Consider the following 57,671-nt stretch of genomic DNA (forward strand, 5'->3'; position numbering starts at 1 on the left):
CGGCCCCGACCGGCGGGAAGGCCTTCAGCCGCGCGGCCTGAAGGCCATCGGCCGGCTCAGTCGCCCGGCCGCTGCGCCGGCTCCTCGCGCTGCGCGAGCGAGCCGGCCTCCTGGCCGCCGACCACGCCGGCGGTGTTTTCCAGCAGGCTGCGGGTCGCCACCTGCAGGAAGGCCTGCAGGCGCGGCAGCAACTCCCCAACTGCCTGCGCGTCCTGCACGTGCTCGACGCCGGCCTGCTCGTGCAGGCGATAGTCGTAGAGCTTGGCCTCTCCGCCCTGCGGCAGCACCAGCAGGCGACTGCCCGACACCAGCGCCACGGTCTGGTCGCTGCCGGATGGCTTGATCACCCCGAAGCCCTGGTCTGATGCGTCCAGCCCGAGCAGGTCGCGGCCCCAGCACTGGTGCTGCACCTCGCCGCCAAGACGGCCCATGATGGTCGGCACGATGTCCAGCTGGGTGCCGGCGATGTCGTTGCGCGCGCCGAACTTGTCCTGCACGCCCGGGCCGATCAGCAGCAGCGGCACGTGGAAGCGGTACAGGTCCATGTCGCTGAGCTGCTCGGGACTGCCGAAGCCGTGGTCGCCGACCACCACGAACAGGGTGTCCTTGAAGTAGGGAGCCTGGCGCGCCTTGTCGAAGAAGCGCCCCAGCGCCCAGTCGGAATAACGCATGGCGGTCAGGTGCTCGTCGAGCCCGCCGAAGCCGCTCACCTTGTCCACCGGCAGCTTGTCCGGCAGCGCGTAGGGCGTGTGATTGGAGAGGGTCTGCAGCAGCGCGTAGAACGGCCGCTGGCCATCCGCCAGCTTGCGCAGCTCCTGGTCGGCGCGGTCGAACATGTCCTGGTCGGACACGCCCCAGGTCGGGTCGGAGAACACCGGATCGACGAAGTCGTTGCGGCCGACGAAGCGGGTCATGCCCTGGTTGCCGAAGAAGCCGTTCTGGTTGTCCCAGGCGAAATCGCCGTTGTAGACGTAGACGTTGTCGAAGCCACGCTTGCTGAGCAGCTGCGGCAGGCCGGAGAAGCGGTGCGAGCCCTCGGGCTGCTGCATCAGGTACTCGAAGCCCGGCAGGTTGGGAAAGCAGGCCATGGTGGCGAACATGCCCTGGTGGGTGTGGGTGCCGTTGGAGAAGTAGCGGGTAAACAGCAGCCCCTCCTTGCTCAGGCGGTCGAAGTTGGGGGTGATGTCGCCCTGCCCGCCCAGCGCGCCGACGTAGTGGCCGGCGAAGCTTTCCATGAGGATCACCACCACGTTGCGGATGGGCAGGGTGCGCTGGGCATCGGGCGACATCACCCGGCGCACCGCCGCGCGGTCGGCGTCGACCAGGCGGTCGCGGGGCGTCAGCAGCATGTCGCGCACCCGCTGCTCGGCCTCGGCGGCGGGCAGGCTGGCCTTCCACACGTTGTCGCGATGATCCGACCAGCGCACCTTGGCGGCGGCGGCCAGCGACAGGCTGGCGTTGAGGCCGAGCTGGTTGGCGAACACCGACTCGGTGGTGCTGGCGTCGCCCCAGCGCAGCGGCGGGCCCTGGCGCAGGGTGCCGCGGGCGGCGACCACCGCGACCAGCAGGCAGACCACGAACGCGGTGCCGCGCCAGTACCAGCGTACGCCGCCAGCTTGCCGTCCCACTGACTGGCGCGGCAGCGTCCAGCGGTGCAGGCGCTGGAACGCCTTGAACAGCAGCCAGCTGGCGGCCGCCCAGGCGAGCAGGTAGCGGCCTACCGGGAAGCCGTACCAGAGCATGCTCAGCACGGTCTTCGGGTCCTCGCTCAGGTACTGGAACACCAGGGCGTTGAGGCGCTGATGGAACTCGCGATAGAAATCCAGCTCCAGCACGCCGAGGAACAGGGTCAGGCTGGCGAACAGGCTCAGCCAGGCCAGCTGCCAGCGCCGCGCGGCCATCAGCGTGCGGCTGGGAATCGCCAGCAGCAACGGCGCCAGGGCGAACACCACCAGGCGCAGGTCGAAGCGCAGGCCGTTGCCAAACGCCTCGACGAAGGCGCTGGCCGGCGTGGCGCCGATCAGGTCGCGGTTGTAGACCAGCAGGGCCGCGCGCAGCAGGGCGTAGAGAACGAGCAGCAGCACGCCGCTCAGGGCGGCGAAGGCCAGGTGTTCGCCCAGGCCGGGACGCCCCGTGGCGGTTGAGGACGACGGACGACGCATGAATCAGCTTCCAGTGGCGATGCGTTGCAGTTGCAGCACGCGGTTGCGGCCCTGCTCGGCGAGCAGGTAGTGGCCAGGGGTGGTTTCCAGCAGGGTCTGCGCCGAGCGCAGGTGGGACAGCACGGTATGCAGCTGGCCACGCCGGTCGAGCAGCAGCACGCGGGCCTGGTGGGTGGCATCCTCGGTGACCCACAGGCCCTCGCCATCGCAGAGCAGGAAGCCGGGCTGCTTGAGGTCGGTGAGCACCTTGGGATCGTTGCCGTCGGCGCTCAGCTGGCGCACCCAGCCCCTGCCCTTTTCGGCGTAGAACAGCCGGCCGTCGGGACAGACGGTCACCCCCTCGCCCTCGTCCAGGTTGCGTCGCAACACCTCGACGACATCGCGCTCGGGATCGAAGCGCAGCAGGTTGCCGTCGTCGTGGCGATCCTCGATGGCGTAGAGGTAGCGGCCATCGCTGGCCAGGCCTTCGACGCTGCGCCCCTCGAACAGCTCGCGGGTGCCCGCGGCTGTGCGCCAGAGCACCGGCTGGTCGCCCTGCTCCTGGCTGAACGCCACGCCGCCGCGGAAGGCGACCATGCCGTCGGGCTTGGACAGTCCGCCCTGCACCTCGCTCAGCTGGCCGTCCGGGGCCAGGCGCAGCAGCACGCCCTTACTGTCGAGCAATTCCCGGCTGACCAGCAGGCCGCCCTCGGCGTCGCGGGCCAGCGCGCTGACCCGCTCGATGCCGTCGAGGTAGACGCCGGTGCTCCAGCCTTCCTCAGCCTGCACAGGATGGAAATGCCGCCAGCCGGCCTGGGCCACGCCCACCACCAGCAGCAGAACCGCGGCGCCGAGCAGTTGTCGGCCGCGAGCCCGGGCGCCGCCATGCGCAAACCGGCCGGCGAACGACGCCCACAGGCGCGCAGGGGAGGAAACGGCGAATGCGGAGGGCATGGGGTGGGCTGCTCGAGCAAATAAGCCACCCTAGCCAAGGCGCCATCAAACCGACATCAAACGAAGGTGAAAAATTCGTGAGCGGCCCGCCGCCGACGGTCCTACAGCCAGCCCAGCCGCTTGAAGTTGACGTACAGCCCGCCGCAGCCGAGGACGATCAGGCCGAGCACGCCGAAGTAGCCGTATTGCCAGCTCAGCTCCGGCATGTGCTCGAAGTTCATCCCGTAGACCCCGGCCACCGCGGTGGGCAGGGCGAGGATCGCCGCCCAGGCGGCGAACTTGCGCTGCACCACGCTCTGCCGCGAGGCTTCCAGCAGCAGGCCGAGTTCGATGGCGTGGTCGGCCATCTCGCGCTGGCCGGCGAGGTCCTCCTGCAGGCGGGCGACGTGGATGGCGATGTCGCGGAAGTACGGGCGCATCGGCTTGTCGATGAAGGGAAAGTCGAGCTGCTGCAGCTCGCGGCAGATCTCCGCCAGCGGCGCGACCTGCCTGCGCAGGCGCACCAGGTCGCGGCGCAGGTTGGCGATGCACTCGATGTCGTCCGGCGTGAGCGGCCGGCTGAGCACCGTCTGCTCGAGCTCTTCCAGTTCCTCGAAGATGCTGTCCAGCAGCGGCCGGTAGTTCTCGATGACGAAGGCGAGCAGCGCGTAGAGCACGAAGTCCTCGCCCTGCTCGAGCAGCAGCGGCCGCGCCTCGCAGCGCTGGCGCACCATCGAGTAGGGCGCCGATTCGCCGTAGCGGGCGCTGATCACGTAGCCCCTGCCGGCGAACAGCTGGGTCTCGACGAAGGTCAGCCGGCCGTTCTCGCGGATCGGCGAGTAGACCACCATGAACAGCGCGTCGCCGAAGGTCTCCAGCTTGGGGCGGGTATGCCGGGCGAGGGCGTCCTCCATGGCCAGCTCGTGCAGATTGAACTGCTGCTGCAGGCACTGCAGCTGCTCGCGATCGGGGTCGCGCAGGCCGATCCAGACCATGTACCCGGGCTGTACGGCCCACCGTTTGCACTCCTCGAGGCTGATATCGGCGACTTTCCGCCCCTTGTGGTAGACGGCGGCGGCAACGACCTGGCCCATGGATGCTCCTCGCGTGAGAATGAAAGAGGCAGCGTATAACAGCCGGTCCTCTTGCGTGCACTTTCCAGCAGGGGACGGATCTGCGTAGACCGAACTCGAAACTGATGCTCCAAGGAAAATTCCTTGCCTACGTGACATCAGATATTTCGCTTATCCTTGAGCAGATTTTCAGGCCTCTTTTTTCAGATTCGACTGGTTACCATTGCCAATCTGGACGCCTAGACTCTGCACTGCCTCCAGGACCTTTCGGGCATTGTCTCGCTCCAACTCAGAGCCCTGCAGCAGATACTTCTGAGCAAGTTCGCCTAGCGCAGGATCAAGGGCCGGCATCAGGGTTTTGGAATCGCGGAGCAAGACGATAAGGTCGGCACGCTGAGCCCGGATGAGAAATTCCACCAGCAGGCTGTGGCCTTGCATCTTGCAACGTTGTCCCTGTGACAAATTGGCAACCTGCGCAAGTAATGTAGCGAAGCTCTCCAAGCTTTCACGATGATACTCCAGGTCCTTGGCTTGCCAAGGACGGAGCGCGTAAGCAAGATACTGCACGGCATTGTACTGAGCTAGACGACCTTCACAGTGCAGCCGGCCATCGTAGAGCACGTTCGGATTGGCGCCTTTGGAGACAAGCTGGTCAATGACTTGAAAATTTCCGGCAGAAATGGCCTGCTCGAGCGCCGACTCTCCTTCGTCGTTTGTAAAATCGAGATTTTGAGGATAGCGCAGAAGTTCAGTGACGATGTGACGATCAGCCCTTTTCCCGCTGTGATACATGAGCAGGGTTTTCCCATAAAAGTCAACCTCATCAACAGATGCACCCGCATTCAATATGAATCGCAAACGGATAGGCGACTTCAGCTCGGGATCATCAGCAAGGTCCAGATATAGGGAATGGTCGATAATCGTTCGATATCGATACAACCCATGCAGATGGGCCCCATGTGCAATCAAGAGTTCCGCTATTGTCAGATCAGGCTTCTTCAAGGCCAGAAGCAAGGCGCTATATCCGTCATCGCCAACCACCTCGCCAGGCACTCCCTGTGCCAGAAGGGCTTCAACCTGGCTCGCGTCGCCTGCTTCAACGGCATCGATCAGGGGCCAGTGCGGACCGCACGCCTCCCTACTCAAGGTAGCCAATTGCAGACGCTGCGCCACGCGATCCGGGACCTGAAAGCCACGCGCCAAACGCATCGAGCAATACTCACGGTAACGCTCCTTGGCACGGATAAGATGAAGGGCGACTCTCGGATCAGCCTGATGGAGGCGCCAGTCCAGATCGGCCAGATTCAGCCGAGCCGGCATGCGCTGCGGCTCCCGTCGCAGGACTTCGACCAGTAGTGGTCTGGCCCTAGCAAGCTCGCCGAGTTCAGTGAGCCAATATGCGATATCGTTGAGCAGTCGCGGGATGTCACTCTGATCGAGGCCGATCTGACGATAATCATGAGTAACAAGAAATTCCCTCAATGGCTCCAGAGCTGCGGCATCACCCTTGCGCCGAAAGGCGTCCGTATGCAGACGGCGCAATTGGGTCAGTGGCGACTCCTCAGACTTCTCTGCTGCCACCATCAGCTCGAACCGAGCGCCCCCGTTCAGCCACCGCATTTCTTGACGAAGCTGGGGGTTTTCATTCAACAAGCTCAGCCATCGCTCGGCATGCCCCTCGGGTAGCGATTTGAGGGTTTGCAACTGGATGACCTCTGGCTTATCACTGCGACCAACCGCAAGAAAAGGCTCGCCAGCATTTTGCTTATCAATCAGCACATACCGATTGCTCTGCCAAGCAGCCAGACTCTTGCAATCGAATTCCAATACGATACCAATCAGGTCCGGTCCAGCTGAAAACTCCCTCACCCAACTTGATGCATCGCTATAGTTTCGCTCGCCATTGCAGGCGACAAGGTCTTTCCGAGTAAAAAATGGCAAGGGCCCAATCTTGTGCACCCTTTGCTGGTAGCGCGAATCTCGAAATACATTCAAATAAAAAAGACCATCATACTCAGACACGGCAATATAGTGTGGTAGCTCAGGATCGCCATCCTTTTCCTTCAGCAGGATCCTGCTACCCATGGCAGCAACCACCTGCTCGGGGGCGTCCAACACTATAGAATTAGTTAGACGCATCCAGTCGATATCTATATCGAAAGCCCGAACAGTTGCACTCCAAATACAAAAAGCAACAAGCAGTGCATGACGTATATAACGAGCCATTTGATCATCCATGAACAGTGGTAAGAGTCCCGCCACATTATCCGAAATATGCAAGAAATGTGCAGAGCCTGTTCACGATCTCCCACACTTGGGGGCCAGCACCGGCAGGAATATTCGGCGCCCGGAATCCGGCGGACTTGCCGAACTCCGGGCACCCGGCTCACTTGGCTGAAGTCAGCGTGGTGTAGCTGGTGATCAGGTTGCGGTAGTCGGGAATGTGGTTGGAGAACAGCGTGCCCAGCCCCTCGATGTCGTTGCGCCAGTCGCGGTGCAGTTCGCAGGCCACGCCGAACCAGGTCATCAGCTGGGCGCCGGCGGCGGTCATGCGCTGCCAGGCGGAGTCGCGGGTGAGTTCGTTGAAGGTGCCGGAGGCGTCGGTGACCACGAACACCTCGAAGCCCTCCTCGAGCGCCGACAGCGCCGGGAAGGCCACGCACACCTCGGTGACCACCCCGGCGATGAGCAATTGCTTGCGGCCGGTCGCCTTGACCGCCTTGACGAAGTCCTCGTTGTCCCAGGCGTTGATCTGCCCCGGCCGGGCGATGTAGGGCGCGTCGGGGAACTGCGCCTTGAGCTCGGGCACCAGCGGGCCGTTGGGGCCGTTCTCGAAGCTGGTGGTGAGGATGGTCGGCAACTCGAAGTACTTGGCCAGGTCGCCGAGCGCCAGCACGTTGTTCTTGAAGCGGTCCGGGTCGATGTCGCGCACCAGCGACAGCAACCCGGCCTGGTGGTCGACCAGCAGAACGGCAGCCTGATTCTTGTCCAGTCGCATGTAGGGGGTAGCCATGGTGGATCTCCTTGCTTGAGGTGGACGTCGTGCCCGGCGGGCGCAGGGTGAGGTGGCTACGCCGGGCAAGTCCCGGGCAGCCCGTTGCGAACCCCTCTCAGTGTGGTACGAATTTTCGATCCTGCCCGGCGGAGAATCGTCAATTGCGTATCGCGCGACGACAAATCGTCATCGCCGACTACACTGAAATGCCACGACCGCAAGGCCGTCCCCAGCACTTCCCCTCTCAGCCCCAGCCACGAGGCGATGTAATGAGTACGTTGAACGGATCGAAGACCGCACAAAACCTGATGACCGCCTTCGCCGGCGAAGTCCACGAGTACACCGGAAGGTACCCGGACATGGCGAGGATGGCCCGCAAGGAAGGCTTCGACGAAACCGCCGACTGGTTCGAGACGCCGGCCAAGGCCGGGCGCTCGCACACCACCCGCTTCCAGAAGGCCCTCGACGAACTGGCCTGACGTCCTTCCCGCCAGGCGGCCAATCACGGGCCATCCCGGCCATCTATCCGCGCAGCACAGCCCGGGAGGGGTGCATGACCGATCCCATCGAAAGCAATTGCAAAGGCAATCTCATAGCGTCCACTCGCCATCCGCTCGGCCAGAATCAGGCCGAGTTCTGGGACGGCGCAGCGCTGCTAGCCGAACAGGAGCGCGTGTTCCAGATCTGCCACGGCTGCCGCCGCTGCGTCAGCCTGTGCCACGCCTTCTCGACCCTGTTCGACCTGATCGACGCCTCGCCGACCCGGGCGGTCGACGGCGTGGCCAAGGCCGACTACGCCAGGGTTACCGAGCAGTGCCGCCTGTGCGACCTGTGCCACCAGACCCAGTGCACGCGCACCTCGTCGCATCCGGGGAGCCTCGACTTCCCGCACCTGATGCTGCGCGCCAAGGCGCTGCGCTTTCGCGAGCGGGGCGCGCCGCAGGCGGCGCGGATCCTCGCCAGGTCCCGCGAGGTCGGCCGGCTGGCTTCCACCCCCGGCGTGGCCCCGGTGGTCAACGCCGCCAGCCGCAATTCCGGCGCCCGCAAGCTGCTGGAGCGGACCCTGGCGGTGCATGCCGAAGCACGCCTGCCAACCTGCCACGCGCCCACCGCACGCCCGCGCCTCAAGCACCTGCGCAGCGGCGGCCTGTCCTGGGCAGCCGGGCGCACGCGCGGCCGGCTGGCCATCTTCGCCCCCTGCTCCTGCGATCACTCCGCCCCCACGGTGGTCGACGACCTGATGGCGATCCTCACCCACAACGCCATTCCCACCCGTCTGGTCGAGCGGGCAAGCTGCTGCGGCATGCCGCGCCTGGAGCTGGGCGACCTCGACACCGTGCGCGAGTACAAGGAGACCAACATCCCGCAGCTCGCCCAGATGGTTCGCGACGGCTGGGACCTCACCGCCGCGGTGCCCTCCTGCGTGCTGATGTTCAAGCAGCGACTGCCGCTGATGTTCCCCGACGACGCCGAGGTGGCGCTGGTGCGCGACGCCTTTTTCGATCCGTTCGAGTATCTGGTGGAGCGCCGGCGTGCCGGTCTGCTGAACACCCAGTTCCGCAACCCGCTGGGCAAGGTGGTCTGGCATGCCGCCTGCCACCAGCGGGTGCAGAAGATCGGCCAGAAGACCCGCGAGATCCTCGAGCTGGTGCCGGGCACCGAAGTGGTCGCCATCGAGCGCTGCGCCGTCCACGACGGCACTCACGGACCCAAGCGCGATACCTACGCGCAGGCGCGCGCGCTGGGCAGGCCGGTGGAGCGCCGCGTCGCCGAAGTCGATCCGGCCTACCTGACCAGCGACTGCCCGCGGGCCGCCGAACACATCGCCCACCGCGTGGACGACAGAGCCGCCGCGGCGCACCCCCTGAGCCTGCTGCGCCAGGCCTACGGCATCTGAAGGACGACGAGCCCCGCATGCAACCACCGGTCCGCAGACCTCCGCAGCGCACATCCTGCGCGTTTCGCTGAGCGCCACGCGCATCCCCGCCTGGAGGGCCGGCGATGCGCGTGGAGGCGACGGGGGGCGGCGAGCAGCGCCGCGCGCTGGCGGCAGGCTTCACCTGGGACGGCCGACCGCAAGACTCAGCGCGCCAGGGAAAACAGCCCCGCCACCTCGCGGGAGAAGTGCGCGACATTGATCCGCGTGCGATCGGCGAATTCGTTCTCGACGGCGAACGCCGAGCCGGGCATCAGCAGGATGCTGCGCTTTTCCAGGCTGGCGATCAGGGGCGCGAGGTCGGCCAGCTCGGGATGGCGGACCCAGAGGAACATGCCGCCGTCCGGCGCGATCTCGAACTCCCAGCCGTAGCGGGCGAGCGCCAGCTGGGCCTGCTTCTGGTGGGTCAGCAGCTGCTGCTGGACGCTCTTCATGTGCCGCAGGTAGGTGCCGTCGGCCAGGATGGTGTGGACGAAGCGCTCGCAGAAGCCGGGCACCGCGACCGTGGTGAGCAGCTTGAGGCGGGTCAGCGGCTCGATCAGCTCGGCCGCGCAGGCGATGTAGCCGACGCGCAGCGACGCCGAGAGCGACTTCGAGAAGCTGCCGATGTAGATGACGTGGTCGAGGTTGTCGAGCTCGGCGAAGGTCGCCCGGCTGCTCGGGCTGAAGTCGCCGTAGACGTCGTCCTCGACGATCAGGAAGCCGTGCTCGATGCCCAGGCGCAGCACGCTGAAGGCATTGCGCGGACTCAGGTTGCCGCCGGTGGGGTTGTGCCAGGTGCTGTTGCAGAAGAACGCGCGCACGCGGTGCTCGCGCAGATAGCCGGTCATGAACGCCACGTCCGGCCCCTCCACGGTACGCGGTACGCCGACCACCAGGCCGCCGGCCAAGCGAATCAGGCGGATCAGGTTGCCGTTGCCCGGCTCGTCGACGAACACCCGGTCGCCGGGACGGATGATGGTCCTGACCACCAGGTCCAGCGCCTGGGTGGCGCCGAGGGTGGTGAGGATCTGCCCGGGCGGCACGTCGATCCGCGTCTGCCGCTTGACGTGCATGCTCAGCTGGCGACGCAGCGGCAGGTAGCCCTGGATATCCCCGTACTCGACCAGCGCGCGCTGCTCCAGGCGCGCGGTGCGGCGGATCGCGCGCGCCAGCAGCTCGGTGTCGCGCCAGGCCGGCGGCAGCCAGCCGCAGCCCAGCTTGATCGCCTCCGGCCGCGCCTGCAGCAGCCGGAACAGCGGGTCGCCGACCTGGCACTCGCCGTCCAGCCGGCGCGCCTGCGCCAGGCCCTGCTGGCTGACGAAATAGCCGCGCCCCTGCTGCGACTCGATCAACCCCTCGCTGGCGAGACGGGCGTAGGCGCTGACCACGCCGTGGTAGCTGGTCTGCTCGCTGGCGACCAGCTTGCGGATCGACGGCAGACGCTGCCCGGCGATCCACTCGCCGCTCAGCAGGCGGGCCTTGAAGTGCTCGTAGAAGCTGGCCGAAGTCATAAGCGCCCCTAATCCGTTAGGAAATTCAGGCTAACAGTTGGCGAAAAACCTTGTCGACTGTGCGAGATAAATTCCACGACCGGTGCAAGGATTCCAGCACCCCACCCGCCGGCCCTGGTGGCGCGGGAGCAACGTGACACCAGACAACTGGCCACCTACGGAATCGTTTGGAATATGGATAACTGCGCACAAAAAGCACCGCCGCCCGTGTTCCTGCTGGATCGGGACACCCGGCAGCTCGTCGAGAACCTGATCGTAGCGGCCCTGCTGGAATGTTGCCCGGTGCAGGAGTTCGCCCGGCTCGGCAAGACCGAGCTGCTCGCCACGGTCACCGCCCAGGCCTGCGACGACCTGAGCGCCTTCGCCCTCAAGGACCCGGCCTCCGGACGCGATCCGGCGCTCATCGCCCACAGCTACACCTCCTACGCGGCGGTCCTCCACTACCGCATCGCCCACTGGCTGTACCGGCATCGCCCCCACCCGCAATCTCAGCCCCTGGAGCGCTCGCTGCCCGCCACCCTCAGCCGTCGCGGCAAACTGGTTTCCGGCGCCGAAATCCACTTCAGGAGCGAGATCGGCGAACGCTTCATCATCGACCACGGTATCGGCACCGTGATCGGCGAAACCTCCGTGATCGGCGACGACTGCTACATCCTCGGCGGCGTCACCCTCGGCGCGCGCGGCATCGACAACAACCCGGCGGAACGCCGCCACCCGCGCATCGGCAACCGCGTGCAGATCGGCGCCTTCGCCAGCGTGCTCGGCCAGGTGCACGTCGGCGACGACGCCTTCATCGGCCCCGGCTGCATCATCACCAGCGACGTCCCGGCCGGTGCCCGCGTCAAGGTCAAGACCGCGCTGCAAGTCACCCGCCCCCGCCTCGCCCAAGGAGACCTCCATGCTTGACGTCCTGCGCAGTACCGAGAAGCTCTACTACCTTGACCAGTACCTGAAGAGCACCTCCGCCAGCATCGTCCGCCTGCACCCGGAAGCCATCGAACTCGATCGCACGGTGGCCTTTCCCGAGGGCGGCGGCCAGGAGGCCGACATGGGCTGGCTGGATACCCCGGTCGGGTGCATCCGCTTCGTCTGGGCCAAGCGCCTCTACGGTACGCCACTGAACATCGAGGGATTCAAGGGCGGCAAGTCGGGCGGCATCATCCTGCACATGGTGCATGTCGACGATCTGCCCCTGCTGGACGCCCTGGCCGAGGGCATGCCGGTCACGGTGACCATCGACGTGCAGCGCCGCGAGCGGCTGACCGTGGCGCACAGCGCCAGCCACTTCCTCTACGCCGCAGTGCTCAAGCAACGCCCGGACCTGGAGAAGTGGACCATCGGCTGCCATATCAAGGAAGACGCGGCGCGCTTCGACTTCATCGTCGAGGACATCTTCACCCCCGAGGACGTGGCGGCCATCGAGGCGGAAGCCAATCGCCTGATCGACCGCGGGCTGGCCATCGAGAACGAGGAAGTCGCCGGCTACTACGACGCGCGAATCTGGAAGTACGGCAGCATCGCCATCCCCTGCGGCGGCACCCATGTGCAGAACCCGCAGGCCATCGGCCCGCTGCAGGTGCGGCGCAAGAAGCTGGGCAAGAACAAGGAGCGCCTGACCTGCGAGTTCGTCGCGGCACGCATCGACACCTCCCGCTACCGCGAGCAGGTGGACGCATGAACAGTCGCTTGCCCGGCCGGACCTACCTGTACTTCACGGCCCAGTCCATCAACCTGGTCACTGCGGTCATGTCGGTGACCATGGCCGCCATCGTCGGCGCGTCGCTGGCGCCCAGCCTGGAACTCTCGACCCTTCCCTACGGCGTGCAGTTCCTGTTCGTCATGCTGGTCACCTACCCCGCCTCCAGGCTGATGAGCGTGGTCGGCCGGCGCAGCGGTTTCCTGCTGGGCTGCATTCCGCTCGCAGCTTCCGGGCTACTGGGCTACCTGGCCATCGAGTGGCACAGCTTCGTGCTGTTGACCCTCAGCCATGCGGCGCTGGGCAGCTACATCGCCTTCGCCAACTTCAACCGTTTCGCCGCGACCGACGGGCTCGAGGCCGTCCTGAAACCCAAGGCGATCTCCCTGGTGGTGGCCGGCGGCGTGCTGGCGGCCGTGCTGGGCCCGGCGTTCACCAGCGCACTGCGCGAGGTCGGCGGCTTCCGGGAATTCGCCCTCTGCTACGGCGCCTTCGTGCCGCTGGCCGCAATCGCCGCGCTGACCAGTGCCTTGATGCCGGCGGGCAAACCCGCCGCGGCGCCCGCCCACGCCGGCGCCCCGGTGAAGCGGCGGCTCGGCGAGGCCTTGCGCAGTCCGGTCGTCCTGCTGGCGATCGTGGTGGCCTCGGTCGGCTATTGCCTGATGAACCTGCTGATGATCCAGGCCTCCATGCACATGAAGCACCTGCACACCCACTTCTCCGAGGTCAGCCTGGCGATCCAGTGGCATGTGCTGGCGATGTTCGCCCCGTCGTTCTTCACCGGCGTGCTGATCGGCCGGCTCGGGCTGAAAACGGTGATCTGCGCGGGTCTCCTGCTGCTTTTGGCGAGCAGCCTGATCAACCTGGGTTCCAACAGCTATCAGTCGATGACCCTGGCGCTGATCGTCCTGGGCCTGGGCTGGAACTTCACCTACGTCGGCGGCGGCGCCCTGCTGGCGCGCAGCCTGGAGGGCTATCCGAACGCCATGCAGCTGCAGGGCGTCAACGACCTGGGCATCTCGGTGCTGGCCACCGTGGGCGCCCTGACGCCGGCCATGCTCCTGTCATGGATCGGCTGGAGCGGCACCAACCTGCTCTGCGCCCTGCTCGCCAGCGCCGTGCTGGCCGGCACCGTCATCATTCTCCAGGAGGCGCCGCGGGCCCGCCTGGCCGTGGAGGGAACCCGGCAATGAAACCCATGAGCCGCCTGATTCGCTGCGACGAACGCCTGTACACCAAGCTGGAAATGAACAACCCCGGCGGCAGCCACAAGTTCCGCGCCGCCAGCCATATCGTCGACCAGGCGGTCGCCGCCGGCGAGATCGTGCCGGGCGTCACCACCGTCATCGAGAAGACCGGCGGCAATTTCGGCTTCGGCCTGCTCGCCGCCTGCCACCGCTACGACGTGGCGGTGGAGCTGGCCGTGGGCCTGGGCTTCAGCCAGACCAAGCGCGACCTGCTGGAGTGCTTCGGCGCCCGGCTGATCGGCAAGGAGATGCTGCGCGAAGGCGCCACGCCCAAGGAGGTGGTGCACTACCACCTGGAGCATCAGCAGGCGCTGGGCAGGCAGTACTTCTATACCGACCAGTTCCAGAACCCCCTGGGCATCGCGGCGCACCGCGCCACCACCGGCAAGGAGCTGGCCGTGCAGCTGCGCGTGCAGGGCGCCGGCGAGCGCATCCTGTTCGTGGGCTGCGCCGGCACCGGGGCGAGCTTCACCGGCGTGGCGCAGGCGCTGCGCGACAGCGGCCTGGAGCTGTACACCGTGCTGGTCGAGCCGCAAGGCTGCGACGCCCGCGCCGGCCTGTTCGTCGATCACCGCTGCGAAGGCATGGCGGTCGGCGTGTCGCCGCCGTTCCTCGACTGGTCGCTGGTCGGCGAGATACGCCGGGTCGCCCTCGACGACCTGCTCGACACCCAGCGCTGGCTCTATCTGCAGACCGGCCTGTATATGGGCAATACCGCCGCTGCCACCCTGGCCGTGGCGCGCGCCCTGCACCAGGACCCCGCCTACCGCGACTGGAGCATCGTCACGCTCGCCTACGACGCCGGCCTCTGGTACCAGGACCTGCTGAAAAGCACGCAACTGGTCGCCTAGGCCGCCCTCCCCCTCCGCCCCCGCCACGCGCAGACCGGCCCGGGACTCCGGCACTGCGCGTGGCCCGGGCCTGCTTGGACGCGCCGCCCACCATCTGTACATCCATACAGATAAAACTTGCCGCCCCGCCGCATTGCCCGCATCCTTGCGCCATCGACACGCGGGATCACGGCAAGCATGCGGCTCTTCCTCTGCGAAAAACCCTCCCAGGCCAAGGACATCGCCAAGGTGCTCGGCGCCAGCCGGCGCGGCGACGGCTGCTGGCTGGGCAGCGAGGTGACGGTGACCTGGTGCATCGGCCACCTCTTGGAAACCGCACCGCCGGACGCCTACGACGCACGCTACAAGCGCTGGGTGCTGGACGACCTGCCCATCGTCCCCGAACAGTGGAAGATGCTGGTCAAGCCGAAGACCGCCAGCCAGTTCAAGGCGGTCAAGCGCCTGCTCGGCGAGTGCCGCGAGCTGGTGATCGCCACCGACGCCGACCGCGAGGGCGAGATGATCGCCCGCGAGCTGGTCGAGCACTGCCGCTATCGCGGGCCGATCCAGCGCCTGTGGCTGTCCGCGCTGGACGATGCGTCGATCCGCAAGGCGCTGAAAGCGCTCAAGCCGGGCAGCGAAACCTTCAACCTCTACCACGCCGCGCTGGGCCGCTCGCGCGCCGACTGGCTGATCGGCATGAACATGAGCCGGCTGTTCACCCTGCTCGGCCGCCAGTCCGGCTATCAGGGCGTGCTGTCGGTGGGCCGCGTGCAGACGCCCACCCTGCGCCTGGTGGTCGACCGCGACCGCAGCATCGCGGAGTTCGTGCCGATGCCGTTCTGGGCCATCGACGTGCAGCTGCTGGCCGATGGCACCCCGTTCACCGCCCAGTGGCGCGCGCCCGAGGACGCCTGCGACGACCAGGGTCGCTGCCTCAAGCCCGAGCTGGCCCGCGAAGCCGCCGAGGCCATGCGCCGCGCCGGCAGTGCGCGGCTCGTGGAATTGAAGACCGAACGCATGCGCGAAGCGGCGCCGCTGCCGTTCGACCTCGGCACCCTGCAGGAGCTGTGCTCGAAGAAGCTCGGCCTCGGCGCCCAGGAAACCCTCGACATCGCCCAGGCGCTCTACGAAACCCACAAGGTCATCACCTACCCGCGCAGCGACTGCGGCTACCTGCCGCTCAGCCAGCACGCCGAGGCGCCCTTGATCCTCGCCGCGCTGGCCAAGGCCGATCCCACGCTGGGCGCATTGCAGCCATACATCGACGCGCAGCGCCGCTCGCGGGCCTGGAACGACGCCAAGGTCGGCGCCCACCACGGCATCATCCCCACCGCCGCCGCCAAGAGCCTGGACAATCTGGTCGGCAAGCAGCGCGCGGTGTTCACCCTGATCCGCGCCCGCTATCTCGCGCAGTTCCTGCCCAATCACGAGTACGACCGCACCCAGGCCGACTTCGACTGCGCCGGCCACGCGCTGCGCGCGGTGGGCAAGGTGATCGTCGAGCCGGGCTGGCGCCGCGCGCTGCCCGAGGCGCTCACCCCGACCAAGGGTCGCGAGGCGCCCGAGCCGCAGGCGCTGCCGGCCCTGCGCGAAGGTCAGGAGTGCGCGGTGACGGAGGTGACACTCAAGGATCTGCAGACCCAGCCGCCCAAACCCTACACCGAGGGCGACCTGATCAAGGCGATGAAGAACGTCGCCAAGCTGGTCGACGATCCGCGTCTCAAGCAGAAGCTCAAGGACACCACCGGCATCGGCACCGAGGCGACCCGTGCGGGCATCATCCAGGGCCTGCTCGATCGCGGTTACCTGACCAAGCAGGGCAAGGCGCTGGCCGCCACACCGGCGGCGTTCAGCCTGATCGACGCGGTGCCCAGGCCGATCGCCGACCCCGGCACCACGGCGATCTGGGAGCAGGCGCTGGACATGGTGCAGAGCGGCGAGATGCCGCTGGCGGAGTTCGTCGCCAAGCAGTCGGGCTGGATGAGCAAGCTGGTGGAGCGCTGTGCCGGCCTGCGCCTCTCCATCAGCGGTCCACCGGCCGGTACGCCGCGCGGCAAGCCGGCCTGGAAGGCCAAACGCACGGGCGCTGCGCGCAAGAACGCCCCCCGCAAGGACGCGCCGCGCAAGCCCCGCGGCAAGGCAGCCGCCTCGCCCAGGCCCCGCCCGGACTAGGCGGACCCGGCCAAGCCTGCCCCCGGTCGGTTGCGTTGTCCGCTTCTCTAGCGGCGTCCAGCCATCGCCAGTCCGCCCCGCAGAGCCGGAGCGCCGAACCTCCGGAGCGCCGCTCATCAGCTTCTCCGTCGCAGGCCAGCTGATGAATATTTGACCAGACCGCAAGGTGCTAGCATCTAGCACAGCGGTATGACGATTCAATGGTTGGACGTTTCCTCGTGGACTTCATCCATCGCTGCCTGCAGCACCCTCTCGCGCCCCTGGTCAGTCTGGCCGGTCTGGTGCTGGTGGTTCCCTTGGGCCTGCGACTTGCCCTCGGCTGGTCCGACCCCCTCGGCTATCTCTCCGACCTGGCCCTCGCCAGTCTGCTGATCCTCCTGTTGTACCGCCGCCCCTGGTGGCTGGCGCTGCCCGTGCTGCTGACCTGGAGCCTGCTGACCGCGGTGGCGGTCGAGCTGGTCAGCGCGGTCAGCCGGTTGCCGGACGTGGGAGATCTGCACTACCTGGCCGATCCACGGTTCATGGAAAACTCCACCGCCGGCGGCCTCAGCCACCCGTGGGTTCCCGCGACGCTGGTGACCGGCCTGGCGATCTGGTTGGCCAGCCGCCGGGCCGGCCGTTCGCAATCCGCTCCGCGCCTGCCTCGCGCTGCCTGGTTGATCCCGCTGGCGCTGCTGGTGGCGCATGGCGCCATCCAGTACCTGCGACCCAGCGATGCCGACCAGTGGCGGCTGTTCAACCTGCCGCACCAATGGCTGGTGGCCGGTATCGGTAACGCCCAGATGCGCCTGGAGGAATGGCTGGAAGGCGATGTCGTCGAACCACCCCCGCAGATGGCCGGCCTCACCCGTCTCGACCTGAACGGACGCAAGCTGCTGAAAGCCCCGGGGCGTGCGCGCAACGTGCTGATCGTCACCCTCGAGGGCATTCCCGGCGCCTATGTCGGCGTCAGCCGTGCGGCCTTCAACAGCAGCTACCGCGAAAACCTGATGCCTAACCTCAGCGCCTGGGCCGAGCGGGGGATGAACACGCCCGACTATGTGCTGCATAACCACCAGACCATTCGCGGCCTGTACACGATGCTGTGCGGCGACTACGACAAGCTCGACAACGGCACGCCCAAGGGCATCGAGATGCTCACCCAGAAGCAGCGCAACCGGGCCTGCCTGCCCGCCCAGTTGCGCAGCCGGGGCTTCTCCACCCACTACCTGCAAGGCGCCGATCTGAGGTTCATGGCCAAGGACCGGATCATGCCGCACATCGGTTTCCAGACCACCCGCGGCCTGGAGTGGTTCAAGAAGCCTTCCTACCTGGATTTTCAGTGGGGCAAGGATGACAAGTCCTTCTTCGAAGGTGCGCTGGACTACATCGCCCAGCTGCGCCAGAAGAAGCAGCCCTGGATGCTCACCCTGCTGACGGTCGGCACCCACCAGCCCTATTCCGCGCCGGACGAATACCTGCAGCGCCATGACAGCCTCAAGCAGGCGGCGGTGGCCTATCTGGACGATGCCCTGGGGGATTTTCTGGCCGAACTGGAGCGCTCGGGCGTATTGAAGGACACCCTGGTCATCATCACCTCCGACGAGTCCCATGGCATCGACGGCGTGCGCCTGGCCTCGGCATGGGGCTTCAACCTGGTGCTGGTCCCCGAGCAGGCGCAGTTGCCCAGGCTGAAGTCCGGGGTCTACGGGCACCTGGACCTGAGCGCTTCGGTACTCGACTACTTCGGCTTTCCGGTGCCCAGGACCCTCAGCGGTCGCTCGCTGTTTCGCGACTACGCGCAGGGCCGGGAAATCATGTCGTACACCAACGGCAAGCTGCGCTACCACGATGGCCGGGGCACCCTGACCGAATGCGACGTCCAGCAGCGCTGCCGCTATTACGCCAGCGAGGGCTTCATCGCCGAGCGGGCGGCCTTCCTCGGCCAGTATGGCGGCCGGCGCGCACGCCAGATGACGGCAAGGGCCGGCGAACTCGATCACTCGTTGCTGCGTACCTCGCTGAACCAGCTCTATCAGTTCGGCAGCCCGACCGTCATCCGGCTCAACAGGAAGGCCAAGAACGACTGGACGGACAACCTGATCGGCGCCCAGTACCTGGAGCTGCCCAAGGGCACCCTGACCCGCGTGCGCCTGACCGTGCGCTCGGTGGACCCCAGACAGAATGCCTACATCCTGCTCAAGGCCAAGGAGTTCGAGCAGGATGTCCCGCTGGACATCCCGGAAAGGATGCTGGTGACCCCCGAACGACCGCTGGAAATGGACTTCAGCTTCTACAACCTCGAGCCGCGCAAGGCCTTCTCCTTCCACCTGCTGGGCTACGGGCGCGGTGCCATCGAGGTGACCGACTTCAGTGTCATCACCGAGCCGGCGGAACCGTCGGCACCCATGGACGAGCCTCATCCTCAGGTGATCTTGGGTCCCAAACCGAGCTGAGCGGTCGTCGATACGGCTTGGCGTTACCATCCGTGGGGTGACCAGGAAGAGACGGAGCGGGAATGGCTGTGAGCGGATGCTCGACCGCCTGCGCCGGGATGGCAGGCATGGCGCGGGGCGGAGGTTTTGGGAGGGGCGAAAACGCTCCCGCTGAAAGCACAAGGGGGAGCCATTGGCTCCCCCTTCAAATCGGTCGTGCTTTGTTCTTGTTGTACGTGCGGGCCTGTTGTTCTTGTTGGCAGCCCAGCCGGACCGCTGGTCCGGGGCAGTCCCAAGCCGGGACATCAAGAACAAACGGATTCCTTTGGACGCTGATATTGCCGCTACCCTGACGGGTTCAACCGGTGCTGGCCGCTGCCTCGAGGCAGTTTTATGGTTCTCGGTCCGGTCGGGGATGCCGCAGTCGGGCAACTCCTCTCCAAAAGAATCGGTTTGCTGCGCCTCCACCCTGTTGTTTTTGTTGTGTTGGAGTCGTTACGTCTTGTTTTTATTCTGTGGTGCAGTGTTCTTGTTTTTGTTGTGCCGCAGATAAAGCATTCGCCGTGCCAACTTTTTAAAATCCTTTAAAATCAATGACTTGAGCAGAGTCCGTGCTGCCTGCCCGGGTCCAAACCGCGGCTTTTTCGTTACCGCCCACCCCAGGTGGGGTTACTTCGTAGTGGCACGGTAACACCCGCTACCTCGCCCGCATGGCTCCTCCCCGCTCCCTTGCCCGCCCCGCCGCGCTCCCTGCCCCCACATCCGCCTGGCGGCGATGCAGCGGGCGCCGACAAGGGCGCCCGGCATGCCTCAAGCGTGGTCGAAGGCCGAAACGGCATCGAAAACGCGGGAGCTGTAGATCAGGGCCGCCCCGGCGTTCAGCGCGATGGCCACGCCCAGGGCTTCGGCGATCTCCTCGCGGGTGGCACCGTGTTTCAGGGCGGCCTGGACGTGGGCGGCGATGCAGCCATCGCAACGGGTGGTGACGGCTACCGACAAGGCGATCAGCTCATGGGTTTTCGGGTCCAGGTGCCGGGCCGGCGCGCTGCCGATCGTGTTCAGGCCCTGCATGGTTTCCGGGGCGAGCCTGGCGAACTCGCCGACACGGTCCATCAGGCTCGAGAAGTATTGGTTCCAGTCCATCATTGGTTCTTTCTCCTGGCAGATTCGTCCGCGGTGACGCCGCTAGCGACCGACAGCATCGCGCCGGCCAGCCATGCCGCATTACCGGCGCCGGCGCTCACCTTGTTAGAAAAACTATGCGTGCAACAGCGGCCACAGCGAGGCTTTCCATAAGGGAGCCTTGCCGGCAAGGCTTTTGCGCCGGTCCCCGCCCCTGTATCTTCGGGAGAGTGCGCGCTTGCCTCGGGGCGATTCTTGGTTTGCAGGCTTCCCCTCGCAATGCATATGTTCTTGCCTGACGACAAAGAATTTCTTTCCATGACGACGCCCGCCTATCTCAATGCGCTGCGTGCTTTCGAGGCCGCCGCCCGGCACCAGAGCTTTTCCGCTGCGGCAGCCGAACTGAACGTCACCCCCGCCGCGGTGGGACAGCAGGTGCGCAACCTGGAGTCCTGGCTGGGCATCGCCCTGTTCACCCGCACCGGCAGCGGCGCAGCGCGCCTGATGCCGACCGAGGCGGCGCGCGCGGCACTGGCGGACATCCGCGAGGGCTTCGACCGGCTGAGCGTCGGCCTGGCGCGGCTGAAGGACGCCAGCGTGCATGCCGGGCTGACCATCACCGTCTGTCCGGCCTTCGCGGCCAAGTGGCTGCTGCCGCGCCTCGAGCGCTTCCAGCAGGCCCACCCACAGATGGACGTGCTGCTGGACACCAATGCCCGCACGGTGGACTTCCTCGTCGAACGCATCGACATCGGCGTGCGCTATGGCGCCGGCCAGTGGCCCGGGCTGAGTGCCGTGCACCTGATGGACGAACGCATGTTCCCGGTGTGCGCGCCGGACTTTCCCCTGCTGGTGGACGGCCTGCTGCCGCCCGAGGTGTTGAGCCGCTGCACGCTGATCCACGACATGTCGATGGCCAGCGATCCGGACTACCCCACCTGGCGGCGCTGGCTGGATGCCGCCGAGTTTCCGGATATCAACGCGCAGCGCGGGCTGAGCATCACCAATTCCGCGGCGGTGCTGCAGGCCGCCATCGATGGCCGCGGCCTGGCCCTGGCGCGCAGCGTGATGGTGCAGGACGACCTCGCGGCCGGACGCCTGATCCGCCCCTTCGGCGAGCCCAGGCTGGACTGCCCGCTGACCCAGGCCTACTACGTCGTCTACCGCCCGGAATGCGGCGAGCTGGCCAGGGTGAAGGCATTCCGCGACTGGCTGCTGGAAGAAGCGGCGCGCTAACCCGCGAAGGTCCGCCAGCAGGCGTACTGGGCGGCAGGCGCATCAGCCCAGGGGCTGCAGCGGCACCGAGATCACTCTCCGGACCGGTAGCCTGCTGGCTTTCGTCGCTGCGATCGTGGCGAGCAATCATTTCTCGCAATGGTTCTGGACGGCGTTCGCGATCTACCGTCACCCCCTCTCGGCAGCCGCCTCGGACGGTCCGTGAGCGTCCTCTCGCCCCCGGAATCGCCCGCGCCATTGACACTCGCCTTTGCGACGGAATGCCAAAGCACGTTTCAGCGCCAACAGACCATGCACGACGCTATTCAGATAGGTTATTCAACTGGCGAAGGAGTTTTTCTTTTTCGCGACGAAAGAAAATCTTTCTTGTCTGCCCACACCAATCTCGGCATGCTCGCCCGTCATTGATTGGTCGCCATACTCAACTCCGCAACTTACTTTTTGGCAGCCCCCCAAAACCCCGATCAACCGCATCCGAACAAACAACGCCCAGCAACTAAAAAAACCTTTATTCGCCTATCGCAACGCGCGGACTGATCGCATCAATCGCAATCAGCTTATTGGCATTTTCAGCAAATTCAATTTCTCGTCGCATTGCGTTAATGCAATACAGGAGCGAGCCGCGGCCGCTCGCGACTGCGCGCCTGCCCAGACCTTCCGACGCTCCGTTTTTCCGATAAATCCCCATGGGCTCCGCGGCACTTACGTCCACCCTTCCTCCGCCGTCGCCCCCGCATTCCCTGGCCTCCAGCCCGCCAGCCCAGGCGCGATGCTCGACCCGTGCTCGGCACCACCTCCGATCGTCAAATCGAATGGATAACTCGCAGCACCCACAGTTACCCCCCTCCCGAATGAGCAGGCATATCCTGCCAGCCGCTGCCTCTGTTCGGAATTAACCGCTACAGCCATTAGAACTGCCTACTACCGAACACGGGATTCACCTCTGGATAGACGACGGAAATATCCCACCCCTAAATAAATAGCTCGAAAGTAGCAGACCGATCAGGCCTATCGACCCTTGGTCACAACTTCGCTGTGGTGTCAGGATTGATCGAATCAGAACAACAAGACGAGGCCAAAGGAATGCTCATCTTTCTCAGGACGCCATTACTGGCATTGTTGCTGATGGTCCTGGCCATCACTCACGCCGGAGCCAGCGAAAGCGAGGGTGGCGAACAGGATCTGCCGAAACTGATTCAGGCGATCTTCCCGGAAGCGACCGAGATCATGCCGCAGCTCGAACATCCGCGCGTGTGGCCGGTGTATCAGGTCACCGAGCTGATCGGCTATGCCTTCCTGTCCGGCGACTATGCGCAACTCCCCGGCTTTTCCGGCGCCCCGTTCCAGCTGCTGGTCGGCATCGACCGCGACGGTCGTTATCGCGGGGTGCAGGTACTCGAACAGCATGAGCCGATCTTCCTGCATGGCCTGGGGCCCGAGCCGATGCATGAGTTCACGCGTCAGTACATGGGGCTGGACCTGCGCCATCCGATCAAGCTCACCAGCGCCACCGTGCGCGACAAGCACAGCGGCAGCAACGTCTACATCGACGGCATCAGCAAGGCCACGATATCGGCGGTGGTGCTGAACGAAACGGTCATCCAGTCCGCCCTGCAGGTGGCGCAGGAGACCGGAATCATCGCCAAACGCAAACCGGCGGCGCGCGTGCGCGAGGATCTGGTCGAGACGACCGACTGGCAGCAACTGCTCGGACAGCGCTGGATCGGCTCCCTGCAAGTGCCGGAATCGGTCGCGGAAACGGCTTTCGACGGCACGAACACGGACACGCCCCTGCCGTTTCGCTACGAGGCGGGCCCGCTGTTCGCCAACCTGCAGTTCGCCTATCTGAATGTGCCGACCATCGGCCGCTACCTGCTGGGCGAGACGCTCTACAAGCGCCTGATGGAGGAGAGCCTGGAGCCGGGCGATCATGTGATCGCGGTGATGAACCAGGGCCCCTATTCGATCCTCGGCGAGGACTTCACCCGCGGCACGCCCTCCGACCGGCTTGCGCTGGATCAGAACGGCGTGCAGATCGAGCTGCGCGACATGGACTTCTTCAATGCGCTGGAGCCGGAGCAACTCGATGCGCTGCAGCAGGCCGGCATGCCGCGTTTCGAGGAGTTCGTGCTGTTCCGCGTCAAGGCCGGCGCCGGCTTCGATCCGGCGTCGAGCTGGAAGCTGTCGCTGGTGGTCAACCGCCCGCAAGGGTATCTGCGGGCCGACGAGATCCGCCGCTTCGGTCAGGATTACCGCCTGCCCGAACGCCTGTTCAGCATCGAGGTGGACCACGCCGAGCCGGAGGCCCCGCTGTGGTTGAAGATCTGGCAGCAGCATCTCGGCCGCATCGCGGTGCTGCTACTGGGCCTGGGGATTCTGACGGCCATCATCTTCGGACACCGCTGGGTCACCCAGGACGCCCGCCGCTTCCGGCTGATCCGCTGGGGATACCTGCTCTACACGCTGATCTTCATCGGCTACATCACCCAGGGGCAGCTGTCGATCACCAATGTCTTCACCATCCTGCAGGTGGTCGGTGGCGATGCCAGCGCCTCCGTGCTGTTGCTCGATCCGGTGATCTTCATCCTCTGGTGCTACGTACTGCTGACGCTGGTGCTCTGGGGACGCGGCTACTTCTGCGGCTGGTTGTGTCCGTTCGGCGTGCTGCAAGAGATGGCGGCGGATCTGGCCCGGGTACTGAAGATTCGCCAGCGGCGCATCCCGTTCCGCCTGCACCGCCGGCTGTGGGCGCTCAAGTACCTGATCCTGGCCGGGCTGGTGGCGGTCAGCTTCTGGTCGATCGGTAGCGCCGAGCGCGCCGCCGAGGTGGAACCGTTCAAGACCGCGATCACCCTCGGCTTCGTGCGCGAGTGGCCGTTCGTGCTGTATGCCTCGGCCCTGCTGCTCGCCGGATTGTTCGTGCACAAGTTCTTCTGCCGCTACCTCTGCCCGCTCGGCGCCTGTTTCGCGGTGCTGGGCCACTTCCACCTGCTGCGCTGGCTGCCACGGCGCAGCGAATGCGGCAGCCCGTGCCAGCTCTGTACGCGCCGCTGCGGCATCGGCGCGATCGAGCCGGACGGGCGGATCAACTACCGCGAGTGCATCCAGTGCTACGAGTGCGAGGTGATCTACCGGGACGACCGGCAGTGCGTACCGCTGATCAACGCGCGCAAGGGCAGGAAGCGGCCGGCCGCCGTGATCGCCTATGGCTGAAGCTGCGCTGGGCGCGTGCGGCTGCGGGACCTGCGCAGCAGCGCGGCCCGGAGGTCTGCCGCACAACGCCGGGCGAAGGCAGGACGACGGCACGCCGAGCGGGCTGTCGCCGGATTCGGGGGGACTCGGCGGGCCCGCTGGACGGCGCCCATGCCGATGCAATTGGCCCCTGCTTTCCCCATGTTGCCTTGCAAAACAGCAACTAAGCTGCAGAAGGAGTGCGCAAGAACGCGCGCACAGGAGTCTCAAGGAGAGCCCAATGTCCGTGATTCGCAAACTTCCCCTGCTGATCGGCATCGTCCTGCTCAGTGCCTGCGCCAGCCAGCCCGAAGACGAACCCCTGACCGGCACGGTCAGTCACGCCTCCGGCGTCGTCCCGGGCGTTCCGGGCGGGATCATCATCGACGAGGACAGAGTCGAGGCGAGGGTGGTCGCCCTCGATCCCGCCGCGCGTACCTTCACCCTGCAGGATCGGGATGGCAACCGACGCACCGTGGAGGCGCCGCCAGAGATGCGCAACTACTCGGAACTGGAGGTCGGCGACAAGGTGACGGCCACCCTCAGGGTGGAAAGGGCCATCTACCTGCGCGAGAAGGGTAAGGCCACGCAGGAAGGCTCATCCATGATGGTGACCCCACCGGCCGGCAGCAAACCGGGCCTGCTGGCCGCCAGCACCCAGGAGATAGTCGCCGTGGTCGAGGCCATCGACAAGGCCGCCCACACCGCCACCCTGCGTTTTCCCGACGGCAGCAGTCATACCTTCCAGGTGCGCCCGGATGTCGAGATCAAGCCCGAATATCTCAACCAACAGGTGGTGATTCGCGAGGACTCGCAACTGGCGGTGGAGGTGAAGGCGGCGAAATAGCTGCTGCGCCAGTCGGCGCGGCACTCCGAAACAGCGGCGGGAGGTCGGCAGCGGCCCCCGCCGGCCACGAGCATCGGCCGCAACGCCGCCCCGTGCCAGACGAGAAGCCGAAAAGCAAAAGGGGGAGCCATTGGCTCCCCCTTCAGTAGGTCGTGCTTTGTTTTTGTTGTGCTGACAGGCTTGTTGTTTTTGTTGGCAGCCCGCCCGGACCAGGGGTCCGGTTGGTAGTCCCAGGACGGGACCTGAACAGCAAGCATATTCTTTTGGACGCTGACATTGCCGCACGCTTGCGGGTTCAACCGGTATTGGCCGCTGCCTCGGGGCAGTTTTATCGTTCTCGGTCCGGTCGATGGAGAACCCTCGCGGGCAACTCCTCTCCAAAAGAATCGGTTTGCTTCGCCTCCACCCTGTTGTTTTTGTTGTGTTGGAGTCGCTACGTGTTGTTTTTATTTTGTGATGCAGTGTTCTTGTTTTTGTTATGCGAAAAATAATGCAGGCTGCGTGCCATCTTTTTAAAATCCTTTAAAATCAATGGCTTAGAAAAATTTCCAAGCTGCACAACGGCAAAAAAGCGGCTTTTCCGTTACCGGGCGCCCCAGGCGCCGTTACGCTGTAATGTCCCGGTAACACCTGTGGATTTGGCCGTGTAACCCGTCGCGGTTACCGCGTTACCGCCCTGCCCTCCCCGCTGCGCTCGTCCCACAGCAACGCATCCGCCGCCAGCCTGACCGAGGGTCGCGCCTGTCCGGGCGTGCGCGACAGACGCGGCGCCGGCGCCACCTGCAACTGCCCGTTGACCTCCCGGTACACGCCACGCGCCTGCAGGTGTGGGTGCTGCGGCGCCTCGTCGAGCGTGAGCACCGGCGCAAAGCAGGCGTCGGTTCCTTCCAGCAGCGCGCACCACTGGTCCCGCGTGCGGCGGGCGAACAGTTCGGCCAGGCACTCGACCTGCGCCGCCCAGTCGGCCGGGTCGGCGCAGCCGGCATACAGATGAGCGGGAGCCTCGATGCGTTCCAGCAGTTCGCGGTAGAACTGCGGCTCCAGCGGGCCGATGGCGATCTCGCGGCCGTCGGCGCAGGTGTAGCAGCGGTAGTGCGGCGCCGCGCCGCCGAGCAGGTTGCGCTCGCGCTGCATCGACAGGCTGCCGCCAGCGAAGAAGCTCATCAGCGAGGACACCCCGTCGACGATGGCGGCGTCGACCACCTGGCCCTGCCCCGAACGCTCGCGCTCGAGCAGCGCGGCGAGGATGCCGAAGGCCAGGAACAGCGAACCGCCGCCGAAGTCGCCGACCAGGTTGAGCGGCGGGATCGCCGTACCCGAGCGCCCGCCGATGGCGGCCAGCGCGCCGGTCAGGGCGATGTAGTTGATGTCGTGGCCGGCGGCGCGGGCCAGCGGGCCGTCCTGGCCCCAGCCGGTCATCCGCCCGTAGACCAGCCGCGGATTGAGTTCGCGCAGCTCGTCCGGCCCCAGGCCCAGGCGTTCCATCACCCCGGGGCGAAAGCCTTCGATCAGTACGTCGGCTTTTTCGGCCAGCTCCAGGCAGCGCGCGCGCCCGGCCGCGCTGCGGATGTCCAGCTCCAGCACCTGGCGGCCGCGGTCGGCCACCGGGTTGGACCAGCCGTTGCCGCCCGCGCGCTCGATGCGCACCACGTCGGCGCCCATGTCGGCGAGCAGCATGGCGCAGTGCGGACCGGGACCGATGCCGGCGAACTCCAGCACGCGCAGGCCGGCCAGCGGCCCCTGGCGGGGGCCGTCGCCACTCATCCGCGGCCCTCCGCGTGCAGCCCGGCGAGCAGATGATCGCGGTAACGCTCGCGCAGCACCTTCTTGTCGATCTTGCCGGTGGCGGTCAGCGGCACGCGGTCAATGACCACCGCGTCGGGCATCCACCACTTGACGATATGCGGCTCCAGATGGGCCAGCACGCGCTTCACGCACACCTCGGCATCGTCGTGCGGCTCGATCACCAGCAGCGGGCGCTCCTCCCACTTGGGATGGAACACGCCGACCACCGCGGCGATCTTCACCCCCGGGCAGGCCACCGCGACGTTCTCGATGTCGATCGAGCTGACCCACTCGCCGCCGGACTTGATCACGTCCTTGCTGCGGTCGGTGATGCGCATGAAACCGTCGGCGTCCAGAGTGGCGATATCGCCGGTGTCGAACCAGCCGTCAGCGTCCAGCGCGCTCTTCTCGCTGCGGAAGTAGCGCTCGACCGTCCACGGCCCGCGCACCAGCAGCTTGCCCGGCGTCACCCCGTCGCGCGGCAGCTCGAAGCCATCCTCGCAGACGATCTTCAGCTCGATGCCGAACTGCAGACGGCCCTGGCGGGTCCAGATCACCTCGTCGGTGGCCTGCTGGCCGCGCGCGGTCAGTTTCGGCGTCGGCGTCGAAATCACCCCGAGCGGGCTGGTCTCGGTCATCCCCCACAGCTGGCGGATGGTCACCCCGTACTTGCCCTGGAATTTCTCGGCCATCGCCCGCGGCACCGCCGAGCCGCCGATCACCAGGCGCTCGAGCGTGCCGGCGTCCTCGCCGCTGCGCTCCAGATGATCGAGGTACATGGTCCAGATGGTCGGCACGCCGCCGGAGAAGGTCACGCCTTCGTTCCTGATCAGCTCCTGCAGGCTGCGGCCGTCCATCTTGTCGCAGGGCAGGACGAACTTGCAGCCGTTGATCGCCGCGGCGAACGGCAGGCCCCAGGCGGTGCCGTGGTACAGCGAGGAGCACGGCATCACGCAGTCGAAGGCCGACAGGCCGAAGGCGCCGCTGAGGCCTGCGGCCAAGGCGTGCAGCACCACCGAACGATGGCTGTACAGCACGCCCTTGGGATCGCCGGTGGTGCCCGAGGTGTAGCAGAGCACCGCGCCGGCGTTCTCGTCGAAGCTCGGCCAGTCGATGGGTTGTTCCGCGCCGATCAGCGCCTCGTAGCTGGGCGCCTGGTTTTCCGGGCAGTCGCGGTCGGATAGCACGATGAAGTGGCGGATATGCGGCAACTGCGGGCGCAGACGGGCGACCAGCGGCGCGAAGCTGCGGTCGAACAGCAGCACGCTGCTTTCGGCATGGTTGAGGGTGAAGGCGATCTGCTCGTCGGACAGCCGCGGGTTGGCGGTGTGCAGCACCGCGCCGATGCCCGGCACGGCGAAGAACAGCTCGTAGTGGCGATGGGTGTTCCAGGCCAGCGACGACACCCGGTCGCCGGCCGAGACGCCCAGACGCTGCAGCAGGGAGGCGGCCTGCGCGGCGCGGCGCGCCAGACCGCGGTAGTCGTAGCGCCACAACGGCTCGTCGACCAGCCGCGAGACGATCTCGGTATCGCCGTGGGCCGCGGCGGCGTGGCTGAGGATGCCGCTGATCAGCAGCGGCGCCTTCTGCATCAGACCTTCGAGCATGTCGATTTCCTCTACTTTCTTGTTGTTGTTTTCAATGGATCTCGGCGGCCGCTTGCATGGCCGTATAACGCTGCGCAGCGCGGCTCAGCTGTGGGTGAAGCGCGGGGCACGCTTCTCGACGAACGCGGCCATGCCCTCCTTCTGGTCGGCGGTGGCGAACACCGAGTGGAACACCCGCCGCTCGAAGCGCACGCCCTCGCTGAGGTTGGTCTCGTCGACGCGGTTGATGCACTCCTTGATCATCATCGCCGCGGTCAGCGACTTGCCGGCGATGGCGTGGGCCGCCTCGAGGGTCTTCTCGAGCAGGCTGTCGACCGGGAACACCCGCGCCACCAGCCCGGCGACCTCGGCCTCGGCGGCGTCCATCATGCGTCCGGTCAGGCACATCTCCATCGCCTTGGCCCGGCCGATGGCGCGGGTCAGGCGCTGGGTGCCGCCGATGCCCGGCAGCACGCCGAGGGTGATCTCCGGCAGGCCGAAGCGGGCGTTGTCGGCGGCATAGATGAAGTCGCACATCAGCGCCAGCTCGCAGCCGCCGCCCAGCGCGTAGCCGGCGACCGCGGCGATGACCGGCTTGCGCCGCGCGGCGATCCGGTCGGCCTGGGCGAAGTGGTCGTCGTGGTAGATCTGCGGATAGGTCATATCCGCCAGTTCCTTGATGTCCGCACCGGCGGCGAAGGCCTTGGCCGAGCCGGTGAGCACGATGCAGCCGATCTGCGGGTCGGCCTCCAGGCGGTCGAGCGCCTGGTTGAGTTCGCCGATCAGCTGGGAATTCAGCGCATTGAGCGCCTGGGGGCGGTTGAGGGTGATCAGCGCGACGCGCTCGCTGATCTCCACCAGCAGGGTTTGGTAGTTCATGGCTCTCTCCTCGTACTCAGTCCAGCAGCTCGACGGCCATTGCCGTGGCCTCGCCGCCGCCGATGCAGATGGCCGCCACGCCGCGGCGCAGGCCGTGGCTGCGCAGCGCCGCCAGCAGGGTGACCAGGATGCGCGCACCCGAGGCGCCGATCGGATGGCCGAGGGCGCAGGCGCCGCCGTGCACGTTGACCCTGGCGTGATCGAGGCCCAGCTCGCGCATGGCGACCATGGCCACCACCGCGAAGGCCTCGTTGATCTCGAACAGGTCGACCTGATCGAGGCGCCAGCCGGTGCGCTGCAGCAGGTTGCGGATCGCGCCGATGGGCGCGGTGGGGAACAGGTTGGGCGCATCGGCGAAGGCGGCGTGGCCGCGGATCACCGCCTGAGGGCGCAGACCGCGGCGCTCGGCTTCGGAGCGGCGCATCAACAGCAGCGCGGCGGCGCCGTCGGAAATCGAGCTGGAGTTGGCCGCGGTCACCGTGCCGCCCTCGCGGAACGCCGGACGCAGGCCGGGGATCTTCTCCGGGCTGGCCTTGGGCGGCTGTTCGTCCTCGGTGATCTGGCGTTGCTCGCGGCCGACTGCGACGCTCAGCGGGACGATCTCCGCCTCGAATCGGCCGCCCGCCATGGCATCGCGGGCGCGCTGCAGCGAGGCCAGCGCGTAGGCGTCCTGCTCCTCGCGGCCGAAGCCGTGGGCCTGGGCGCAGTCCTCGGCGAAGGTGCCCATCAGGCGGCCCTTGTCGTAGGCGTCCTCCAGGCCGTCGAGGAACATGTGGTCGAGCACCTTGCCGTGGCCCATGCGGTAGCCGCCGCGCGCCTTGTCGAGCAGGTAGGGGGCGTTGGACATGCTCTCCATGCCGCCGGCCACCACGATGTCGACGCTGCCGGCGCGCAGCAGGTCGTGGCCGAGGATGGCCGCCTGCATGCCCGAGCCGCACATCTTGTTTAGGGTGGTGCACACCGCGGCCCGGGACAGCCCGGCGCCGAGGGCCGCCTGACGGGCCGGCGCCTGGCCGAGGCCGGCAGGCAGCACGCAGCCCATCAGCACCTCCTGCACGGCATCAAACGGCAGGCCGCTGCGCTCGACCGCCGCGCGGATGGCGGCGGCGCCCAGCTCGGGCGCGCTGAGGCCCTTGAGGTCGCCCTGAAAGCCTCCCATCGGGGTGCGCGCGCTGCTGACGATAACGATCGGATCTTCGTGGTTCATGTCCTGTTCTCCTGTCACTTGGCGGCCATGCGCAGGGCGCCGTCGAGGCGGATCACCTCGCCGTTGAGCATGCTGTTCTCGACGATGTGGCGGACCAGCGCGGCGTACTCCTCGGGCTTGCCGAGACGCGGCGGGAACGGCACGCCCGCGGCCAGCGAGTCGCGCACCTCCTCGCTCATGCCGGCCATCATCGGCGTCTCGAAGATGCCGGGGGCGATGGTCATCACGCGGATGCCGTGGCGGGCCAACTCACGCGCCGCCGGCAGGGTCAGGCTGGCCACCCCGCCCTTGGAGGCAGCGTAGGCGGCCTGGCCGATCTGCCCGTCGAAGGCGGCGATGGAGGCGGTATTGACGATCACCCCGCGCTCGCCGCCCTCGTCCGCCTCGCCCTCGGCCATGACCTCGGCGGCCAGGCGCAGCATGTTGAAGGTGCCGATCAGGTTGATGCCGACGATGCGGGCGAAGCTCGCCAGCGCGTGCGGGCCGTTGCGGCCGAGCACCTTCTCGCCGCCGACCACGCCGGCGCAGTTGACCAGCCCGTGCAGGGCGCCGAAGGCATCGCGGGCGGCGGTCACGGCGCGGCGAGCGGCGGTTTCGTCGGTGATGTCGGCGACCACACCACGGGCGTTGGCGCCCAGCTCGGCGGCGCGCGTCTCGACGGCGGCGGCGATGTCGACCAGCAGCACCTTGGCGCCGGCCTCGATCAGTGCCTTGGCGGTGGCCGCACCGAGGCCCGAGGCGGCGCCGGTGACCAGGAAAACCTTGTTGGGGATACGCATGACTTGTCTCTCTTGTTCTGGCGACACGCGGGCAGCCGGGGGCCGGCGCACGGGCGGCGCAACGTCTGAATCTGGCTGTTCGGGGGAGGTCGGGCGATCAGCCCGCGGGAGGATGCACGAGGGGGAAGCAGGACGGCATGGCGGATTCCTTTATTGTTCTAGTTGGGAAGCACGACAGGCGTGATGGCTTCATATTGGTCAGCCGCCCGCGGACCGGCAATGGCCGTTCCTGTCAATCTGCGTGACCGTTTTGGCCAATGCCGGGAGAGAGGATGAGAGTGCGGTAATGGCCGGGGTTGGTGCCGGTCCACTTGCGGAAGGCCTTGTAGAAGGCGCTGACGTCGGCGAAGCCCAGGCGCTCGGCGATGGCGCCGAAGCTGACCTGCGGGTCGGCCAGCCAGGCGGTGGCGCGCTCCTGGCGCACCGCGTCCTTGATCGCCTGGTAGGACTGGCCGACCTCGGCCAGGCGGCGGCGCAGGGTCGAGGGCGACATGCACAGCACCTGGGCCAGCTCGTCGCCGGTCGGCCAACCCTCGCCCGGCAGGCTACGCAGGTGGGCCTTGATGCGCCGGGCCAGGCTGCCGGTGTCGCGGTATTTGACCAGGATGTTCGACGGCGCGCGGGCGAGGAACTCCTTCAGTTCCGCCTCGCTGCGCCGCACCGGCAGGTCGAGCACCTCGGCGGCGAAGATGATGCGGTTCGAGGGCCGGGCGAAACGCAGGTTGGCGGAGAACATCACCCGATAGTCGCCGATGTACTCGGGCTCCGCGCCGCGCAGCTCGACCGCCAGCAGCGGAAAGCGCCGGCCGACCAGCCAGCAGGCGAGGCCGTGCAGCAGCAGCCAGAAGGTGAAGCAGGTGAAGGGCCGCAGCGGCTCGCCGGTGCGCTCCTGGAGCACCACCTCGGCGAGGCTCTGGCTGCGGGCCAGACGCGGGCGGAAGCTCTCGAAGGTCAGGGCGAAGAAGTCCAGCGCGGTATGCAGCGCCTCCTCCAGGGTCGCCTGGTTGCGGCAGGTGCGGCACAGGAAGGCGAAGCTGCCCCAGCGCATGCGCCGCGGGTCCATGGCGAAGAATTCGTCGTCATAGCGGCGCGCCAGATGCAGCCACAGGCGGCTGTAGTCGCGCACCTCGACCCGCGCGGCGGGATCGGCGAGCAGCGCCGGCTCCAGCCCCACCTCGCGCAGCAGCTCGGCGACCGGCTCGCCGCGCTCGGCGAAACCGCGCAGGGCCTCCTCGACCAGACGGATGGAGATGCTGTCCTTGAGTACCGGTGCTGCGCGCTGAATCACGGGGTCCGCTTCCCTGAAGAATGGGCGAACACCATAGGGCAAGGCGGACCTGCTGCGCCAGAACGGCTACACATGTAGGGTGGACAACACGCGCAGCGTTTGTCCACCGGAGCGCTGCATGGAGGTGGACAAGGCTTCGCCGTTGTCCACCCTACCCCGGCTGACCGTCCAGGCGCGGCCGGCACAGCATCGGCCCGTAGTGCCAGACGAACAGCGCGAAGGCGGCGGTCCAGGCGGCGCCGGCGAGCAGCAGACCGCCGAGCGGCAGGAACGGCGGCAGCAGCACGCGCGCCGCGGCGCCGAGGTTGACCAGGGCGAAGGCCCAGGCCATCGCCGCGGGCGGCTGCAGAGGACGGCCGGTATGACCGAGGCTGACCCGCGCGACCATGGCGAGGATCAGCCCGCCCATGCCGCCGACGCCCAGGGCGTGCAGGGCCAGGCTGGAGCTGGCCAGCAGGCCGAAGTGCCAGAGCGCCTGGCCGGCCAGGGCGATCACCAGCCAGGCGTAGGCCAAGTGCAGCGACCACAGCAGTGGCACCCGCCACAGGCCGGCGTCGTGCCAGCGCGCCAGACGCACGCCATGGGCCAGCGCGACCAGGGCGAACAGCGCGCCCAGCCAGACCTGCGGCTGCAGGGCCGGGCCAGTCGCGGTAAGCACGGCCACCAGCACCAGGCCGCCCTGAGCGCTCCATTCCAGCCAGGGCAGCGCCGGCACCTGCGCCGGGCGGCCGAGGCCGCGCTGGGTGAAGAACGGGATCACTCGCCCGCCGATCAGGCCCATCATCACCGCCACCAGCCACAGCGCGGCGATCACGCCTTGGCGCTGCCAAGCGTCGTTGCCCTGGACGAGGCCGGCAATTACCAGCAGGTCGGCGAGGGTCAGCAACGTGAGCACACCGACGATGGGGTAGTTGCGCACCTGGCGCACCGCCCAGAGCATGCGCCCGACGGTCACCGCCACTGCCGGCAGGAAGGCCAGCTCCAGGGGAATCAGCAGCCACAGCGGCGCACCGAACAGCCAGGCCAGGCGGGCGGCCAGCCAAACTGTCGCCAGCGCGGCGAGCGGCGAGCCGGAGAGGCCGGGACGGCCGGTCCAGTTCTGCGCAGCGGTGAGCAGGAAGCCGGCGACGATCGCCGCACCGAAGCCGAACACCATCTCGTGGCGATGCCAGGCAAGCGCGCCGCCGGCCGGCGACCAGGCGGGCCACAGGCCGGCCAGCACGCCGAGCCAGAGGGGAATGGCCAGCGCGGCGAAGACCGCACCGGCGAGGAAGAAGGGACGAAATCCGAGGCGCCACAGCGGCGCGATCTGCAACAGGGCCTTGCGGTCGACCAACTGCATGGGAAGTTCCTGAACTGTTACCGATGGTACCCACGCTCCAGCGTGGGTACCGGAGTGGGCGCTCCGCGCCCTGTCCTCAGCGACACCGGGACGCTGAGCGTCCCTGCGGCATTCCCACGCCGGAGCGTGGGAACGATCACCAACGTAGCCTTACCGATGGTGGCCACGCTCCAGCGTGGGTACCGATCTGCGGGCGCTCCCACGCTGAAGCGTGGGAGCGATCACCTGCTTAACGCAGCCTAGGCCGCCGTAGGGTGGAGGGCCACCCCGTGGAAAACACGCGCAGCGTTTTTCCACCGACCTTCGTGCCAGACGGTGGGAATGGCCTGCGGCCGTTTCCCACCCTACGACTCACCTCAGCTAGCTCAAGCCTCCAGCGCCGCCGCCGGGCCGAAGAACTCGTAGCGGCACTGCGCGGCCGGGATGCCCAGCTCGGCCAGCTGCTTCTTCACCTGGGCCATGAACGGCTTCGGACCGAGGAAGTAGGCGTCCAGATCACGCTGCTCCGGTAGCCAGTCGCCCAGCAGCGCGGCGCTGGTGAAGCCTTCGGCGTCGGCGGCATCGCCCTCGCGCGGCTCGCTGTAGCAGTAGAAGCGCTTGAGCTGCGGATGCTGGGCGCTCTTCTCGTCCAGCCACTCGCGGAAGGCATGCACGCCGCCGTGGCGGGCGAAGTGGATGAAGCGCACTTCACGACCGCTCTCCAGCGCCTGCTCGAGCATGGCCACGGCCGGGGTGATGCCGACACCGGCGGTGATCAGCGCCAGCGGCTTGTCGCTGGCCTCGAGAACGAAGTCGCCGGCCGGCGGGAAGACTTCCAGCTCGTCGCCGACCTGCACCTGATCGTGCAGGTAGTTGGAGATCAGGCCGCCCTCCTCGCGCTTGACGCTGATGCGCAGCTCGCGGCCGTTCGGCGCGGCGGACAGCGAGTAGTTGCGGCGGGTTTCCTGGCCGTCGATGACGAAGCGCAGGCCCAGGTACTGGCCCGGCACGAACTCCGGCACCGCGCCGCCGTCGACCGGCTGCAGGTAGAAGGAGGTGATCTCCTCACTCTCGGCTTCCTTGCGCGCCACGCGGAATTGACGCGAGCCGCGCCAGCCACCTTCCTTGGCCTCGTTGGCGGCGTATACCGCTTCCTCGGCGCCGATCAGGATGTCGGCCAGCTGGCCGTAGGCGGCGGCCCAGGCAGCGATGACCTCGTCGGTGGCGATCTCTTCGCCCAGCACTTCGCGGATGGCGCGCAGCAGGCAGGAACCGACGATCGGGTAGTGCTCGGGGAGGATCTGCAGCGACACGTGCTTGTGGACGATCTGGCCGACCAGCGGGCCCAGCTCCTGCAGGCGGTCGATGTGACGGGCGTACATCAGCACGCTGTTGGCCAGCGCGCGCGGCTGGTCGCCGCTGGCCTGGTGGGCCTGGTTGAACAGCACCTTCACCTGCGGATATTCGCCGAGCATGATCTTGTAGAAATGCTTGGTCAGGGTTTCGCCGCCGGTTTCCAACAGCGGGACGGTGGCTTTGATGATGGCGGTTTGTTGAGCAGACAGCATGGACAACTCCTGATGGGGACCAACTGGGACAGGCGGCCATCGACAGGCCGCACACACGCAAGCACAATGGACATATCAGTTTCCGTGCCAATTTTTTTATTCTTATAAAACAATAACTTACCTTGCTGCAGTGTCTTGATGACAACGGCTGCCTGCTGTCATTCAGACAACAGAGTATCGAAATGACAACGCACCCCCTGCTACGCGCCCTGATCCCGCTGGTCGCCGACCTTTCCCGCGACCTGCCCGAAGAGGAGCGCTACCGCCGCCTGCTCGGCGCCCTGCGCGCGCTGTTGCCGGCCGACGCCGCCGCGCTGCTGCGCCTGGACGGCGATACCCTGGTGCCGCTGGCGGTGGACGGCCTCAGTCCCGACACCCTCGGCCGGCGCTTCCGGGTCAGCGAGCACCCGCGCTTCGAGAGCCTGCTGGCCCACCGCGGCCTGACCCGTTTCGCCGCCGACTGCGCCCTGCCCGACCCCTACGACGGCCTGGTCGAAGGGCTCGACGGCCATCTGGAAGTGCACGACTGCCTGGGCTGCCCGCTGTACGTCGACGAGCAGCCCTGGGGCCTCTTGACCCTCGACTCCCTCGATCCGGCGAGCTTCGACAACCTCAACCTCGACAACCTTGAGGCCTTCGCCAGCCTGGCCGCCGCCACGGTGCGCGCCGCCGAGCGCATCGACGCGCTGACCCGTCGCGTCGAGCACGACGAGCAGCTGGTCGAGGTCTACCGCGAGGCGGCCGGCCAGCAGGCCCGCCGCGAGCTGATCGGCCAGAGCCGCGAGCACCAGCGTCTGCTGGAGGAGATCGCCCTGGTCGCCGGCAGCGACCTCAGCGTGCTGATCAGCGGCGAGACCGGGGTGGGCAAGGAGCTGGTCGCCCAGGCCATCCACGCCGCCTCGCCGCGCGCCGAAAAGCCGCTGATCAGCCTCAACTGCGCGGCGCTGCCCGACACCCTGGTGGAGAGCGAGCTGTTCGGCCACGCGCGCGGCGCCTTCTCCGGCGCGGTCAGCGAGCGCCACGGCAAGTTCGAGCTGGCCGACGGCGGCAGCCTGTTCCTCGACGAGGTCGGCGAGTTGCCGCTGGCCGCCCAGGCCAAGCTGCTGCGCGTGCTGCAGAGCGGCCAGCTGCAGCGGGTCGGCTCCGACCGCGAGCACCGCGTCGACGTGCGGGTGATCGCCGCCACCAACCGCGACCTGGCCGAGGAAGTGCGCGCCGGGCGTTTCCGCGCCGACCTCTACCACCGCCTGAGCGTCTACCCGCTGCCGGTGCCGCCGCTGCGCGAGCGCGGCCGCGACGTCCTGCTGCTGGCCGGCTTCTTCCTCGAGCAGAACCGCGCCCGCCTCGGCCTGCGCAGCCTGCGCCTGACCGGCGAGGCGCAGGCCGCCCTGCTCGCCTACGACTGGCCGGGCAACGTGCGCGAACTGGAACACCTGATCGGCCGCGCCGCCCTCAAGGCGATGGCCGCCGGCGAGCGGAGCGAGCGCAAGCGCATCCTCAGCATCGGCGCCGAGCTGCTCGGCCTGCCCTCGGCGACGCCGACCGCCACGGCCAGCGCCGTAACCGACGCCGCGCCGAACTTCGTCGGCGGCAACCTGCGCGAGAGCACCGACCAGTTCCAGCGCCAGCAGATAAACGCCGCGCTGGAACACCACCAGCACAACTGGGCCGCCGCCGCCCGCGAGCTGGGTCTGGACCGCGCCAACCTGCACCGCCTGGCGAAGCGGTTGGGGTTGCGCTGAAGCATCCCGCGCGGATGCAGCGAAGGCTTCAGCGCCGCGCAGGCCGGCACGCGGTGCCTGCCCTCCTCCTCGCAGGAGACTGCATGCTGGCGCGAATCGTCGGACAGCTGCCCACCCTAGCCGCTGTCGCGGCGCATCGCCCAGAGAACGGCGCTAGTTGTGATCTCTCAGTAGGTTGTTCATCCGGGGCATTCCCGGAATTCTGGAAGCGCGACCCACACAGCCTTCCAGGAGCCCCGGATGAACCTGCATAAACATGCCCGTCTTACCCCGCGCGGTCGAGCCCTTCTGGTTCAACGCATGCTCAACGGCCTGCGTGTCGAGGACGCGGCGCAAGCCGCAGGAGTGAGTGTCCGCACGGCCTACAAGTGGCTCCGGCGCTTTCGTGAGGAGGGCGAAGCGGGCCTGATGGATCGCTCGTCTCGTCCGCACGCCTGTCCGCATGCCACGCAGGGCAGCCTGATCGAGCAATTGATCGAGCTGCGCCGGTCGCGCAAGACCTACCGGCAGATCGCCCAGATGCTCGGACTAGCCGTCAGCACGGTCGCCCGCCACCTCAAGCGCGCAGGTTTTCATCGGTTGGCCGAGCTGGAGCCGGCACCTGCGGTGGAGCGCTACGAGTACGCCAACCCCGGCGACCTTCTGCATCTGGACATCAAGAAGCTCGGCCGCTTCTGGAGGCCCGGACATCGGGTCACCGGCGACCGGCAGCAAAACTCCGGCGGTGCCGGCTGGGAGTTTGTCCACGTCGCCATCGACGATGCATCCCGGCTGGCCTTCACCACCCTGCATCCGAATGAGCGTGGCAGCAGCGCTTGTCGGGCCCTGCTGCAGGCCTTGCGCTACTACCGCCGGCTGGGCATCCGCTTCCGGCGGGTCATGACCGACAATGGCTCCTGCTATCGGTCCCGAGCATTCCGGCGCTTGTGCCGCCGCCTGGGGCTGCGGCATGTCCGCACGAAGCCCTATACGCCCCGCACCAACGGTAAGGCCGAGCGCTTTATCCAGACGAGCTTGCGTGAGTGGGCCTACGCCCGCAGTTATGAAAGTTCCGAGCAGCGAGCGGCCCACCTGCCTGCGTGGTTGCATCACTACAACTGGCACAGACCGCATGCCAGTCTCGGCTACTACCCGCCGATCAGCCGCGTTGCACTTTCGCTGAACAACGTACTGGGTTTACACAGCTAGTCGACGTGCTGCGCCCAGGGCGCGGCGGCGAAGTATTCGACCAGGTAATCCATCAGCGCCTGCACACGTACCGGGCGCCGGCGCCCGGGTGGCGTGACCAGGTGCAGGGCGATCGGCTCCACCTGCCAGTCGTCCATCACGGTTTCCAGCGCGCCCGACTGCAGGTCCTGCCAGACCAGGAACTCGGGCTGCAGGGCCAGTCCCAGCCCGGCGTGCAGCGCCGGCGCCAGCGCCTCGGCGTTGTTCACCCGCAGCGGCGTGCTCATCGCCTGGGTGAATTCGCCGTGGCGCGGGTGGCGGAAGCGCCAGCTCGGGCCGCTGCGCGCGTAGGCATACTGCAGGGCGCGATGGTTGGCCAGCTCGCGCGGATGCCGAGGCCGGCCATGCTGCGCGAAGTAGGCCGGAGCACCGACCAGATGGATGCGCACGGTGCACAGGCGCCTGGCGAGCAGGCTGGAATCGGCCAGGGTGGAAATGCGCAAGGCCAGGTCGAAGCGCTTCGCCACCAGGTCGACCAGTTCGTCGTCGAACTCGATATCGAGCGCGACCTCCGGGTGGCGGGCCATGAACTGCGGCAGCGCGGGGGCCAGGCGCGAGAGCCCGAAGGACATCGGCGCCGCGATGCGGATCGGCCCGCGCAGGCCGGCCGAGCGTTCGACCACTTCGGCCTCGACGGCCTCCCCCGCCTCGAGGATGCGCGCGGCGTTCTCCAGCGCCAGCAGGCCGCTATCGGTCAGCGACATGCGCCGCGACGTGCGGTGAAACAGCATGACCTGCATGCGCTTCTCCAGCCGCGTGATGGCCTTGGATACCGTGGCCTGGGACAGCGCCAGTTCCTCGGCAGCCCTGGCGAAGGAACCGGCTTCCGCGACCTTGGCGAAGATCGCCCAGGCTTCCAGGTCCGGCAATCTGTTCATGCTGAAGCTCCCCGCTGCGCGGCGCGATCACATCAATAATGGAAAGAATGGTATTCCATACCTTCCATTCTGGCGACAGTATGCAGCGCCTATAGTGATTCCCATCGATGTTTCACCAGCGGGAGAATCACCATGATCGAACGTCGTCCCTTCGCCACCCTCGGTGGCGCCGATCACGGCTGGCTCAATGCCAAACACCACTTTTCCTTTGCCGAATATCACGATCCGGCGCGTGTGCACTGGGGCGCGCTGCGGGTCTGGAACGACGACGCGATCCAACCGGGCACCGGCTTCCCAGCACATCCGCACGCCGACATGGAGATCATCACCTACGTTCGCGAAGGCGCGATCACCCACCAGGACAACCTGGGCAACAAGGGGCGCACCAACGCCGGCGATGTGCAGGTGATGAGCGCGGGGGCCGGTGTCCGCCACTCCGAGTACAACCTGGAGGCGGGCGTCACGCGCATCTTCCAGATCTGGATCTTCCCGGACCAGCGGGGCGGGCAGCCTGCCTGGGGCGCCAAGCCGTTCCCGAAGACCGACCGCTCCGGCCGCTTCGTGGCCCTGGCCAGCGGCATCGAGGGGGACGAGGACGCCCTGCCGATCCGCAGCGCCGCCCGGGTGCTGGGCGCGACGCTCAAGGCCGGGGAAACCGCCGAGTACCGCTTCGCCGGCGAGGACCGCTACGGCTACCTGGTGCCGGCCAGCGGCCAGGTGGAGGTCAACGGCGTTGAGCTGCAGGCCCGCGATGGCGCGGCCATCAGCGGCGAGGAAGTCATCCGGGTCACCGCCCGCGAGGACAGCGAGCTGGTCCTGGTGGACGCGGCCGGCTGAACCATCGGCAACAGCGGTACCGGGGATTCTCGCGGCATCCCCGGTGCCTGCCGCATGCCGACGAGACAGGCGTCGATACGTCGGGCGTCGCCGGCATGCCCCCAGTCCTACCCGCCGCTCCCTCGATGTTCGTCCCGTTAAGGAGAGACACCATGTCCAAGTACCTCGAAGTGCTCACCCCGCAGAACAGCCAGCTGATCTTCATCGACCAGCAGCCGCAGATGGCCTTCGGCGTGCAGTCGATCGACCGCCAGGTGCTGAAGAACAACGTCGTGGCGCTGGCCAAGGCCGCCAAGGTGTTCAACGTGCCGACGACCATCACCACCGTCGAGACCGATGGCTTCTCCGGCAATACCTATCCCGAGCTGCTCGCCGTGTACCCCGATCACCGGATCCTCGAACGCACCTCGATGAACTCCTGGGACGACCAGAACGTGCGCGACTCGCTGGCCGCCGCCGGGCGCAAGAAGGTCATCGTCTCGGGGCTGTGGACCGAGGTCTGCAACACCACCTTCGCGCTGTGCGCGGCGCTGGAAGGCGGCTATGAAATCTACATGGTGGCCGATGCCTCCGGCGGCACCTCGGTCGATGCGCACAAGTACGCGATGGATCGCATGATCCAGGCCGGCATCGTGCCGGTGACCTGGCAGCAGGTGCTGCTGGAATGGCAGCGCGACTGGGCGCGCAAGGAAACCTACGACGCGGTCATCGGCATCGTCCAGGAGCACTCCGGCGCCTACGGCATGGGCGTCGACTACGCCTACACCATGGTCCACAAGGGCCCGGAGCGCGTGCTGCACGGCGAGCGCATCGGCCCCAACCCGGCCAAATAAGCCGCGCCGAGCGCGCCGCCGGGGCCGCGTCGGACCGGCGGCCACTGCGCCGGTCCCGCTCGGCCTCTGCGATTCGGAGCAGCGGCGGGCGCAACGTCTAGCCTTGGTACGGATCGGAGCCCCAAGCGCCCGCCGTGCGCTCACCGAAGCGCAGCGGCCATAGAAGCGAGGTGAATCATGAAACTCTACGTCCTGTCCGCCGGGGCCGGCCTGCTGGTCGGCATCATCTACAGTCTGCTCAACGTGCGCTCGCCGGCGCCGCCCCTGGTCGCGCTGGTCGGCCTGCTCGGCATCCTGATCGGCGAGCAGGTCATCCCGGTCGGCAAGCAATGGCTCGGCGGCGCGGCATTCTCCGCCGCCTGCGACAAGGCGCAGGCCGTCGACCACGTATGCGGGCAACTGCCCGGCCGCCAGCAGGCCGGGCAACAGCCGCAATCCGCGGAGGAGAAGCAGTCATGAGCACGCCAGACATTGCCGAGGTGATCCTGCGAAACGGCCGCATCACCACGCTGGACCGCGGCAAGCCGCTGGCCAGCGCGGTCGCCATCAAGGATGGCCGGTTCCTCGCCGTGGGCGACGACGCCGAGATCACGGCCCTGGCGGGTCCCGCGACCAAAGTCATCGACCTCAAGGGCCGCAGCGTGCTGCCCGGCTTGTTCGACAACCACACCCACGTGGTGCGCGGCGGCCTGAACTACAACCTGGAGCTGCGCTGGGACGGCGTGCGTTCGCTGGCCGATGCGATGGACATGCTCAGGCGCCAGGTCGCCATCACCCCCGCGCCGCAATGGGTTCGCGTGGTCGGCGGCTTCAGCGAACACCAGTTCGTCGAGAAACACCTGCCCACCATCGCCGAGATCAACGCCATCGCCCCGGACACCCCGGTGTTCCTGCTGCACCTGTACGACCGCGCCCTGCTCAACGGCGCCGCGCTGCGCGCCGTGGGCTACGGCAAGGACACCCCCGAGCCGCCGGGCGGCGAGATCACCCGCGATGCCAACGGCAACCCGACCGGCCTGCTGCTGGCCAAGCCCAACGCGCTGATCCTCTACGCGACGCTGGCCAAGGGACCCAAGCTGCCGTTCGACTACCAGCTCAATTCCACCCGCCACTTCATGCGCGAGCTCAACCGCCTGGGCGTGACCGGAGTGATCGACGCCGGCGGCGGCTTCCAGAACTACCCGGACGACTACGCGGTGATCCAGAAGCTGGCCGACGACGGCCAGATGACCGTGCGCCTGGCCTACAACCTGTTCACCCAGAAGCCCAAGGAGGAGAAGGAAGACTTCCTCAAGTGGACCTCCAGCGTCCAGTACAAGCAGGGCAGCGACTATTTCCGCCACAACGGCGCCGGCGAGATGCTGGTGTTCTCGGCGGCCGATTTCGAGGACTTCCGCCAGCCGCGGCCGGACATGCCGGCAGAAATGGAGGGCGAGCTGGAGGAAGTGGTGCGCATCCTCGCGCAGAACCGCTGGCCCTGGCGCCTGCACGCCACCTACGACGAGACCATCGCGCGCGCGCTGGACGTGTTCGAGAAGGTCGACCGCGACGTGCCGCTGGCCGGCCTGAACTGGTTCTTCGACCACGCCGAAACCATCTCCGACCGCTCCATCGACCGTATCGCCGCGCTCGGCGGCGGCATCGCGGTGCAGCACCGCATGGCCTACCAGGGCGAGTACTTCGTCGAGCGCTACGGCGCCGCGGCCGCCGAGGCGACCCCGCCCATCGCCCGCATGCTGGACAAGGGCGTCAAGGTCTCGGCCGGCACCGACGCCACCCGCGTGGCCTCCTACAACCCCTGGGTGTCGCTGGCGTGGATGGTCACCGGCAAGACCGTCGGCGGCCTGCGCCTGTATCCGCAGCGCAACTGCCTGGACCGCGAGACGGCGCTGCGCATGTGGACCGAGCACGTCGCCTGGTTCTCCAACGAGGAAGGCAAGCGCGGCCGCATCCAGGCCGGGCAGTTCGCCGACCTGATCGTGCCGAGCAAGGACTACTTCGCCGTCGCCGAGGACGAGATCTCCTTCCTGACCTCGGACCTGACGGTGGTGGGCGGTCGCGTGGTGTACGGCGCGGGCGACTTCGCGCCGCTGGACGACAACCCGCTGCCGCCCGCGATGCCCGACTGGTCGCCGACCCGCACCTTCAAGGGCTACGGCGCCTGGGGCGAGCCCGAAGGCGCCGGCAGGAACTCCCTGCAGCCGCTGCGTCAGCAGGCCGTCGCCGGCTGCGGATGCGCCAGCTCCTGCGGCCTGCACGGCCATGACCACGCCAGGGCCTGGGCCTCCAGCGCTCCGGTGGCCGACCTCAAGGGCTTCTTCGGCGCCCTCGGCTGCTCCTGCTGGGCCGTGTAGGAGGAAGCCGCCATGTCGAAGTCCCGTTCGCTCGCTCACCCGGCCGCCCGGCCGGATGTCCGGCAGGTGCAGCCATGAGCCGCGCGGGCGAGACCTCGGCGGGTGGCCTTGCGCCCCTGCGGCAGACGCTGTTCGCCGTCCTTTGGGCGGCGACTGTCATCGGCAACACCGGCAGCTTCGTCCGCGACGTCGCCAGCGCCTGGCTGATGACCGACTTGTCGCCCTCCCCGGCCGCCGTGGCCCTGGTGCAGGCGGCGGCGACCCTACCGATCTTCCTGCTGGCGATCCCGGCGGGCGTGCTGGCCGACATCCTCGACCGCCGCAAGCTGCTCATCGCCATCCAGTTCCTGCTCGCCGGCGTCAGTGTTTGTCTGATGCTGCTGTCGGCGACGGGGCTGCAGTCGGTCGCCTCGCTGGTGGCGCTGACCTTCCTCGGCGGCATGGGGGCGGCGCTGATGGCGCCGACCTGGCAGGCCATCGTGCCCGAACTGGTGGACAGGAAAGACCTCAAGAGCGCCGTCGCGCTCAATTCGCTGGGCATCAACATCGCGCGGGCGATCGGCCCGGCGCTAGGCGGCCTGATCCTGGCCAGCCTGGGGGCGGCGTTCACCTACGGCGTGGACGTGGTCAGCTACGCGTTCGTCATCGCCGCGCTGCTCTGGTGGCGGCGCCCGGTCGCCGCCCGCGACGAGCTGGCCGAGCGCTTCCCTGGCGCCTTCCGCGCCGGCCTGCGCTACGCCCGCGCCAGTCGCGAGCTGCATGTGGTGCTGCTGCGCGCCTTCCTGTTCTTCTCCTTGGCCAGCTCGGTGTGGGCGCTGCTGCCGCTGGTGGCGCGCCAGTTGCTCGGCGGCGGCGCCGGTTTCTACGGCTTGCTGCTCGGCGCGGTCGGCCTGGGAGCGATCGGCGGCGCGCTGGTCCTGCCCAGGCTGCGCGCCCGGCTGAGCGCCGACGGCCTGCTGCTGCTCTCAGCGCTGCTGGCGGCGCTGGTCATGGTCCTGCTGGCCTGCGCGCCGCCGCGGTGGGCGGCGCTAGCGGCGCTGCTGGTGCTGGGCGCGGCCTGGATCAGCGCGCTGACCACGCTCAGCGGCGTGGCGCAGTCGATCCTGCCCAACTGGGTGCGCGGCCGTTCGCTGGCGGTGTACCTGACGGTGTTCAACGGCGCGATGACCGCCGGCAGCCTGGCCTGGGGCGCCATCGCCCAGTGGAGCGGCGTGCCGTTCGCGCTGCTGGCCGGTGCCGGCGGGCTGGTGCTGGTCGGCCTGCTCGCCCATCGGGTCAAGCTGCCGCGCGGCGAGGCCGACCTGGTGCCGTCCAACCACTGGCCCGAGCCGCTAACCGCCGAACCGGTCGAGCATGACCGCGGCCCGGTGCTGATCCTCATCGAGTACCGCATCGATCCCACCGAGCGGGCCGCCTTCGCCGCGGCGCTCACCAAGCTGTCCGCCGAACGCCGGCGCGACGGCGCCTATGCCTGGGGACTCACCGAGGACGCGGCCGATCCGGGCGTGATGCTCGAGTGGTTCCAGGTCGAATCCTGGGCCGAGCACCTGCGCCAGCACCGGCGGGTCTCCCGGGCCGACGCCGATCTCCAGCAGGAGGTTCTGCGCTATCACCGCGGCGAGCGGCCCCCGCTGGTCCGCCATCTGCTGGCGGTCGACCAGGGCGCCGGCTGAGCCGGGCCGCTGGCCGCCTCGCCGCCCGTCATTTGGCTCGATAATCGCACGCTTTGTTCGCCCCGCCGGCGCGCCCCAGCGCCGCGCCACGTCCCCACCCGCAAACCCCTCAACCCCTTGAAAACCGCGGCCTTGACGGGTTTCGCCCCCGCTTGCCGCGCGCCGCACCGCCCTCCTTGCGCCCTTTGCGGGGGATATTGGCGCGATTGACTGAATTAACTGGTTAGTACATTTTTATTTCAAGGCCGGCATCCGCCCGGCGACAAAAACAACAACGGAGCGCGCGTGCCCATGTCGCACCTCATCCTCGTCCTCAACGGTCCCAACCTGAACATGCTGGGCACCCGCGAACCGGCCACCTACGGCCACGAAACCCTCGCCGACGTCGAGGCCCTCTGCCAGCGCACCGCCGCCGAGCAGGGGCTGGAGGCCGAATTCCGCCAGACCAACCACGAAGGCCAGCTGATCGACTGGATCCACCAGGCGCGCGGTCGCTGCGCCGGCATCCTGATCAATCCGGGCGCCTGGACGCACACCTCGGTGGCCATCCGCGACGCGCTGGTCGCCGCCGAGCTGCCGGTGATCGAGGTGCACATCTCCAACGTGCACAAGCGCGAGGAATTCCGTCACCACTCCTTCGTCTCCGGCGTCGCCGTCGCCGTGCTGTGCGGTTTCGGCACCCACGGCTATCGCCTGGGCCTGACCCACTTCGCCCACCTGCTCAACGGTTGAGAGCCACCATGACCCAGACCTCCAGCATTCTCGCCGGCCTGATCGGCGCCGGCATCCAGGCCTCGCGCACCCCCGCCATGCACGAGCACGAGGGCGACGCCCAGGGCATCCGCACCCTCTACCGACTGATCGACCTGGACAAGCTCGGCCTGACCAGCGCGGACCTGCCGGAACTGCTCACCGCCGCCCAGCGCATGGGCTTCACCGGCCTGAACATCACCTTCCCGTGCAAGCAGGCGATCATCCCGCTGCTCGACGACCTGTCGCCGGAAGCGCGCGGCATCGGCGCGGTGAACACGGTGGTGTTCCAGGACGGCAAGCGCATCGGCCACAACACCGACTGCTTGGGCTTCGCCGAAGGCTTCCGCCGCGGCCTGTCCGGCGTGGCGCGCGAGCGCGTGGTGCAGATGGGCGCCGGCGGCGCCGGTGCCGCCGTGGCCCACGCCCTGCTGCAGGAAGGGGTGCGCCAGCTGACCATCTTCGACGTCGAGCCGGCGCGCGCCGCCGAGCTGGCCGCCAACCTCAACGCCACCTTCGGCGCCGGTCGCGCCCAGGGCGGCGGCGACCTGCCGGCGGCCATGGCCGAGGCCCAGGGCCTGGTCAACACCACGCCGGTCGGCATGGCCAAGCTGCCGGGCATGCCGCTGCCGGCCGAACTGCTGCGCGCCGACCTGTGGGTGGCGGAGATCATCTACTTCCCGCTGGAAACCGAACTGCTGCGCACCGCCCGCGCGCTGGGCTGCCAGACCCTCGACGGCAGCAACATGGCGGTGTTCCAGGCGGTCAAGGCCTTCGAACTGTTCAGCGGCCGTACCGCCGACGCCAATCGGATGATGGCGCACTTCGCCAGCATGGGCTGACGCCCTTCCCATAGGCAGCCCCGGACTGAGCCCTATCCAACCGGTCCGGGCGCTGCGTTCTCCCCTGCGCTTTGCGCAGGGCGAGTCTCCCACCGCTACCCAACGCCCAGATTCTTCGCCGGTCGACTCCGGCCGGCCTCCACCTGCCCCCGCCAAAAACAACAAAGGGAAGCCCATGAAGAAACTGCTGCAAACCGTCATTGCCAGCGCCTGCGCCGCCGGCCTGCTGCTCGCCGGCAACGCCTGCGCCGAGCCGATCCGCGAACGCACCCTGCGCTTCGCCTTCCAGAACGCCAAGGAACACCCGCAAGGCCAGGGCGCGCAGAAGTTCGCCGACCTGCTCAGCGCAAAGAGCGGCGGCAAGCTCAAGGTGCGCCTGTACCCCGGCGGCGCCCTCGGTGGCGACCTGCAGAGCATCTCCGCCCTGCAGACCGGCGCCCTCGACATGACCGTGCTCAACTCGGGCATCCTCGCCGCCCAGGTGCCCGAATTCGCCCTGTTCGACTTCCCCTACCTGTTCGACGACATCCGCGAGGTGCACGCCGTGGTCGACGGCCCGGTCGGCCAGCAGCTGACCTCGCGACTGGAGGCCAAGGGCCTGATCGGCCTGGGCTACTGGGACCTGGGCTTCCGCAGCCTGACCAACAACCAGCGCCCGATCACCCGCTGGGAGGACCTGCAGGGCCTGAAGATGCGGGTGACCCAGTCGCCGATCTACCTGGAGACCTTCAACGCCCTCGGCGCCCGGCCGGTGCCGATGCCCTTCCCCGAGGTGCGCACCGCCTTCGCCCAGGGCACGGTGGACGGCGGCGACAACGCCTTCACGGTGATCCAGGGCAAGCGCTTCGACCAGGTGCAGAAGTACCTGTCGGTGACCAACCACGTCTACAACCCCCAGTCGCTGGTGTTCGGCCAGAAGAGCTGGCAGAAGCTCAACGCCGACGAGCAGGCGCTGATCCGCGCCGCGGCCAGGGAAGCCCAGGCCTACCAGCGGCAGATCACCGCCCAGAGCCAGGCCCAGGCGTACGAAACGCTCAAGGCCTCGATGCAGACCAACGTGATCGCCCCTGCGGAGATCGCGCGCTTTCGCGAAAAGGTCAGGCCGGTGGTCGAACAGTTCGCCAGGGAACTCGACCAGGAGGTGGTGAGGGACATGTACGGCGCCATCGACAAGGCGCGCGCCGGGCGGTAGACCGTTACCTGCCTGCCCAAACCGCAACGCCCGCTGGAGACAGTGGGCGTTTTTTTGTGGCGGAAAGATGGGACGGCCTGCAAAGCCAGGGGGAGTGCAGAGCAACGGCAGGCTATCCAGGACCCGGGATGTAGGTGCCCGCTCATTAGCGCTTGAGCCTGGCAATCGATCAACTGATTGCATGGTCGCTGACCGGTCCGCTGCATCGCGGATGGACACCGTTTGTATTGAACTTGAATAATCTATCCGTAGTGATCATCAGAAGAGAACGGGTGCACGTTTTTCACTGCTAGCGCGGCAACCGTGCCTGCCATTCCGTTGTTTTTCTCCTACCCCTCGCGCTACGCTCGACAGCCACCGTATACAACCGCAAAGGGAATTGCTGTCATGGTATATAAGCTGCCATCGCCCCCCAGAGCCTTCCCCAAGGCCGCATTTCAGATTTCTCAAGCATATTTCTGTCACAAGCAGAGAACATATAACAATTCGTTAAAGTCGACGGCGATATGCTCCGCGCCCTAACTCCAGCGCCAAGCTACTCATATCCCCCCCTTAGGCCAAAACGAACATTCGCCAAAACACCATGATCACTCTCTATTTTTCGCGCCGAGTTACAGCTTGCGCCATCTTCGCGCTCACTTTCGTTTTCTCTTGCGTTACCCCGGTCCGAGCCGAAGGATTCCTAGACGTTGAACTGCTCGATATGTGGCGCGCCGAAGGTCAGGCGGCGGCCATGCTAGCGATCATGGAAACGGACTTAAACGAATCAGACAACCTACACAATGCCATTCAAATGGGCCAGTGCCCCCTGCCCAACACCGAGGACATGAATCGCAACGGTCCCTGCTACGCCTTCGATTTGACCGACAGTCATTTGCAAATTTCGGACATTCAGTCCAACGTGCTCGCACGACTGGGCAATACCGACTACGTGTTGCTACGGTGGAAAACGCAGGGCAAGCTCACCTCTTCTTTCATATTTATCAGAACCGGCTTCAACGGCGTGTACAACGGCAACGGTGACGCACAACGCGATATGAGTCGCCTGCCCGGCGTCATGACCCCGGATGCGCCGCTCCAGTTTATCCACGAACGCTACGACGACCAACTGAATCTGTTGTACCGCAAGACCATGAATGCGCTAGACGCTACGAAGCCAGAGTACGCCAAAAACTTACGCGCATCGCAACGGCAATGGCTCAAGAACGCCAACGCGCAATGCGACTCCATGACCGACCCTGAATCCCATGCCAACTGTTTGTTGCCCTTGACCGCAAAACGAGTCTGGGAAATCAAACGCATGCGCATAGATTGGGGCTTGGCACAGAAGATGTACTAAGCGGGGGCCTTGCACCTCATCCGGGTGGCATGCTCAGCTCCCCTTAGCCCTAACAATTCGTATATAGCCGTTCCCCACAAGTAACGAACAAGGTCTTCCCAAGCATGGCCACAGTGCGATTGTCTTCGTATATCTGACCTTGTGGGGGCGTCGCCGCAGGGCTCGCCTTTTCCAACAGATACCCTGCGAACGCCACTCACCGCATCATAGGTGCGGACAAGTGTAGTGCAGGGAGAGTTCATTACAGCCTTGAAGTCGTTCGCCGCGCGCACTCGGGACGTCCGCTAGCTACGCTCGCGGCGCCCCTTAACCTAGCATTAGACTCCAAACTATGAACGCCATGACACCAAAACTTCTTATCATCTGCCTCTCTCTGGCAACCACCCTGGCGGTCGCGACCCCGAAAAGCCCCACTCCCCCTCCCCTGCAAGCTCAAGTACAGCGACTGGTCGAATTGCTTCGCGACCCCTATGCCATGGGCTATCCCGAAGCGACAATCTTTCAGACTATTGACCTCGACCCCACCCAGAAAATCGCTCTGGTTATTTTCACCATTGAGGGCTTCGGAGGCGGAAACAACCACACTCAGTATCTCGCGGCATTTAACATCCAGAGCAACGAACAAGGCACAGACCATTACTCGATGATCGACGTCATTCCTGTCGGCGGCAAAGGGTGGCGAGGCATAGAAAATCTCAATGCGAAGTTCCGGAGGGACGATACTTCAGGAGAGGTAGTCTTCAAAATTTCCGCCCTGGAAGTCACAGGAGAGGACGCATTGAACTTCCCATCAAAGAAAATAAAAATCAATATCATACTGAAAGATGGACGACTCTTTGAAAAAACTGCCACCTAGATATACAGCCCCTGGCGGGCATACACAATTAGTCACAGAGCCAAAAAATGTGAGAAATATGAGTTTGAAAACAAATTCATTCCTGCCTTAGTTACCTGGAAACCTTCAACGCCCCTGGGCGCCAGGCCCGTGCCGATGCCCTTCCCCGAAGTGCGTACCGCCTTCGCCCAGGGCACGGTGGACGGCGGCGACAACGCCTTCACGGTGATCCAGGGCAAGCGCTTCGACCAGGTGCAGAAGTACCTGTCGGTGACCAACCACGTCTACAACCCGCAGTCGCTGGTGTTCGGCCAGAAGAGCTGGCAGAAGCTCAACGCCGACGAACAGGCACTGATCCGCGCCGCGGCCAGCGAAGCCCAAGCCTACCAGCGCCAGCTCACCGCCCAGAGCCAGGCCAAGGCGTACGAGACGCTCAAGGCCTCGATGCAGACCAACGTGATCGCCCCTGCGGAGATCGCGCGCTTTCGCGAAAAGGTCAGGCCGGTGGTCGAACAGTTCGCCAGGGAGCTCGACCAGGAGGTGGTGAGGGACATGTACGGCGCCATTGACAAAGCCCGCGCCGGGCAGTAGGCCGTTACCTCGCCTGCCGAAACCGCAACACCCGCTGGGGACAGCGGGCATTTTTTGGGCCGCGGGAATTCGCTCGGCCCAAGGATGCTGTCCCCTGGACTTGGCCCAGCTGACGCCAGGTTCTAAAAATCCGTTCCAGCCGACCGCCGAAACACCGCGTTTGGTCGCCCTGTGCCGCTTCTCGCGCGTCGGCCGCTAAACTTCACCGTTAGGTACCCCCAATACCGCTTCGGTGCATCCGACCATGGCCACACGCAGATCATCCACGAGCACTACCTTGGCGAAGACGGCACTCGAACTCTCGGCCGCCGCACCGCTCGTGGTCGCCCACAGACTCAACCGCATCCTCGCTGCCGGCCCCCATATGTCCGCCCGCGACTTGAATGAATGCATGCTTATGGGATCCGAAAAGATCATTGCGTTCTATCAGTCATGGGGCGCCATGTGGCTTCAGGCCTGCCAGCTCCAGGCCAACCTCATGATGTCCATGTGGCAGCCGTTCCCAATGACTACGCGCAGTGCCAAAAGGACCTGGAACCAAGCCGTCTCCCGCAACACGGAAGCCGTCGCAAAGATACTCAGCGCCGGGCTCAAGCCGGTGCATGCCACGGCCCTCAGCAACTCGAGACGACTCTCGCGCAAGCGCAAGTGAAAGCGACGCAGGTACTCTCCCCGAGGCTGCGTAGTGATACCGCGCAGGACCGCCACTACGAGCCGCCCCACCCATTCCAGGGCGGCATCTAGGAAGGCGGGCGTCGAAGCCGGCACCTCGGATCTCCCTCTCGCGAAAGATGCCACGCGCCAGGTTGCAACCCACGGGTTCGGCCCGATTACCGCGCCTTGCAATCGCCCCTATCGGCCATTTCGTCAGTGCCTGCCAGCCCGACATTGGAACCAAGTGGGCGGGCCGCCGATCAAAACATCTTGGAAGGCCCCGCCGAACACGCCATCCGGTCGCAGGCAAAAATCGCGGCATTGCAGCAGAGCGATTGTTTTTTTGGGGCTTTCCGCAGATTTTTCAGCCAGCGTAGGAGAAGCCACATGCGTGTTACTGCCTGGTACTCCAACTTCGCGAAGACAGCAGCACGCTTCTGCGGCAAGCCGCCCGTCTTTGTTTTTGCCTTCCTGATCATCGTCGTCTGGGTGGTTACCGGACCGATCTTCCAGTACAGCGACACGTGGCAACTGGTCATCAATACCGGGACCACCATTGTCACCTTCCTGATGGTCTTCCTGATTCAGAACACGCAGAACCGCGACACGGAAGCCCTGCATATCAAGCTCGACGAACTGATTCGGGTCACGAAGGGCGCGCACAACACCCTTATGGATCTGGAGGAGCACGAGGAAGAGACCCTCGAGTCCGTTCGACAACGTTATGAGGCGCTTGCGGCTGCCGCCCGGGTCCAGGTGGACAATGGCTTGAAGGACACGGGAACTCCGGAGGCTTGAGCGGCGGCGACGAGGCCTGTTCTGCGGATACGGGCCCCGCACAGGGTGGGTAAAGTCATTCCAATCCTGTCGTCGGGGCGGTGGCATGCGTATACCCGGCCTTGGCTGAGCGACGCGAATGACGTGGCCCGTCGAAGCCAGTGTCTCGATCTCCCTATTCGCGAAAGATGCCGCGCAGCAGGTTGATATGCTGGGTGCGGCTCTTCTTCCAGGTCTCGCGCAGGCCATGCAACTGCTGGAGCTGTTGCTGCCCGCCGGATGAATGCCCGCGCAGCGCGCGGCTTCGAGGATCGCCTCGCATTCGTTGCGGTCGGTCTTGTTACGCCGCCCATAGCGGCGCACGTGGGGGACACTCACCGGGATCACCGATGCCCCAGCACCTGGGCGAAATGCCCCCCGGTAATCCCCCGTACCGCAGGCTTCCATCAACCACTCGACCGCTTCGGCCTGCTCCTGTATATATCGACAAAACGCCCCGCGATTCAGCCACTTGCGCTGACTCACCTGCCCAGCACGGACGCTCTCGGCAACCTGGTAAACGGACTTGGCCAAATCCACTGCAATCTGCTTGTGCATCGCTGACACCCTCCGAGCGCCATTCACCACACCGCTGGTGCGGGAAAATATGGTGCAGGGAGAGCTCGTTACAGCAGTCAACTTCGCTCACTCCGTTCGCTGGACAGTCAAAAGCTGCGCTTCTGCCCGCCAATCGAGCAAAACATAAACCATACAGTTCAGCTCAACGAACGGCATTTCAGGTTTTTCGTCATCAGCGGGTGTCGTTTGTCGCGTGGCGCATAGTTGAGGTTATTCGCCTTGCGCCCTAACCCTAACCCTTCCTTGCATGGGACCTGCGCATAAGGCCGCGCAAGCCCCATAAAATCGAAAGTCAGGAGGCTCGCCTTGCGCAGGGTAGCTCTAGCTTTATTCTTTACATTCCCATTGGCGGTATCGGCCCAGGAGTTCACCATAGAATCAAAAGATTTGACTCCGACTACAGAGGCAGCGGCAAGCCTAGTATCTAAATCTCAAACTGTTTACGAGAAAGAGGAGTTCAAAAAATGCACACTGGTGGGCAAACCTATCATCCAGCCTAACCTTTGGTTCATCACCGTTACCGGTTGCCCAGTCGGCAATGCTGCCGGCCCCATATGGATAACCCTTCAGGAAAGCGGCCAGACAAGGATTATCCTTGAAACTGGCGGATACTCGCTGAAAGTTGATCGCAACCAAAACCACGGACTGCCCAACCTGACAATCTCATCGTCCACAGCTGCGATATACATAGATAACCTATGGCAGTACAACGGCAACAAATACATTGAAGGGAAAGCCCGCATAGTGGACTTGAACAATGCGGCGTCTTGCAAAGAAAACCCAGAGATATGCAGCCATTAGCACGCCTCTTGATCGGCCGACCAACCTGAACGTCAAGTGCTACGCATTCCTCAACCCGCCATCTTAATCCCCAGGGCACATAGATGATCTCCATCGATATCGTAGGCCTTCGCTTTCAAGTTCGCGCAGCGGCAATCTTTGTCCACGACGAACACGTTCTGCTCCATAAAATCGAAAGCGACACATTCTGGGCTCTTCCCGGTGGGCGCGTCGAGCCAGGCGAGGACGCACAAGCCACTATTATTCGCGAGATGAAAGAAGAGCTTAACGAGTCCGTTGAATGCACTGGACTACTCTATACCGTTGAAAACTTTTTCACCTACTCAAACAAACCAAACCACGAAATCGGATTATATTTCCAGGCTCAATTTCACCCGAAGTCACCGCTTCTCGAAAAATCGCGGAGTCATATTGGCGTTGAAGGCGGAGAGCGCTTAGAGTTTCGCTGGTTCCCTAGAGAATCACTTCCAGACTTAGATCTTCATCCTGCATTTTTGCGCGAGTGCCTATCCAAACCGTCTCTTAGCTTTCAGCACATTGTACAGCGTGGGTAACCATGCACTTCAATAAACAACTTCGATCGCTGGACGCTGCACGACAAAGCCGCACAGCCCCGGGTAGCTGCTCTACGTTAGGAACTCTCGATGAATGAAGGCTGGCTCAACGACGAGTATCTTATTTTATTCTCAGAAGCGGAGAGCATATCGGCTTCGTCCAAATACAAACTGTCTAAATTCCTGCCGAACTATACCCTTGTCGGCCTACGAGGATGGGATGACTTCATCTTTATCGATCCAAGGGGGGCCCTGTGCTCCGTACCCACTGTGCCTCTTGAGCCAACGATGGCGACACCATTTTCTTTGCCTGAGAACCTTTTCCTTGAGCCTGATGATCGCTTCGCGGGCAAGATCAAGTGGTACTTGACGCCATTGTTTTTTGGCGGCGACCCACAAGACATGAACAATCTTTCTTGGGTCAGTCTTGACCAACATTCAGAGCTTGTCGCGTGGTGGAATGAGCAGTACAACGCTCTAAAGACGCAGGCCGCCCAGACCTAACATGGCGTATATGGACCCTCCCCACACGTGGCGAGTAGATCCTTGCCAACTCTTTGAATCAACGCCATCGGAGCCCGCCATGCAACCACTCGCCAACCACATCTGCCCGCTTTGCGGGGGCGCCAATCAGTGCGCACCGGCCCGGGCCGGCACCTTCGCTGTCGATTGCTGGTGCAAAACGGCGTCGATCAGCCCGGAAGCCCTGGCGCAAGTGCCCGAGGAGCTGGTCGGCAAGGCCTGTCTGTGTCCGCGCTGCGCGGCCGGCATCGGCTCGGCGCCGCCGGGCCAAGCTGCGCCCCAAGCGTAAAGTCGTCGACCAGGCCTGCGCGGCTGCGCCCTGATCAGAACAACTCCATCTGGCCATCCAGCAGACGCCGGAAATCGCTGTCCACGAAGGGCAGGATGGCGTCCGCCACCGGCTGCAGCTGGCGCGTCACGTAGTGGTCGTAGTCGATGGGGGAATGGCGGGCCTCGAGGGGCTCGGGGCCGGCCAGGGTGATCACGTAGCTGATCCAGCCACCTCTCTGGTACTGCAGCGGGCGCCCGTGGCGGGCGTTGAACTCGTCGGCGAGGCGCGCCGCCTTCACGTGGGGCGGTACGTTGCGGTCGTAGTCGTCCAGACGCCGCCGCAGGCGCTTGCGGTAGATCAGCAGCTCGTCCAATTCACCGGCGAGGGTGCGGCGCACGTAGTCGCCGACATAGTCCTCAAAGGGCTCCCGGCTGAAGATGCGGCGGTAGAGCTCCTGCTGGAACTGCCGGGCCAGCGGCGACCAGTCGGTGCGCACGGTTTCCAGGCCTCTGAAGACCATCTCCTCGCTGCCGTCGGCGCGCCGCACCAGGCCGGCGTAGCGCTTCTTGCTGCCCTCCTCCGCGCCGCGGATGGTGGGCATGAGGAAGTGGCGGTAATGGGTCTCGTACTGCAGCTCGAGGGCACAGTCGAGGCCGAATTCGGCCCTCAGGAAGTCGTGCCACCACTGGTTGACCTGTTGCACCAGCTCGCGGCCGATGCGGCTCGCCTCTTCCTCCTCGTGCGCGCTGCCCAGCCAGACGAAGGTGGAGTCGGTGTCGCCGTAGATCACCTGGTAGCCGCGCGCCTCGATCAGCTCGCGGGTGCGGCGCATGATCTCATGCCCGCGCAGGGTGATCGAGGATGCCAGGCGCGGATCGTAGAAACGGCAGCCGCTCGCACCGAGCACGCCGTAGAAGGCGTTCATGATGATCTTCAGCGCCTGCGCCAGCGGCTTGTTGCCCTCGCGCTTGGCCACGTCGCGCCCCTCCCAAACCCGCGCGACTATCGCCGGCAGGCAGTGTCGACTGCGCGAGAAGCGCCCGCCGCGAAAGCCCGGCACCCAGTCCTGGTCATCGGACTGGCGCAGCCCTTCGATCAGGCCGACCGGGTCGATCAGGAAGGTACGGATGATAGACGGATACAGGCTCTTGTAGTCCAGCACCAGCACCGACTCGTAAAGGCCCGGGCGCGAGTCCATGACGAAACCGCCGGGGCTGGCCTCCGGCAGGCGCTCGCCGAGGTTGGGCGCGACGAAGCCCAGGCGGTGCATCGGCGGCAGATACAGGTGGGTGAAGGCCGCCACCGAGCCGCCGCTGCGGTCGGCCGGCAGTCCGGTGACTGTGGCCCGTTCGAGGAGGAACGGCAGCAGCTCGGTCTTCTCGAAGATGCGCGTCACCAGCTCGCAGTCCTTGAGGTTGTAGCGCGCCAGCGCCGGCTTGTCCTCGGCGAAGCGGCGGTCGATCTCGGCCATCCGCTGGTAGGGGTTGTCGATCGCCTTGCCCTCCCCCAGCAGCGTCTGCGCCACGTTTTCCAGGCTGAACGAGGAAAAGCTCCAGGTCGCCGAACGCAGCGCCTCGATGCCGTCGATGATCAGCCGCCCGGCCGCTTCGGCGAAGAAGTGGCCGTTGCCGCTGCCATGTTCGCGCCAGCCCAGCTCTTCGCCGCCGCGTCCCAGACGCAGCGGCACCTGCAGGCGCAGAGCGTGATCGCGCAGCACGCGCACGTCGAACTGCACCAGGTTCCAGCCGATGATCGCATCGGGGTCGTGCCGCGCCAGCCAGTCGTTGAGCCGCTCCAGCAGCTCGGCACGGCTGGCGCAGTACTCCAGGTCGAAGTCCAGCGCCGTCGCCTCGCCATTGGCCGGGCCGAGCATGTACACCTGGCGCTGCCCGCAGCCCTCCAGGGCGATGGAGTAGAGATCGCCGCGGAAGTTGGTCTCGATGTCGAGGGATACCAGTCGCAGGCGCGGACGATAGTCGGATGCGGGGCGCAGCTGGGCATCCAGCAGCAGACCGTCACCCGCCAGCGTGCCGCTGAAGGACACCGGCGCGGTGATGAAGCGCTCCATCAGGAAGCGCTCCGGCGGACGGATGTCGGCCTCGTAGACGTCCACGCCGCCGGCGCGCAGGGCCTTTTCCAGACGCAGCAGCTGGGCGTACTGCCGACAGTAGAGGCCGAGGACTGGACGATGATGGAAGTCGCGCAGGCCGAGTTCGCGCAGCTGCGCGTCGCGCTCGCCACGCAGCAGCTGCTCGGCGCGCCGGCGCTGTGCGGCGGGCAGGAAGGCCACCGACGGCTGCACGGGCACCCGCACGCAACGCGGGCCGGCATCGGTCGCCAGCCAGAACTCGACTTCGGTGCCCGCCGGCGTATCGCGCCAGTGCCGCGTCAGCACGAAACCCGTTTGCCCTTCCACGCCGATGATCCCGAGAAAACTTCGATAGGGGAATTCTACGTGCTTGGGGGTGGTGGGGCTAACGGGCTTGCGGGCCTGAGCCCGCCCAAGTGGCCTCGTGCGCTGTGAGATGGGACTGAGCTTCTTTAGTCTCGGCATCGCAGGCTCCAGAGAGCCTCGGGGAAACTGTGTTCCTGGCGGGCC

General features: G+C 66.2%; 47 protein-coding genes and 1 pseudogene. 30 read left to right on the forward strand and 18 right to left on the reverse strand.

Annotated features, from left to right (window positions below; translation table 11 throughout):
- Positions 1 to 56: 56 nt before the first annotated feature.
- The 5 genes from LMJ29_RS08410 to ycaC form a co-directional block, all read right to left on the reverse strand.
- Positions 57 to 2,162 carry an LTA synthase family protein gene (locus tag LMJ29_RS08410; protein WP_229605073.1) on the reverse strand — a complete coding sequence of 702 codons (2,106 nt, stop codon included), beginning with the start codon at positions 2,160 to 2,162 and terminating at the stop codon, positions 57 to 59.
- Positions 2,163 to 2,165: 3 nt separating this feature from the next.
- A complete protein-coding gene (locus LMJ29_RS08415) occupies positions 2,166 to 3,095 on the reverse strand; it encodes an NHL repeat-containing protein (protein WP_229605074.1) in 930 nt (309 codons plus the stop codon).
- Positions 3,096 to 3,196: 101 nt separating this feature from the next.
- Complete coding sequence (locus LMJ29_RS08420; RefSeq protein WP_229605075.1) at positions 3,197 to 4,168, reverse strand: magnesium and cobalt transport protein CorA; 972 nt, start codon at positions 4,166 to 4,168, stop codon at positions 3,197 to 3,199.
- Positions 4,169 to 4,336: 168 nt separating this feature from the next.
- On the reverse strand, positions 4,337 to 6,385 hold the full coding sequence (locus tag LMJ29_RS08425) for an ankyrin repeat domain-containing protein (RefSeq protein WP_229605076.1): 2,049 nt from the start codon (positions 6,383 to 6,385) through the stop codon (positions 4,337 to 4,339).
- 148 nt (positions 6,386 to 6,533) lie between these two features.
- Positions 6,534 to 7,160: an isochorismate family cysteine hydrolase YcaC gene (gene ycaC / locus LMJ29_RS08430; protein ID WP_229605077.1), complete on the reverse strand. Its 627-nt coding sequence runs from the start codon at positions 7,158 to 7,160 to the stop codon at positions 6,534 to 6,536.
- Positions 7,161 to 7,411: 251 nt separating this feature from the next.
- On the opposite strand from ycaC, the gene LMJ29_RS08435 reads away from it, so the two are divergent.
- A complete protein-coding gene (locus LMJ29_RS08435; protein ID WP_229605078.1) occupies positions 7,412 to 7,621 on the forward strand; it encodes a ferritin family protein in 210 nt (69 codons plus the stop codon).
- Positions 7,622 to 7,695: 74 nt separating this feature from the next.
- On the forward strand, positions 7,696 to 9,039 hold the full coding sequence (locus LMJ29_RS08440) for a heterodisulfide reductase-related iron-sulfur binding cluster (protein ID WP_229605079.1): 1,344 nt from the start codon (positions 7,696 to 7,698) through the stop codon (positions 9,037 to 9,039).
- 185 nt (positions 9,040 to 9,224) lie between these two features.
- Here LMJ29_RS08440 and LMJ29_RS08445 read toward each other — a convergent pair whose 3' ends face one another.
- Complete coding sequence (locus tag LMJ29_RS08445) at positions 9,225 to 10,571, reverse strand: aminotransferase-like domain-containing protein (protein ID WP_229605080.1); 1,347 nt, start codon at positions 10,569 to 10,571, stop codon at positions 9,225 to 9,227.
- A gap of 207 nt (positions 10,572 to 10,778) precedes the next feature.
- Between LMJ29_RS08445 and LMJ29_RS08450 the strand changes: the two genes are divergently transcribed.
- From LMJ29_RS08450 to LMJ29_RS08475, 6 genes are all read left to right on the forward strand, one after another.
- Positions 10,779 to 11,477 (forward strand): serine O-acetyltransferase, encoded by a 699-nt coding sequence (locus LMJ29_RS08450; RefSeq protein WP_229605081.1) that lies wholly within the window; start codon positions 10,779 to 10,781, stop codon positions 11,475 to 11,477.
- Positions 11,470 to 12,249, forward strand: coding sequence for an alanyl-tRNA editing protein (locus LMJ29_RS08455; RefSeq protein WP_229605082.1), 780 nt, complete (start codon positions 11,470 to 11,472; stop codon positions 12,247 to 12,249). Before LMJ29_RS08450 ends, LMJ29_RS08455 begins: the two co-directional genes overlap by 8 nt.
- Positions 12,246 to 13,460, forward strand: coding sequence for an MFS transporter (locus LMJ29_RS08460; protein WP_229605083.1), 1,215 nt, complete (start codon positions 12,246 to 12,248; stop codon positions 13,458 to 13,460). Before LMJ29_RS08455 ends, LMJ29_RS08460 begins: the two co-directional genes overlap by 4 nt.
- Positions 13,461 to 13,465: 5 nt before the next feature.
- Positions 13,466 to 14,365 (forward strand): pyridoxal-phosphate dependent enzyme, encoded by a 900-nt coding sequence (locus tag LMJ29_RS08465; protein WP_229605084.1) that lies wholly within the window; start codon positions 13,466 to 13,468, stop codon positions 14,363 to 14,365.
- A gap of 177 nt (positions 14,366 to 14,542) precedes the next feature.
- Complete coding sequence (locus LMJ29_RS08470; protein WP_229605085.1) at positions 14,543 to 16,519, forward strand: DNA topoisomerase III; 1,977 nt, start codon at positions 14,543 to 14,545, stop codon at positions 16,517 to 16,519.
- Positions 16,520 to 16,737: 218 nt separating this feature from the next.
- Positions 16,738 to 18,954: an LTA synthase family protein gene (locus tag LMJ29_RS08475; protein WP_377655510.1), complete on the forward strand. Its 2,217-nt coding sequence runs from the start codon at positions 16,738 to 16,740 to the stop codon at positions 18,952 to 18,954.
- 789 nt (positions 18,955 to 19,743) lie between these two features.
- Here the strand turns inward: LMJ29_RS08475 and LMJ29_RS08480 are convergent.
- A complete protein-coding gene (locus LMJ29_RS08480; RefSeq protein WP_229605087.1) occupies positions 19,744 to 20,079 on the reverse strand; it encodes a carboxymuconolactone decarboxylase family protein in 336 nt (111 codons plus the stop codon).
- Positions 20,080 to 20,373: 294 nt separating this feature from the next.
- Here LMJ29_RS08480 and gcvA point away from each other — a divergent pair, with 294 nt between their 5' ends.
- From gcvA to LMJ29_RS08495, 3 genes are all read left to right on the forward strand, one after another.
- On the forward strand, positions 20,374 to 21,291 hold the full coding sequence (gcvA, locus tag LMJ29_RS08485; protein ID WP_229605088.1) for a transcriptional regulator GcvA: 918 nt from the start codon (positions 20,374 to 20,376) through the stop codon (positions 21,289 to 21,291).
- 1,083 nt (positions 21,292 to 22,374) lie between these two features.
- A complete protein-coding gene (locus LMJ29_RS08490; protein ID WP_229605089.1) occupies positions 22,375 to 24,504 on the forward strand; it encodes a NosR/NirI family protein in 2,130 nt (709 codons plus the stop codon).
- A gap of 259 nt (positions 24,505 to 24,763) precedes the next feature.
- Positions 24,764 to 25,369: a hypothetical protein gene (locus LMJ29_RS08495; protein WP_229605090.1), complete on the forward strand. Its 606-nt coding sequence runs from the start codon at positions 24,764 to 24,766 to the stop codon at positions 25,367 to 25,369.
- Positions 25,370 to 26,029: 660 nt separating this feature from the next.
- On the opposite strand, the gene LMJ29_RS08500 is transcribed toward LMJ29_RS08495, so the two are convergent.
- The 8 genes from LMJ29_RS08500 to hmpA all read right to left on the reverse strand — a co-directional run bounded on the left by LMJ29_RS08500 (position 26,030) and on the right by hmpA (position 35,782).
- A complete protein-coding gene (locus LMJ29_RS08500) occupies positions 26,030 to 27,133 on the reverse strand; it encodes a CaiB/BaiF CoA transferase family protein (RefSeq protein ID WP_229605091.1) in 1,104 nt (367 codons plus the stop codon).
- Positions 27,130 to 28,746, reverse strand: coding sequence for a long-chain fatty acid--CoA ligase (locus tag LMJ29_RS08505; RefSeq protein WP_229605248.1), 1,617 nt, complete (start codon positions 28,744 to 28,746; stop codon positions 27,130 to 27,132). Before LMJ29_RS08505 ends, LMJ29_RS08500 begins: the two co-directional genes overlap by 4 nt.
- Positions 28,747 to 28,845: 99 nt before the next feature.
- On the reverse strand, positions 28,846 to 29,619 hold the full coding sequence (locus tag LMJ29_RS08510) for an enoyl-CoA hydratase (RefSeq protein ID WP_229605092.1): 774 nt from the start codon (positions 29,617 to 29,619) through the stop codon (positions 28,846 to 28,848).
- A gap of 16 nt (positions 29,620 to 29,635) precedes the next feature.
- Positions 29,636 to 30,826 carry an acetyl-CoA C-acyltransferase gene (locus tag LMJ29_RS08515; protein WP_229605093.1) on the reverse strand — a complete coding sequence of 397 codons (1,191 nt, stop codon included), beginning with the start codon at positions 30,824 to 30,826 and terminating at the stop codon, positions 29,636 to 29,638.
- 14 nt (positions 30,827 to 30,840) lie between these two features.
- Complete coding sequence (locus tag LMJ29_RS08520) at positions 30,841 to 31,605, reverse strand: SDR family NAD(P)-dependent oxidoreductase (protein WP_229605094.1); 765 nt, start codon at positions 31,603 to 31,605, stop codon at positions 30,841 to 30,843.
- A 232-nt stretch (positions 31,606 to 31,837) separates the two neighbouring features.
- The gene (locus LMJ29_RS08525; RefSeq protein WP_229605095.1) at positions 31,838 to 32,893 is read right to left on the reverse strand and encodes an AraC family transcriptional regulator; all 1,056 of its coding nucleotides are present in this window, start codon (positions 32,891 to 32,893) and stop codon (positions 31,838 to 31,840) included.
- 151 nt (positions 32,894 to 33,044) lie between these two features.
- Positions 33,045 to 34,235: an NnrS family protein gene (locus tag LMJ29_RS08530; RefSeq protein ID WP_229605096.1), complete on the reverse strand. Its 1,191-nt coding sequence runs from the start codon at positions 34,233 to 34,235 to the stop codon at positions 33,045 to 33,047.
- 365 nt (positions 34,236 to 34,600) lie between these two features.
- Positions 34,601 to 35,782 carry an NO-inducible flavohemoprotein gene (gene hmpA / locus LMJ29_RS08535; RefSeq protein ID WP_229605097.1) on the reverse strand — a complete coding sequence of 394 codons (1,182 nt, stop codon included), beginning with the start codon at positions 35,780 to 35,782 and terminating at the stop codon, positions 34,601 to 34,603.
- A gap of 182 nt (positions 35,783 to 35,964) precedes the next feature.
- Here hmpA and norR point away from each other — a divergent pair, with 182 nt between their 5' ends.
- Positions 35,965 to 37,524 carry a nitric oxide reductase transcriptional regulator NorR gene (gene norR, locus LMJ29_RS08540; RefSeq protein ID WP_229605098.1) on the forward strand — a complete coding sequence of 520 codons (1,560 nt, stop codon included), beginning with the start codon at positions 35,965 to 35,967 and terminating at the stop codon, positions 37,522 to 37,524.
- 240 nt (positions 37,525 to 37,764) lie between these two features.
- Complete coding sequence (locus LMJ29_RS08545; RefSeq protein ID WP_229605099.1) at positions 37,765 to 38,712, forward strand: IS481 family transposase; 948 nt, start codon at positions 37,765 to 37,767, stop codon at positions 38,710 to 38,712.
- Here LMJ29_RS08545 and LMJ29_RS08550 read toward each other — a convergent pair.
- Complete coding sequence (locus tag LMJ29_RS08550; RefSeq protein ID WP_229605100.1) at positions 38,709 to 39,629, reverse strand: LysR family transcriptional regulator; 921 nt, start codon at positions 39,627 to 39,629, stop codon at positions 38,709 to 38,711. The two genes, LMJ29_RS08545 and LMJ29_RS08550, sit on opposite strands and share 4 nt — an antisense overlap.
- Positions 39,630 to 39,761: 132 nt before the next feature.
- On the opposite strand from LMJ29_RS08550, the gene LMJ29_RS08555 reads away from it, so the two are divergent.
- The 13 genes from LMJ29_RS08555 to LMJ29_RS08615 all read left to right on the forward strand — a co-directional run bounded on the left by LMJ29_RS08555 (position 39,762) and on the right by LMJ29_RS08615 (position 52,327).
- On the forward strand, positions 39,762 to 40,466 hold the full coding sequence (locus LMJ29_RS08555) for a pirin family protein (RefSeq protein WP_229605101.1): 705 nt from the start codon (positions 39,762 to 39,764) through the stop codon (positions 40,464 to 40,466).
- Between the two features lie 152 nt (positions 40,467 to 40,618).
- Positions 40,619 to 41,299 (forward strand): hydrolase, encoded by a 681-nt coding sequence (locus LMJ29_RS08560; RefSeq protein ID WP_229605102.1) that lies wholly within the window; start codon positions 40,619 to 40,621, stop codon positions 41,297 to 41,299.
- 177 nt (positions 41,300 to 41,476) lie between these two features.
- Positions 41,477 to 41,758: a XapX domain-containing protein gene (locus LMJ29_RS08565; RefSeq protein ID WP_229605103.1), complete on the forward strand. Its 282-nt coding sequence runs from the start codon at positions 41,477 to 41,479 to the stop codon at positions 41,756 to 41,758.
- Positions 41,755 to 43,653: an amidohydrolase gene (locus LMJ29_RS08570; RefSeq protein WP_229605104.1), complete on the forward strand. Its 1,899-nt coding sequence runs from the start codon at positions 41,755 to 41,757 to the stop codon at positions 43,651 to 43,653. Before LMJ29_RS08565 ends, LMJ29_RS08570 begins: the two co-directional genes overlap by 4 nt.
- Positions 43,654 to 43,727: 74 nt before the next feature.
- Complete coding sequence (locus LMJ29_RS08575; protein WP_229605105.1) at positions 43,728 to 45,326, forward strand: MFS transporter; 1,599 nt, start codon at positions 43,728 to 43,730, stop codon at positions 45,324 to 45,326.
- A gap of 291 nt (positions 45,327 to 45,617) precedes the next feature.
- Positions 45,618 to 46,058, forward strand: coding sequence for a type II 3-dehydroquinate dehydratase (aroQ, locus tag LMJ29_RS08580; RefSeq protein ID WP_229605106.1), 441 nt, complete (start codon positions 45,618 to 45,620; stop codon positions 46,056 to 46,058).
- A gap of 8 nt (positions 46,059 to 46,066) precedes the next feature.
- Positions 46,067 to 46,918: a shikimate dehydrogenase gene (locus LMJ29_RS08585; protein ID WP_229605107.1), complete on the forward strand. Its 852-nt coding sequence runs from the start codon at positions 46,067 to 46,069 to the stop codon at positions 46,916 to 46,918.
- Between the two features lie 175 nt (positions 46,919 to 47,093).
- On the forward strand, positions 47,094 to 48,110 hold the full coding sequence (locus tag LMJ29_RS08590; protein ID WP_229605108.1) for a TRAP transporter substrate-binding protein: 1,017 nt from the start codon (positions 47,094 to 47,096) through the stop codon (positions 48,108 to 48,110).
- A 583-nt stretch (positions 48,111 to 48,693) separates the two neighbouring features.
- Entirely contained in the window at positions 48,694 to 49,449 is a 756-nt protein-coding gene (locus LMJ29_RS08595; RefSeq protein WP_229605109.1) for a lysozyme inhibitor LprI family protein, read from the forward strand.
- A gap of 331 nt (positions 49,450 to 49,780) precedes the next feature.
- Complete coding sequence (locus LMJ29_RS08600) at positions 49,781 to 50,305, forward strand: hypothetical protein (protein WP_229605110.1); 525 nt, start codon at positions 49,781 to 49,783, stop codon at positions 50,303 to 50,305.
- A 135-nt stretch (positions 50,306 to 50,440) separates the two neighbouring features.
- Positions 50,441 to 50,875, forward strand: coding sequence for a TRAP transporter substrate-binding protein DctP (gene dctP, locus LMJ29_RS08605; protein ID WP_229605111.1), 435 nt, complete (start codon positions 50,441 to 50,443; stop codon positions 50,873 to 50,875).
- Positions 50,876 to 51,152: 277 nt separating this feature from the next.
- Positions 51,153 to 51,527 (forward strand): polyhydroxyalkanoate granule-associated phasin, encoded by a 375-nt coding sequence (locus LMJ29_RS08610; protein WP_229605112.1) that lies wholly within the window; start codon positions 51,153 to 51,155, stop codon positions 51,525 to 51,527.
- Between the two features lie 389 nt (positions 51,528 to 51,916).
- Positions 51,917 to 52,327, forward strand: coding sequence for a low affinity iron permease family protein (locus tag LMJ29_RS08615; RefSeq protein WP_229605113.1), 411 nt, complete (start codon positions 51,917 to 51,919; stop codon positions 52,325 to 52,327).
- Between the two features lie 157 nt (positions 52,328 to 52,484).
- Here LMJ29_RS08615 and LMJ29_RS08620 read toward each other — a convergent pair.
- Positions 52,485 to 52,903 (reverse strand): annotated as a pseudogene (locus LMJ29_RS08620) (IS110 family transposase); the annotation flags it as partial.
- Between the two features lie 327 nt (positions 52,904 to 53,230).
- Here LMJ29_RS08620 and LMJ29_RS08625 point away from each other — a divergent pair.
- The 4 genes from LMJ29_RS08625 to LMJ29_RS08640 all read left to right on the forward strand — a co-directional run bounded on the left by LMJ29_RS08625 (position 53,231) and on the right by LMJ29_RS08640 (position 55,090).
- Positions 53,231 to 53,725, forward strand: coding sequence for a hypothetical protein (locus LMJ29_RS08625; RefSeq protein ID WP_229605114.1), 495 nt, complete (start codon positions 53,231 to 53,233; stop codon positions 53,723 to 53,725).
- Between the two features lie 83 nt (positions 53,726 to 53,808).
- The gene (locus LMJ29_RS08630; protein WP_229605115.1) at positions 53,809 to 54,279 is read left to right on the forward strand and encodes an NUDIX hydrolase; all 471 of its coding nucleotides are present in this window, start codon (positions 53,809 to 53,811) and stop codon (positions 54,277 to 54,279) included.
- Between the two features lie 90 nt (positions 54,280 to 54,369).
- Positions 54,370 to 54,783, forward strand: coding sequence for a hypothetical protein (locus LMJ29_RS08635; RefSeq protein WP_229605116.1), 414 nt, complete (start codon positions 54,370 to 54,372; stop codon positions 54,781 to 54,783).
- A gap of 79 nt (positions 54,784 to 54,862) precedes the next feature.
- Positions 54,863 to 55,090, forward strand: a complete 228-nt coding sequence (locus LMJ29_RS08640; protein WP_229605117.1) for a cysteine-rich CWC family protein — start codon at positions 54,863 to 54,865, stop codon at positions 55,088 to 55,090.
- Positions 55,091 to 55,124: 34 nt separating this feature from the next.
- On the opposite strand, the gene LMJ29_RS08645 is transcribed toward LMJ29_RS08640, so the two are convergent.
- Complete coding sequence (locus LMJ29_RS08645; RefSeq protein ID WP_229605118.1) at positions 55,125 to 57,488, reverse strand: DNA polymerase II; 2,364 nt, start codon at positions 57,486 to 57,488, stop codon at positions 55,125 to 55,127.
- Positions 57,489 to 57,671: the final 183 nt, after the last annotated feature.

It is taken from the genome of Pseudomonas oryzagri (assembly GCF_020831405.1).
In the GTDB taxonomy this organism is placed as follows: Bacteria; Pseudomonadota; Gammaproteobacteria; order Pseudomonadales; family Pseudomonadaceae; genus Geopseudomonas; species Geopseudomonas oryzagri.

Bases quoted from the DNA above. Each gene is read 5' to 3' on its own strand.
- LMJ29_RS08500 (WP_229605091.1), bottom strand. From the start codon at position 27,133: ATGAGTGGCGACGGCCCCCGCCAGGGGCCGCTGGCCGGCCTGCGCGTG.
- aroQ (WP_229605106.1), top strand. From the start codon at position 45,618: ATGTCGCACCTCATCCTCGTCCTCAACGGTCCCAACCTGAACATGCTG.
- LMJ29_RS08425 (WP_229605076.1), bottom strand. From the start codon at position 6,385: ATGGATGATCAAATGGCTCGTTATATACGTCATGCACTGCTTGTTGCT.
- LMJ29_RS08530 (WP_229605096.1), bottom strand. From the start codon at position 34,235: ATGCAGTTGGTCGACCGCAAGGCCCTGTTGCAGATCGCGCCGCTGTGG.
- LMJ29_RS08575 (WP_229605105.1), top strand. From the start codon at position 43,728: ATGAGCCGCGCGGGCGAGACCTCGGCGGGTGGCCTTGCGCCCCTGCGG.
- gcvA (WP_229605088.1), top strand. From the start codon at position 20,374: ATGACGACGCCCGCCTATCTCAATGCGCTGCGTGCTTTCGAGGCCGCC.
- LMJ29_RS08560 (WP_229605102.1), top strand. From the start codon at position 40,619: ATGTCCAAGTACCTCGAAGTGCTCACCCCGCAGAACAGCCAGCTGATC.
- LMJ29_RS08415 (WP_229605074.1), bottom strand. From the start codon at position 3,095: ATGCCCTCCGCATTCGCCGTTTCCTCCCCTGCGCGCCTGTGGGCGTCG.
- LMJ29_RS08490 (WP_229605089.1), top strand. From the start codon at position 22,375: ATGCTCATCTTTCTCAGGACGCCATTACTGGCATTGTTGCTGATGGTC.
- LMJ29_RS08565 (WP_229605103.1), top strand. From the start codon at position 41,477: ATGAAACTCTACGTCCTGTCCGCCGGGGCCGGCCTGCTGGTCGGCATC.
- LMJ29_RS08510 (WP_229605092.1), bottom strand. From the start codon at position 29,619: ATGAACTACCAAACCCTGCTGGTGGAGATCAGCGAGCGCGTCGCGCTG.
- LMJ29_RS08420 (WP_229605075.1), bottom strand. From the start codon at position 4,168: ATGGGCCAGGTCGTTGCCGCCGCCGTCTACCACAAGGGGCGGAAAGTC.
- LMJ29_RS08465 (WP_229605084.1), top strand. From the start codon at position 13,466: ATGAGCCGCCTGATTCGCTGCGACGAACGCCTGTACACCAAGCTGGAA.
- LMJ29_RS08640 (WP_229605117.1), top strand. From the start codon at position 54,863: ATGCAACCACTCGCCAACCACATCTGCCCGCTTTGCGGGGGCGCCAAT.
- LMJ29_RS08505 (WP_229605248.1), bottom strand. From the start codon at position 28,746: ATGCAGAAGGCGCCGCTGCTGATCAGCGGCATCCTCAGCCACGCCGCC.
- LMJ29_RS08555 (WP_229605101.1), top strand. From the start codon at position 39,762: ATGATCGAACGTCGTCCCTTCGCCACCCTCGGTGGCGCCGATCACGGC.
- LMJ29_RS08615 (WP_229605113.1), top strand. From the start codon at position 51,917: ATGCGTGTTACTGCCTGGTACTCCAACTTCGCGAAGACAGCAGCACGC.
- LMJ29_RS08545 (WP_229605099.1), top strand. From the start codon at position 37,765: ATGAACCTGCATAAACATGCCCGTCTTACCCCGCGCGGTCGAGCCCTT.
- LMJ29_RS08600 (WP_229605110.1), top strand. From the start codon at position 49,781: ATGAACGCCATGACACCAAAACTTCTTATCATCTGCCTCTCTCTGGCA.
- LMJ29_RS08585 (WP_229605107.1), top strand. From the start codon at position 46,067: ATGACCCAGACCTCCAGCATTCTCGCCGGCCTGATCGGCGCCGGCATC.
- LMJ29_RS08590 (WP_229605108.1), top strand. From the start codon at position 47,094: ATGAAGAAACTGCTGCAAACCGTCATTGCCAGCGCCTGCGCCGCCGGC.
- LMJ29_RS08460 (WP_229605083.1), top strand. From the start codon at position 12,246: ATGAACAGTCGCTTGCCCGGCCGGACCTACCTGTACTTCACGGCCCAG.
- LMJ29_RS08455 (WP_229605082.1), top strand. From the start codon at position 11,470: ATGCTTGACGTCCTGCGCAGTACCGAGAAGCTCTACTACCTTGACCAG.
- dctP (WP_229605111.1), top strand. From the start codon at position 50,441: ATGCCCTTCCCCGAAGTGCGTACCGCCTTCGCCCAGGGCACGGTGGAC.
- ycaC (WP_229605077.1), bottom strand. From the start codon at position 7,160: ATGGCTACCCCCTACATGCGACTGGACAAGAATCAGGCTGCCGTTCTG.
- LMJ29_RS08410 (WP_229605073.1), bottom strand. From the start codon at position 2,162: ATGCGTCGTCCGTCGTCCTCAACCGCCACGGGGCGTCCCGGCCTGGGC.
- LMJ29_RS08435 (WP_229605078.1), top strand. From the start codon at position 7,412: ATGAGTACGTTGAACGGATCGAAGACCGCACAAAACCTGATGACCGCC.
- hmpA (WP_229605097.1), bottom strand. From the start codon at position 35,782: ATGCTGTCTGCTCAACAAACCGCCATCATCAAAGCCACCGTCCCGCTG.
- LMJ29_RS08445 (WP_229605080.1), bottom strand. From the start codon at position 10,571: ATGACTTCGGCCAGCTTCTACGAGCACTTCAAGGCCCGCCTGCTGAGC.
- norR (WP_229605098.1), top strand. From the start codon at position 35,965: ATGACAACGCACCCCCTGCTACGCGCCCTGATCCCGCTGGTCGCCGAC.
- LMJ29_RS08515 (WP_229605093.1), bottom strand. From the start codon at position 30,826: ATGAACCACGAAGATCCGATCGTTATCGTCAGCAGCGCGCGCACCCCG.
- LMJ29_RS08495 (WP_229605090.1), top strand. From the start codon at position 24,764: ATGTCCGTGATTCGCAAACTTCCCCTGCTGATCGGCATCGTCCTGCTC.
- LMJ29_RS08550 (WP_229605100.1), bottom strand. From the start codon at position 39,629: ATGAACAGATTGCCGGACCTGGAAGCCTGGGCGATCTTCGCCAAGGTC.
- LMJ29_RS08480 (WP_229605087.1), bottom strand. From the start codon at position 20,079: ATGATGGACTGGAACCAATACTTCTCGAGCCTGATGGACCGTGTCGGC.
- LMJ29_RS08630 (WP_229605115.1), top strand. From the start codon at position 53,809: ATGATCTCCATCGATATCGTAGGCCTTCGCTTTCAAGTTCGCGCAGCG.
- LMJ29_RS08635 (WP_229605116.1), top strand. From the start codon at position 54,370: ATGAATGAAGGCTGGCTCAACGACGAGTATCTTATTTTATTCTCAGAA.
- LMJ29_RS08470 (WP_229605085.1), top strand. From the start codon at position 14,543: ATGCGGCTCTTCCTCTGCGAAAAACCCTCCCAGGCCAAGGACATCGCC.
- LMJ29_RS08595 (WP_229605109.1), top strand. From the start codon at position 48,694: ATGATCACTCTCTATTTTTCGCGCCGAGTTACAGCTTGCGCCATCTTC.
- LMJ29_RS08440 (WP_229605079.1), top strand. From the start codon at position 7,696: ATGACCGATCCCATCGAAAGCAATTGCAAAGGCAATCTCATAGCGTCC.
- LMJ29_RS08570 (WP_229605104.1), top strand. From the start codon at position 41,755: ATGAGCACGCCAGACATTGCCGAGGTGATCCTGCGAAACGGCCGCATC.
- LMJ29_RS08520 (WP_229605094.1), bottom strand. From the start codon at position 31,605: ATGCGTATCCCCAACAAGGTTTTCCTGGTCACCGGCGCCGCCTCGGGC.